This window comes from Sphaerisporangium sp. NPDC088356 (assembly GCF_040685555.1).
Taxonomy (GTDB): Bacteria; Actinomycetota; Actinomycetes; order Streptosporangiales; family Streptosporangiaceae; genus Sphaerisporangium.
In genome coordinates, this window is sequence record NZ_JBFBIK010000049.1 from 1 (window position 1) to 51,497 (window position 51,497).

The window sequence follows — 51,497 nt, forward strand, 5'->3', positions numbered from 1 at the left end:
CTGGGCCGTGGCCGTGCCGGTGACCCCGATCACCAGGGCGGCGGCGACGCCGAGCCACATGGCCTTGCGGCGCCGGCCCCGTGCCGCGGCGAGCTCGTCGTGCGGCCTGTCGGCGCGGGAGGCCCGGCGATGGCTCCGGACGGGAGGCCTCTGAGGCGGATTAGGCGACCACAGGTCCCTCACCACGCCGGTGGGAGTGGAGCCGTTCACGGCCCCGTTGGTCCCGTACCGCGCGCCGTTCACCGCACCGTTCACCGTGCCGCGGGCCGCGCCGTTGACCGTGCCCTTCATGCCGCGCTTTATCACGTCCAGCGCGTCGGGCAGCTCGTACATGTCTCGTAGCTCGTCCTGGCAGCTCGCGCAGTCGAGCAGGTGGAGATCGAAGGCCTCGGAGTCCTCCTTGTTGAGGGCTCCGAGGATGTAGGCGGCCACCTCGACGTGAGGGGGTGAATCCATGAGACCGGTCACCCCCTCTCCTTCTCCTTCATCGTCTTCTGGAGGGCTCGAAGCGCGTAGTACACCCGGGACTTGACCGTCCCTGGCGGAACTCCCAGCACCTCTGCCGCTTCATTGATCGTACGGTCGTGGAGGTAGGTCTGCACGAGCGCTTCCCGGTGTTCCTCCGAGAGGCTGTACAGGGCCTCCGATACCACCATCGCCGACAGCATCGGCTCAGACCCGTCGGGTATGGCGACGCTGTCAAGCCTGTCAGGCTCGACCTCTTGCGGACGCACCGAACGCTGACGGTGGGCGTCGATGACGATCCTGCGGGCGACGGTCATCAGCCATGCCCACAGGAGCCCTGGCTCCCTGTTGAGCTTGCCCGCGTTCCGCCACGCGCGGAAGACCGTCTCCTGTACGACATCCTCTGCCCATTGCTGGTCGCCTCCAGTCAATCTGCGCACGTTGCGGAGGAGGGGACCGCCGAACTCGCGGTAGAGCGTTGTGACCAGCTGCTCTTCCGAGTCGTCGTGGACTTCCTCCGGTAGGGACCGGACGCTGCGATGACGCTGCACAGGCACATGGTGGCAGTGCATCAGGCGTCACGTGAGCAAATTCGGCAACTTCCGTAAGATTCGAAAATCTCACCACATTGGTTGAACCGTCGGCGATTTCCCCCCGTACCTCCTCCTGACAAGCGCGCCCGAGGGATCACGGGACACGAAAGGGAGAGAGCATTCGGTGAACCGACTTCAACTCAGGTCCATGCGGCTCCTCGAGGTTCTCGCGGCGATGACCTTCCTGGTCATCGCCACGGCGGCGGTTTTCATGATCGCGCCGAACGGCATCACCTCCGCGAGCGGCGACTCCCCCTCCGACTGGACCGACACAGAGTCGGGCCCGCTCGGGCCGGCGGACCGCGACTTCCTGGTCAGAGTCCGGCAGGCGGGGCTCTGGGAGATTCCGACCGGGCAGCAGGCTCAGCAGCGGGCCGGGAGCGCGCGGGTCAAGGAGGTCGGTCAGATGCTGGTGGCCGACCACACCAAGCTCGACGAGCAGGTGCGGGCCCTCGCGGCCAAGCTGAACGTCGAGCTGCCCAGCACGCCCAACGCCGACCAGCAGGGGTGGATGGCCGAGCTGTCCACCAAGACCGGCCAGGACTACGACAAGACCTTCGCCGACCGTCTGCGTGCGGCGCACGGCAAGGTGTTCGCGGCGGTGGGACTGGTCCGCGCGGGCACCAAGAACTCCGAGATCCGCGCCTTCGCGCAGGTCGCGGTCGACGTGGTCATGAAGCACATGACCCTCCTCGAAAGCACGGGCAAGGTCGACTTCGCGGCGCTGCCCACGCCCCCGCCTCCCTCCCCTAACCCCTCCAAATAGGGGACGAAGGCGTCAAGAGCCATCTGTTTCACCTAGGTACCGCGTCGACCGCGACCGGCGCCGCCACCCCCCAGGGCCGGCGGCCGATCGGCGGGGGATCCACCTCCCTCTCACCGATCGGCCGCCTCGGGGTTTCCGCCTCACCCCGGTCCGTAGACGTCCCAGAGCTGACCGACGAAGAACCTCCCGAACCGGGCCAGCGCGGCGATGCCGTGCGGGCCCTCGGTGTCGAAGCTCTTCAGGGTCGCGGCGAGGTCCATGGGCTGGATGTGCAGCGTCCCCGCGCCGGCCACCACCGCCCCTTCGTCCTCGCCCTCCGGCACGTGACCCCGCAGCAACCGCGTGTACAGGGTCGAGGTGTCGAGCCACAGCCGTGTGGCGGGCCCGTGGTGTACGTCCTTCTTTCCGGCCAGGGTGCGCGGCTGGTCGTCGCCGTCGGTGAACCACAGCCGGTAGCGCATCTCGCGCCGGTCAGGCGTGTCGCCCGGCGCGAAGAGGTTGAACCAGCCCCGTTCGACCGGACGCCGGCCCCCGCAGAAGGCGGCGTCGATCCAGCCCTCGGCCCGGGCGAGGTGCTCGGGCTCGGAAAGGAAGCGGTCCACATCGTCGACGTTGATGGTGAGCCGGAACGAGAACCGGTCACCGTCCGATCGCCCGGCCATCTCCCCCGAACGAGGGTCGGTCACCCCGAGGGCGACGAATCCGCCCATCTCCTCAGTGAACGACAGCGAAGTACGCTCGACGGGCTCGCCCGCCACGAGGCTCAGCGCCTCCTCGGACGGGGCGGTGCCCACCCATCCGGTTCCCACGGTCATCGGAGCCTGTCCTTCTTTCCTGTGCTGTGTCCCCACAGGGTGCTTTTCGAGTAGCCGGGTGCACATGCGGTCGGCGAGCGCCGCTATGGTCAGCGACGGGTTGGCGCCCACAGGCCCCGGCAGGGCGGCGCCGTCGGCGATGTACAGCCCGGGATGGTCGAAGACCTCGCCGTAGGCGTCGCAGACGCCCTCGCCGGGGTGACGTCCCATCGGCACACCGCCGAGCGGGTGAACCGTGATGATGCGCTTCCCGAGCCACGCGGGCAGGCCCGACTGCTCGGCTCCGAGCACGTCGGAGATGCGCCGCATGGTCGCACGCAGGCGTTCGAAGTACTCCTCGCTCGCCTGCGAGCTCCACCTGACGTCGAGCTTGCCGTCGCGCAGCCGCAGCTCCCCGTCCGGCACGTCCCTGCCCATGCCGAGCAGCGGAAGCGAGCTGCCGGAGAGCTCGCCGTCGCCGACCAGGTCGGCGATCTCCGCGGACAGGTTGGTGTCGTGCGTGACGAAGGCGCGCAGGCGGTCGGCGATGAAGCGGGCGGCGCGCCGGATCTCGTGCCCCACGTCGGCACCCTCGACCAGCCAGTCGATGAACGCCGGGTAGCCGCCGTCCTCGATGTAGGCGCCCCGGCCGCTGTCGCGCGTGCCGTCGGCATCGTCGGCCAGGCGGATCGCGCTGGTGATGACCGGGCCCCGGCTGGCGTTGATCGTGCGGGTGCGGCTGCGGTCCTTGGCCCGCAGCAGGAACGTGAGCAGGTCGCCGTTCCCGGAGAACCGGCTGCCGAGCGTGCCGCTGAGCCCGGCCAACTGCGCACGGCTCCGCAGCAGGAGGAACGTCGTGCCGTACGTGCCCGCGGCGAGCACCAGCCGGTCGCAGCTGATGACGCGCGGCCCCCTGTCGGGGTGGTACTGGCGGTAGCTCACCTCGTAGCCGCCGCCCACGCGCGGCCGGATCGCCCGCACCTCGTGGAGCGTGCGCAGGTCGGCGCCGTGGTGGCGGGCCGCGGAGAGATAGGTGTGGTCGAGGCTGTTCTTCGCCCCGTCGTTGCAGCCGATGTCGCACTCGCCGCACAGCCGGCAGGTGCGGCGCGGCACGCCGTGCAGGTTGCCGTACCCGGGCTCGGCGATGGGGAGCCCGATGCCCGGCTCGGCGCCCCGGATGGGGGAGAAGCTGATGGCCAGCGGCGGCAGCCGCCAGTCGAGCCCCAGCTCGGCGGCGGCGTCCTGCATGGCCCTGGTCTTCGGCGTGTCGGAGTAGACCGGGTGGTCGAGGGGATACGGCGTGGCGCCGATCATCTCCTCGACGGCGTCGTAGTGGGGGTCGAGATCGTCCCGCGCCACCGGCCACGACTCGTACCCGCCGGCCGCCAGCGGCTCCTCGTGCACGAACCAGCGCTCGTCCTTGCGCATCATCACGTTCGCGTAGATCAGCGAGCCCCCGCCGAGGCCGCTGGAGACCACCGAGTCGCAGCCGCCGAAGCTCCACACGTCGTACATGCCGTAGTGGCCCTCTTTGGGATCCCAGAAGGCCTTGCCCATCTCGGCGGGGCTGCGCGGGAACATGCCGGGCGCGTAGGCACGGCCCCGCTCCATGACCACCACGGACAGCCCCGCCGAGGCCAGACGGTAGGCCGCGACCGAGCCGCCGAAGCCCGAGCCCACGACCAGCACGTCGACGTGCTCTCTCTCGCGGGCGCCCCTACGCGCCCTTCTCGCCGTGCTCATGCTCAGCCCGCGTTGCGCTTGAGGAAATCGAGGATGCGCGGGAACACGTCCACGTGGGCGTTCTTGCCGATGAGCGGGTCGATGTGCCCGTACCCGGCCAGAACCTGGAGCTCGTGGCGGCCGGGGGCGCGTTCAGACAGGAGCCGGTGGCAGAAGATGTTCGAGTCGGTGAAGACGTCGTTGTGGTCGCCGGTGAGGAACAGCACGGGCGTCTCGACGTCGTCGGCGCGATCCAGGTAGTCGTCCGGCAGGCCGGCGTGAGCCGGGTTGCCGGGGTCGCACTTCACCGCGTGACCGGCCCGCACCATCTTGTTGATGTGCCGGTAGTAGTTGACGTCGGACGCGCCGTTCAGGTCGGCGAGGCGCTCGTGGACGTGGGTACGCGGCGAGAGGTTGTGATGGCGGTACATCGCGGGGTGGCCGCTGCCCCACATGAAGCTCTGCATGTGGCAGGCGGGCTCCTTGCATTCCGGGTGGAAGAACGAGACCGCCCGGGCGAGCAGCCAGCGCCGGGTCAGCGGGGGAGCGTCGTGGAACCTCGGGTCGAGGTAGGACAGGCCGAGCGCGTACTCAAGGAGGAGCGGTCCAAGGGCCAGCTTGACGCGGGCCCGCGCGGGCACCCGCGGGGTCAGCCCCACACTGTTGGCGACCATGCTGGTGACGCCCTCGACCGCTCCTCCGAACAGGCTCATCTGGAACGACACCGACCCCAGGCAGTGCGCTATGACGTGGATCCGCCGTGCCCCAACGTGACGGCGGAGCTCCTTCATGGCTGCCGGGTGGTCGTAGGCGGCGATGTCGTCCAGGGTCTGCCGCCGGGTCTCCATGTTGTAGGGGAACCGGTTGCTCATCCGGAAGTCGAGCGTCCAGACGTCCCCGAAGCCGCTGTCCAGCAGGTAGCTCACCAGGTTGCGGTGCTCCGGCATGATGAACATGTCGCTGGACGACGTCAGCCCGTGGACCAGCAGCACGACGTCGTCGGACTCCTGCGCGAGGAACCTCGTAAGTGTCAGGCCGAGCTCGTCCTCGGTCGGGAAAGGATGCACCGACACCTCGGCGCCCGACACGCCCTCAAGCGTGTACCGCGGTATGCCGTGCTCCATCCGACCGTCCTCCTCGTGACCCGCTCCAACAATGCCAAGCGCCCGGCACGTACGGCATCGTGGAAACCCCGTACATAAATCCGGGGAACCCCGTACCTGGAGCAGGGGATTCCGTATATGAGACTCCGATTCAGGGGTTTCGGTTCAGCTTGGTGGCGACTCCGACCCGCGAGCCGACGCCGAGCTTGGCGAAGACGTGGGACAGATGGGTCTCCACGGTGCGGACGCTGAGGAACAGCTGCTCGGCGATGAGCTGGTTGGTCAGCCCCTCGGCGACCAGCGTGGCGATCTCCAGCTCCCGGGGCGACAGCCCGTACGGCGCCGCGCCCTGCCCGGCCTGCCCGGCGGATCCCGAAGAGGAGACCCGCACGCCGAGGCGGCGGAGCTCGCGTACCGCCTGGGCCTCCAGCCCACGCGCGCCGCAGGCGTGGAAGACCCCGGTCGCCTCGCGCAGCCGCTCGCGGGCCGGGCGGCGCTCGCCGGCCTCGCCGTGGGCCAGGCCCGCCACCAGCAGCGCCCGCCCGGCGTCGAGGCGCCGCTCCCCGGCGGCCAGCAGGACCGAGGCCTCCCCGGCGAGGAGCGCGGCGGCGGCGGGGTCGGCGGCGCGCAGGGCGTGGGCGCGGGCGAGCGGGATCAGGCCCGAGAAGACCGGCAGGTGGGGATGGGCCAGCGAGGCGGCCCGCTCGGCCCACCCGGCGGCGTCCTCGCTCCGGCCCCGCGCGGCCTCGGCGTGGGCGAGCAGCTCGCAGCTGGCCAGCAGCGTGCCCCGGTCGAGGCGAGGTTGGTCGAACCCGGTGCAGGCCTCCAGGATGGCCTCGATGCCCTCCTCCAGCCGCCCGCCGGCGACCAGCGCCACTCCCAGGGCGTGCCGCGCCATGTCGCCCCACGCCTCGCCGCCGCCGACGCCCGCCCGGATGGCCTCCTCGCCGGCGCGCAGCCCGGCGTCGTGGTCGCCGGTCCAGACGGAGCCCTGGCAGAGCTGGGTGAGGGCGAACACCAGCTGCTGTCCCGACTCCAGCAGCCGGGCCCCCTCGACCGACTCCTCGACGGTGGCCAGCGCCTCGGGGAGCCGGCCGAGCGCGATGAGGGTGCGGGCCTTGCCGGCGAGCAGGTTGGTCAGAATGTAGGTCTGCCCGGTGGAGCGGGCGACGGCGGCGGCGCGCTCGAAGTGCCGCAGCGCCACCGAGTAGCGGCCCATGTTGGTCTCGGCCCAGCACAGCCAGGCCACCGCGTCCAGCCACTCGGCCAGGTGCTCGTCCAGGGCCATGGTGATGAGCCGGTCGGCGGCGTCCGCGCTGCGCAGCGCCTCCTCCATCCGCCCGGCGGCGTACGCGGGCATCGGCCGCAGGGCCGCCACCGCCATGGCGAGGTCGGGCTCCCAGTCGTCGCCGGAGTCCGGCATCAGGTCGAGCACCGCCTGCGCGGCGCGGAAGTCGACCCGCATCATGCTCTCGGCGACCAGCCGCATCCGCAGGGGAATGGCCACGGCGGCGCGGGGGTCGGGCATCCGGCGCAGCTCGTCCAGCAGCAGGGCGCGCGCCTCGTGCGGCCGGTCGAGCTGGCGTTCCATCAGGGCGCACATGCGCGCGGCCCTGGCCCGGCGGGCGTGGTCGTCCTCGGGGAGCAGGCGCAGCAGCTCACGGGCGGTGTCGCGGCCCTCGGTGAGCCGGCCGCTGACGCCCTGGGTCCGGCTGAGCTCCATGAGCAGCTCCAGGCGCTCCTCCAGCGTGCCCGGCTCCTCGGGCATCAGGTCCAGTGCCTTGCGCAGCCAGTGGGCGCAGGTGACCGGCGCCTGGGCGGCGACCGCGCGGGCCGCCTCCACCAGGGTGGCGACCGCACGCTGGTCGCCGAAGGAACCCGACCGCTCGAAGTGGTGGGCCTGGACGGTGGCCGGCGCGCCGAGGGAGGCCAGGTGGGTGGCGAGCCGGGCGTGGGCGGCCAGCTGCCAGCCCGCCGCGGAGGACTCGTAGGCGGCCCGCCGGACCAGGGGGTGGCGGAACCGGAACCGGCCCGCCGCCGCGGGGCGGACGATGTCGCGGGCGACCAGCTCGTTGAGCGCCTCCAGCGCGGTGGCCTCGGAGACCTGCGCGGTGACGGCGGCCATGGCGGGCTCGAACTCGTCGGCCGTCACCGCGGCCGCCTGGGCGACCAGCAGCGAGCCGGGGGACAGGTCGCCGAGCTCGACCTGGAGCGCGGCGCGCACGGTCGGAGGCAGCTCGCTGACGTCGAGCCGGCTCATGCGGGCGAGCGCCTCCAGGTAGAACGGGTTGCCGCCGCTGGCCTCGTACAGCGCACGGCCGCGCGTGCGGCTGACGCTCGGACCGAGGAACTCCTCCACCTCGGACTGGTTGAGGGGGCCGACCGTGACCTGCCTGCCGTGGCCGCCGGCGCTGACGAGGGACGCGAGGCGCGGGGTGACCTGGGCGGGACGGTAGGCGACGCTGACCAGCACCTTGCCGCGCGGCGGGTGGCGGACCAGGTGGTCGAGGAACTCCGCCGAGCTGTCGTCGGCCCAGTGCACGTCGTCCAGGATGAGGGCGAGCCCTGCCGGGCCGGCCATCTCGTCGATGAGCTGCCGCAGCGCGCGGTAGAGCCGGTAGCGCACCATGCCGCTCTGGTCGGCGTCCTCGGCACCGTCGGGCGGCTCCGGCATCTTGGCGGCGAGCGCCGGGAACACGCTGGCGAGCTGCCGGGCCTGGCCCGCCCCGAGCTGTTCTGACAGCTCGTCGCGGTGGGCCTCCAGGTGGTCGTCCAGGGCGTCGATGAGCGCGCTGAACGGCATGATCTGCTCGAACTCGGCCGCCCTGCCCCACAGCGTGGTGAGCCCCCGGCTTCTGGCGAGCGAGGCGAGCTCGGCCAGCAGGCGCGTCTTCCCGGCGCCCGGCTCCCCGACCACGGCCAGGAACTGGAAACCGCCGGTGAGCGTCGCCTCGACCGTCTGGGTGAAGGAGCGGAGCGCGTCGAGGCGGCCGACGAGCGGGACCCCGCCGGTGAGGGCCGTCTCGGAGCCCTCGCCGGACGGCAGAGTCTCACGACTGTTCATGTCTGTACCCCACAGCGAGACGGAACACCACGAACAGCCGCGCCGCAATCCAATTCCGCTAGGGACTTGACGCGGGACTCCCGAGGGGGCGCGATGTTCACGGTCGAGGGCTCACCAAGCTGACACCCCTCGGAGAATGATTTTGTCGTAAAACAGGCTGGTGGCGAGCCGATCACCCCGATCAAACCCTTTCGGCCCAAAACGCGCGCCGTATCACCCCATCGGTTACGCTTTTGTAGCGAACCTGCCTGCTGTACGCGGCGTCTCGCGAGTGCCTAGGGGCGGCCGGCGGTCGCCGCCTTCTCGGACGTGCCGGTCGCCGCCTCCTTGGACGTGCCGAGCGAGCCCAGCCCGTTCATCGCGATGTCGACGCCCCTGCGCACCGCCGCCCACCTCATGGCAGGCAGGTCGCCCCGGTCCATGCTGGCGATGGCCGCCATCTTGGCCGCTCCCACGAACGCCCCGACGGCGACGGCGGCCTCGATGGGGTCGAGCTCATCGGGGTAGGCACGCCGCAGCGCCTCGGCCAGCTCCCGCTGGACGTCGAACAGCAGGTGCAGCGCTCGCGCCTGGAGCGCCGGGACCGCCATGATGAGGTGCATGCGCGCGGGGGTCATCTCCAGGGCCGTCTCGGTGTCCTCGGCGACCTGGCCGTCTTCGGGATCCCTGGACTCCGCACCGCCGAAGCCGAGCGTGGCCTCAGCGACCCGGAGCAGGAGCTCGACCACCGGCTCCGAGGGCCGCCGGCCGGCGATGACCGCGCGGGCGCGCCCGACCCGCGTGCGCGTGTCGAAGAACACGACGTCTTCCTTGCTCGCGAAGTAGCTGAAGAACGTGCGCGTCGAGACGTCGACGGCCGCCGCGATCTCGGCCACGGTCGTCTCCTCGAACCCCTTCTCCTCGAAGAGCCGCATGGCGGACTCGATCAGCGCTCGGCGTGTGCGCAGCTTCTTGCGTTCCCTCAGACCGGGACCATGGCCCATGGGGCGACTTTACTGCATCCGATGTTTTCTTTCACCCATTGCAATTTCAAAGAGGGTACTGTTTTCTGTGACTACAGGAAAGGGCGTCAAGTTTCGACCGCTGTCAATTCCAAGGAGCGCGTCATGACCAAGGCAATGCCCGAACCGGTCACTCTTCCGACGTCACGGGCGAACCCGGTAGACCCCCCGGACGACCTGCGGAGATGGCGTGAGGAAGGCCCGATCAGGCCGATGCTCTACGCCGACGGCCACGTGGGCTGGCTGGTGACCCGGTACGACACCGTGCGCGCGGTGCTCGCCGATCCGCGCTTCAGCACCCGCATCGAGCTCCTGCACCCGCCGATCGGCAACCGGCTGAGGCAGGCGGGGTTCAGGAAGCGCCCCGGGTTCTTCCTGCGCGAGGACCCGCCCGAGCACACACGCTTCCGCAAACTGCTCACCGGCCAGTTCACCGTACGCCGCATGAAGCAGCTGGAGCCGAGGATCGAGAAGATCACCTCCGACCGGCTGGACGCCATGGAGATGGCAGGCTCGCCCGCCGACCTGGTGGAGCAGTTCGCGCTGCCCATCCCGTCCCTGGTGATCTGCGAGCTGCTGGGCGTGCCGTACGCCGACCACCACCGGTTCCAGCGCGACTCGGCCAAGCTGCTGAACCTCGCCTCGACGCCGGAACAGGTGCAAGAAGCGGTGGACGGCCTGGTGGAGTACCTCCACGACCTCGTGGTCAGCAAGCGGGGCGAGCCGGACGACGCCCTGATCAGCGGGCTGGTCGCCACGGGGGAGCTCAACGACGAGGAGATCACCGGCGTGGCGGTGCTCCTGCTCGTCGCGGGCCACGAGACCACGGCGAACATGCTGGCCCTCGGCACGTACACGCTGCTGAACAACCCTGATCAGCTCGCCGCCCTGCGCGCGGACCCGTCCCTGGCCGAGAGCGCCGTCGAGGAGCTGCTGAGGTTCCTGACGATCGTCCACATCGGCCCGGTGCGCACGGCCCTTCAGGACACCGAGCTGGAGGGCCACACGATCAAGGCCGGTGAGTCGGTGACGCTCTCGCTCGGCGCGGCCAACCGTGATCCCGAGCGCTTCGACGCCCCCGATAGGCTGGACATCACACGTCAGGCCACGGGCCACGTCTCGTTCGGTCACGGCATCCATCAGTGTCTCGGTCAGCAGCTCGCCCGCATCGAGATGCGCATCGGATACCCGGCCCTGCTGCGGCGCTTCCCGGACCTGCGCCTCGCCATACCGAGCGAGGAGGTCTCGATGCGTTCCGACATGGCAATCTACGGCGTTCACCGGTTGCCGGTCGCCTGGTAGGAGGTTTCCCAACTGATGCGGATCAAAGCGGATACCGATGTCTGCATCGGAGCCGGGATGTGCGTGCTCACGGCTCCGGAGGTGTTCGACCAGAGCGAGGAGGACGGCACCGTGCTCGTGATGGACGAGGAGCCGTCCGCCGCGAAGGAGGCGGGCGTCCGCCGCGCCGTGCAGGTGTGCCCGTCCGGAGCCCTGTCCATCTCCTGACACTCCTGCGCACTCCGCCGTCCCACGCGGGGCCGTGCCGTTGCCGGCGGTGCGGCCTCGCGCGTCACGGCATGGGCATCGTGTGCTCTCCGGGCGGCATGGTGTGGCCCTGCGGCATCGGCTCGCCGGACGGCATCAGGTGCCCGCCCATCTTGACGCTGCCGCCGAGCGTCGCGCGGAAGGACTCCAGCATCTCCCGGGTGTTGCCGAGGACGATCCAGCGCGTGCCGATGAGGTACGCGCCGCCGTAGCTCAGCGCGTCGTCCAGCCACTCCTGCTTGCCCTTCTCCGTCGCGAAAGTCGTGACGGAGTACTGGCCCTTCGAGGTCCTGCACACGCCCTGCCGCAGCTCGTCCGCCTCGACCTGCATCTGAGGCTTCGCGCAGCCGGTCCTTGCCGCGATCTCCTCGACGGTGGCGGGGCCGCCGGTGGCGCCTCGCGCGGTGCCGCACCCGCCGATGGCCGCGAGGGCCAGGGCGGCGCCGAGCAGCGCGGCCGTACGCCTGGCCCGGCCCGTCATGGCGCGGTCGTCTCGATGTTGCCGCCGACCTTCTCGCTGAAGGACTGCAGCACCCCCGGGTCGTTGCCCGCGATGACCCATCGCGTGCCGACGAGGTAGTTACCGCCCCACTTCTTGGCCTCCTCCAGCCACTCGGCCTTGCCCTTGTCGGTGGAGAACGTCGTGACGGTGTACTGGCCCTTGCCGGTCTTGCACACGCCCTGGCGTAGCTCCTCCGCGTCGGTCTGGACCTGGGGTTTGGCGCATCCCGTCTTGGTGGCGAGCTGCTTGAGGGTGGCCGGCGGCCCCGGGTTGGCCGCGGGGGCGCCGCCCGCCGCGAGGGAGGGATTGTCCGAGGTCTCGCCGCCACCGCAGCCCGTGACGAGCGCGAGGGCGAGGGCGGACCCGAGAAGGGCGGTCGCGCGCGTGAGGCTTGGGCGTCCCATGGCAGATCTCCGATCCAGTGTGCCTGCAGAAGTCACCGTCAGCGGGTACGCAGGACGCGCGGGTTCGGTTCACCGTGTTACGCATGGGTCAGGTGTGAACAAAAGTTTTCCAGGATGGTCGAACCCTTTCGGTCCGTGCCGCGTACCTCGTGACGATGGGGCACCAACCAATGCCGCCATGAGCACGTACTCCGGGAGGAGTTCGAATGATCCGAATGCAGCAGAGACGGCGGTTCAGGCCCGTCCTGAGTGTCCTTGCCCTGGGTGGGGCGGGGGTCGGTCTCGTCGTGGCGAGCCTGGCTCCGGCTGGGCAGGCGATCAGTGCGGACGGGTCGCTGTCGGCCCTCACCGTCAGCGCCGGCTACAGCCTTGTGAGCACTGTGAGCACCGGCGCGCCCGAAGAAGGACAGAACGGGGAGACCCCCGCGGCCGCGCCTTCCGAGGCGTCGAGCCCTTCTGGCGAGGCCGGCCCGTCTGAGACGCCCAGCGCGACCGACGATCCCGCCGCCTCCGGGGACCCCGCCGCCTCGGAGTCGCCCAGCGCCCTGGCGAGGACCGGCGCGGGCAACGTTCGTACGGTGAGCTGCCCGTCGGTCGCCGAGAGGCTGACCGACGTCCCCGCCGCCGCCGAGAACGAGGTGAACCGGAACCTGGCGACGATCGACCGGCAGATCGCCCTGGCGAACCAGCGGCTGGCCAGGATCGGCTCCCGCGCGAGCAACAACCTGATCCGCAACGCGGTGCTCAACCCGCTGCGGTTCCAGCGCTCGTTCACGATCAACCGCATCGGGACCGCCCTCCGGCGCGCCGGCATCCGGGCCGACCTGCGGAACCTGACGTCGTGCACGGTGCAGAACGGCGCGGGCGGGCAGTCTCCGTCTCCGAACCCCACGGCCACCGCGACCGGCGACCCCTCCGCCTCGCCGTCGCCCAGCGACACCGCGAACCCCACGGCCGACCCCACCGCGAGCCCGACCGGCTCGGGTTCGGCCTCTCCCTCGGCCTCGCCCAGCGCCACGGCGACCGGCGGCGCGACCGGCCCCTCGCCCGACGACTTCGTCGACATCCGCACCGTCCAGCCCAACGCCAACAAGCCCCGCAACCAGCAGGGCGCGTCGAGGGGCACCTTCGTCTCCCGATGCGGGCGCAACGAGGACGGTCATCACAACTCGGACAACGTGATCGTCGCGCCGGGAGTCACCAACGGCGCCCACCACGTCCACGACTACGTGGGCAACAAGGACACCAGCGGCTTCTCGACCAACGACAGCCTCCAGGCGGCAGGCACCACCTGCTCCAACGGCGACAAGTCCACCCACTACTGGCCGGTCCTGCGCCTGCAGAGGGGCAAGGGGAACGACGCCGACAAGCCCGGCGGCGGCCTCGACGGCAACGTCGGCCAGATCGTGCGCCCCGCGAGCGTCACGCTGACGCTGAGCGGCAACCCCACCAGCAAGGTGGTCGGGATGCCGGTCTTCCTGCGCATCATCACCGGCGACGCCAAGTCGTTCACGAACGGCCCGACGAACGCCAACGCCCGGTGGACGTGCACGGGATTCGAGAACCGCCAGCTCAAGGACAAGTACCCGATCTGCCCGCGCGGCAGCCAGGTGGTGCGCCTCCTGCAGTTCCAGAGCTGCTGGGACGGTAAGAACACCGACAGCGCCAACCACCGCACCCACGTCGCCTTCACCGGGGCCGACGGATCGTGTCCCAGCGGGTTCCAGGCCATCCCGGCCCTGGAGCAGCGCATCACCTACAACGTGCCGCCCGGCCCGGGGTTCGCGCTCGACAGCTTCCCCGAGCAGCTCCACAAGCCGGTCACCGACCACGGTGACTTCATCAACGTGATGTCCGAAGCGCTGATGAAGCAGGCCGTGGACTGCATCAACGGCGGCAGGCGCTGCGGCTGACACTTGCCCCATCTATCGGATAAATCGGGATAAATCTGGACAAGCGCGCAATAGCGTCGCCCCGCGAGGTGCCACTCGCGGGGCGACGCGTTTGTGCCGTGGCCTCGGCCGCTGGATGCGGACGCCGAGCCTGTGACGACGGTCTCTAGTAGTCGGGCGGAGTTAAATCCGCAACCGGCTTCCGGCAAAGGCCGAGGACCGCGCGCGACGCGCCGCCCAAGAAGCCGTTCTCCCGAACACCGACCGCTTAACCTGCAGAAACAGTTCACGCGTGCCCCGATCGGCGCGCCACGGGCGCAGCGGGAGGACACGGATGGCGACGTGGCGGTTGGCCCTCTCGGCGGTCGGCCCGGCTACCCCGGCGGACCTCATCGCGGCGCGCCTGCAGATGGCGCTGTCGCTCGGCTGGCACATCGTGCTCGCCTGCCTGGGCGTCGGCATGCCCGCGCTGATGCTGATCATCCAATGGCGCGGCATACGCACCGGCGACGCCGACTACACCCGGCTCGCCCGCCAGTGGGCCAAGGCCATCGGGGTGCTTTTCGCCGCGGGCGCGGTGTCCGGCACGATCCTCAGCTTCGAGATGGGCCTGCTGTGGCCGGGGATGATGGGCACCTACGGCCAGGTGATCGGGCTGCCGTTCGCGACCGAGGGCATCGCCTTCTTCATCGAGGCCATCTTCCTCGGCATCTACCTGTACGCGTGGGGCCGCGTCCCGCCCAAGGTGCACCTGCTCAGCGGGATCCCGGTGCTGGTGGCCGGCACCGCCTCGGCGTTCCTGGTGGTGTGCGCGAACGCGTGGATGAACGCGCCCCGCGGGTTCACCCGTACGGACGGTGTGGTGAGACAGGTGAGCCCCTGGCGCGCGATGTTCAACCCGGCCGTGCTGCACGAGACCCTCCACATGATCGTGGCGGCCTTCATGGTGGCGGGATTCCTGGTCGCGGGCGTCTACGCCGCGGGCATGCTCCGGGGCCACCGCGACCGCTACCACCTGCTGGGGTTCCTGGTGCCCTTCACGCTGGCGGCGGTGTTCACCCCGATCCAGATCCTCGTGGGCGACTTCGCGGGGAAGCGCATCGCCGAGCTGCAGCCCACCAAGCTCGCCGCCGCCGAGGCGCTCTTCCGCACGCAGGCGGGCGCCCCGCTGAGCATCGGCGGGATCGTCATCGGCGACCGGCTGCGCTACTCCATCGAGATCCCCTACGGCCTGTCGCTCCTGGTGGGGCACAGCACCGACACCGTCATCCAGGGCCTCGACGCGGTGCCGAGGGCCGTCCGCCCGCCCGTCATGATCGTCCATCTGGCGTTCGACACGATGGTGGGGATGGGCTTCCTTCTCCTCCTGCTGTCCGCCTGGCTGGCCTACAACTGGTGGCGGCGGAAGGAGTTGCCCCGCTCGCGGTGGTTCCTGCGGGCGGCCGCCCTGTCGGGGGTGTTCGCGGTGATCGCGGTCGAGGCGGGGTGGACCGTCACCGAGGTGGGCCGCCAGCCGTGGACGGTGTACGGCCATCTGCGCACGTCCGACGCGGTGAACCCCGCTCCCGGCCTGTGGGTCGGCTTCGTGGTCGTCACGCTCGTCTACGCGGTGCTCACCGTCGTCACCCTCTACGTCATGCGGCTCATCAGGTGGAGCGAGAGACCGGTCGCCCCCCAGGAGCGGGAACGTATCCACGAGCCGGAGACGTCCTGATGGACACCGCGCAGATCGTGCTGGTCGTGATGTGGGTGGGGATCACCCTGTACGCCCTGCTGGCCGGGGCGGACTTCGGCGGCGGAGCCTGGGACCTGCTCGCCGGGCGCAGCCGTACGGGCATGGCGCGGCGCAAGCTCATCGAGCAGACGATCGGGCCGGTCTGGGAGGCCAACCACGTGTGGCTGATCTTCGTGATCGTGCTGCTGTGGACGGCCTTCTCAGGGGTGTTCGCCTCAGTGATGTCGACGCTGTACATCCCCCTGACGCTGGCGGCGCTCGGGATCATCGCCAGGGGCACCGCCTTCGCCTTCCGCAAGGCGGCCAGGGAGCTCTGGCAGCAGCGCCTGTTCGGCGGGGCCTTCGCCATCTCCTCGATCCTCACCCCCTTCTTCCTGGGGACGGTCGCGGGGGGGATCGCCTCGGGACGGGTGCCGCCGGGGCTGGCCAGGGGGAACATCTTCACCAGCTGGCTCAATCCCACCTCGCTGCTGGGCGGCGTGCTGGCCATCATGGTCTGCGTCTACCTCGCAGGGTCCTACCTCTGCGACGACGCGGTGGAGGCCGGACGTCCGGAGCTGGCGGAGTGGTTCCGGGCGCGGGCGCTGATCGCGGCCGTGCTCATCGGGGCCGTCGCGCTCGGCGGCATCGCCGTGCTGCGCTTGGACGCCCCGCAGTTGTTCACCGGGCTCACCCACCGGGCGCTTCCCCTGGTCGTGGCCGGGGCCGTCTTCGGCGTCGGCTCCCTGATCCTGCTGTGGCGGCGCGTCTACCCGCTGGTCCGGGCCACCGCGATGCTGGGCGTCATCACCATCCTGTGGGGATGGGCGCTGGCGCAGTATCCCGTCATGCTCCCGCCGTCGCTGACCTACCGCCAGGCCGCCGCCGAGCCGGCGGTGCTGACGGCCACCCTTGTCGTGACCGCCATCGGAGTGGCGCTGATCGCGCCGTCCATGACCTGGCTGCTCGCCGTGCAGCGGCGGGCGCTGCGCGACGCCGGCACCCCGGAGTGAGAGTCGCTTGGAAACCGTGGACATCATGAACCTGGAAGAGGCAGGGAAGACCGTCACGGCGCTGCCGGAGCCTCGGGGCCCGGTCAGCGCCTTCCTGTTCGAGCGGCTCGTACGGCCGCCGCACGACCTCGGCGAGCCGGTCGAGCCCTCCGCCGATCCGGTCCCGCGGGACGAGGATCTCCAGATCGCCCTCTTCGCCTGCTACGAGCTGCACTACCAGGGCTTCGACGAGGTGGACGACCGGTGGGAGTGGCACCCCTCGCTGCTGAGCCTGCGCGAGACGCTGGAGCGGCGGTTCGAGCGAGGACTGTCCGAGGTGGTCCGCCGCCCGCCGCCGGTGCCGGCGGCGGAGCTGCCGAGGGTGCTAGGGAGGCTGGCGGCGGCGGCCGACGACGGCCCCCCGCTCGCGGACTACCTCAACCACGAGGCGGGCCGGGCGCACTTCCGCGAGTTCGTGGTCCACCGGTCGATCTACCACCTCAAGGAGGCCGACCCGCACACCTGGGGGATCCCCCGGCTGCGCGGTCACGCCAAGGCGGCGCTGGTGGAGATCCAGGCCGACGAGTACGGCGGCGGGCGCACCGAGCGGATGCACGCCGAGCTGTACCGCGCCACGATGCGCGGTCTCGGCCTGTCCGACTCCTACGGCGCGTACCTCGACCGGGTTCCGGCGATCACCCTGGCCGTCAACAACGTCATGTCGCTCTTCGGGCTGCACCGCCGGCTCCGGGGCGCCCTGCTCGGCCACCTGGCGGCGCTGGAGATGACCTCCTCGCTTCCCAACGCCAAGTACGGTCGCGGCCTGCGGCGGATCGGGGGAGACGCGACCGCCGCCCGCTTCTACGACGAGCACGTGCAGGCCGACGCCGTCCACGAGCAGATCGCGGGGTACGACATGTGCGGGACGTTCGCCGCCGCGCATCCGTCCATGGCCGGGGACATCCTGTACGGGGCCGCGTGCTGCCTGGCGCTCGACCGGCTCTTCGCCGAACATGTCATGAAATCTTGGGAGAACGGAGCCACGTCACTCCGGGGCGGCGGCCTGGCGGCGGAACCCGGATGATCGACCTCGACTACGTGCTGCCCCTCAGGTGGCGGGGCGACGGCAACCTGGAGGAGATGACCGCCTACCTGCGCCGGCTGAGCGCGCACGTCCGGGTCGTGGTCGTCGACGGTTCGGCCCCGGAGCTCTTCGAGCGGCACGCGCGCGCATGGGGGGACTTCGCCGACCACGTACGGCCCGACGGCGACCTCGACTTCGTCAACGGCAAGGTCACGGGCGTCACCACGGGCCTGCGCCGGGCACGGGCGGAGCACGTGGTCATCGCCGACGACGACGTCCGCTACGACGAGGAGACGCTCGCTCGCATGGACGCCCTGCTGGCCGGGGCCGACCTCGTGCGCCCGCAGAACTACTACCGCCCGCTGCCCTGGCACGCCCGCTGGGACACCGCCCGTACCCTGCTCAACCGGGCCTTCGGCGCCGACTACCCCGGGACGTTCGGCGTGCGCCGGTCGATCTTCCTGGCGATGGGCGGGTACGACGGCGACGTGCTGTTCGAGAACCTCGAACTCATCCGCACGGTGCGGGCGCACGGCGGGCGTGAGTGCCGTCCCCGCGACCTCTTCGTCCCGCGCGTGCCGCCCGGCCTCGACCGGTTCCGCGCGCAGCGCGTCTGGCAGGCGTACGACGACCTGGCGCAGCCTGCCCGCATGGCGTTCTTCCTGCTGGTCCTGCCCGCCGTGACGGCCGCGCTCCTGCGGAGGCGCCACCGCGCGGTCCTCGCGTGCGCGGTCCTGGCGGTCGTGCTCGCCGAGATCGGCAGGCGCCGGGGTGGGGGCAGCCGCGTCTACCCGTTCACCAGCGCCCTGCTCGCTCCAGGCTGGGTCCTTGAGAGAGGGGTCTGCGCCTGGGTGGCCCTGGGTGCCCGGGTCAGCGGGAGGGGCATCCCCTACTGGGGGCGGCGGATCCAGGTGGCGGGGCATTCGGTCGCGCGGCTCAGAAGGAGCCGTCCCGCCGGCAGGGCCCGAAGCTTGACATCAACTTAAGTTGAGCTCCTAAGGTCGGGGCATGTGTCACCGGCGACCGCCCGGTGATCTCTATCGAAGCCGACCCGGGATCTGGTGGTACGTCATGGACATGGAAGTGACCGCGTGGCATTCGTTGTACAGCGCGATGAACGCGCGGGACGATCGGCGGCCGTTGTCCATGGCCACGTTGCGGCGCATCGGCGGCTTCGCGCGGTCACACCGCCGGATGCTGGCGTGGTTCCTGGTGCTCAGCGTGGTGTCGGCGGTGCTGGCGGTGGCGACGCCGGTCCTCGCGGGCCGCGTCGTCGACGCGATCGTGCACCGCTCGGCCCTGGAGACCGTCGTCGGCCTCGCCGTGCTCATCGCGGGCATCGCGCTCCTGGACGCGGGGCTGGGGCTGGTCACGCGCTGGTTGTCGGCGAGCATCGGTGAAGGGCTGATCCTCGACCTGCGCACGGCGGTGTTCGACCACGTGCAGCGCATGCCCATCGCCTTCTTCACGCGGACCAGGACCGGAGCGCTGGTCAGCCGCCTGAACAACGACGTCATCGGCGCGCAGCGGGCGTTCACCAACACCCTGTCCGGAGTGGTGAGCAACGTCGTGACGCTCGCGCTCACGCTGGTCGTGATGATCGGCATCTCCTGGCAGGTGACCCTGATCGCACTGGTGCTGCTGCCGGTGTTCGTGCTGCCCGCACGCCGGATGGGCTCGCGCCTGGCGCGGCTGGAGCGGGAGGCGGCCAACCACAACGCCCTCATGAGCACCCAGATGACCGAGCGCTTCTCCGCGCCGGGCGCCACGCTGATCAAGCTCTTCGGCAGGCCCGCGAAGGAGTCGTCGGAGTTCGCGGCCAGGGCGCGGCGGGTGCGCGACATCGGGGTCCGCACGGCGATGGTGCAGTCGGTGTTCGTCACGGCGCTGACTCTGGTCTCCGCGCTGGCGCTGGCGATCGTCTACGGTCTCGGCGGCTTCTACTCCCTGCGCGGCCAGCTGGGGGCGGGCGCCGTCGTAGCGCTCGCGCTGCTGCTCACCCGGCTGTACGCGCCGCTGACAGCCCTCGCCAGCGCGCGGGTCGAGGTCATGAGCGCGCTGGTGAGCTTCGAACGCGTCTTCGAGGTGCTGGACCTCAAGCCGCTGATCGCGGACAGGCCGGACGCCCGCCGCGTCCCTGAGGGGCCGGTTTCGGTGGAGTTCGACGACGTGGTCTTCGGCTACCCGGCGGCCGACAAGGTGTCGCTGGCCTCCCTCGAAGAGGTGGCCACCCTGGACACCAGGGAAGGGGCCGAGGTGCTGCACCGGGTGTCGTTCCGCGCCGAGCCGGGCCAGATGGTGGCCCTGGTCGGCTCGTCCGGTGCGGGCAAGTCGACGATCGCGCAGCTCACGGCGCGGCTCTACGACGTCGACGCCGGCGCTGTGCGGCTGTCGGACGTCGACGTCAGGGACCTGTCCGCCGAGTCGATCCGCGAGACGCTCGGCATGGTCACGCAGGATGGGCACCTGTTCCACGAGTCCGTCCGCTCGAACCTCCTGCTCGCCCGGCCCGAGGCGTCGGAGGAGGAACTGTGGGACGTGCTCCGCAGGGCACGGCTGGAGGACCTGATCGCGTCGCTGCCGGACGGGCTGGACACCATCGTCGGGGAGCGCGGCTACCGGCTCTCCGGCGGCGAGCGCCAGCGGCTGACGATCGCGCGGCTGCTGCTGGCCCGCCCGCGCGTGGTGATCCTGGACGAGGCCACGGCCCATCTCGACTCCACGTCGGAGGCGGCGGTGCAGGAGGCGCTGGGGGAGGCGCTGGCCGGGCGGACCGCCGTGGTCATCGCGCACCGGCTCTCCACCATCAGGGCCGCCGACCTGATCCTGGTGATCGAGGACGGCCGGGTGGTGGAGCGCGGCACGCACGCCGCCCTGCTCGCCGCCGGAGGCCGGTACGAGGAGCTCTACCACACCCAGTTCGACCAGCCCACCGTCCCCGAGCCGGTGCACTGAGCTCTCTACCCCAAGTGACCTGCGGAAACGACTGTACGAAGATGGGGGCATGGGGGATCACGGCAGGCGATGGCTCTTCGCCGACCAGCTCGGCGACCACTTCCTCGACTCCGCCGAGCAGCCGGTGCTGCTGGTCGAGGCCCGGTCGGTGCTGCGGCGACGGCGTTTCCACCGTCAAAAGGCCCACCTGGTGCTGTCGGCGCTCCGCCATCGCGCGGCCGAGCTTGGCGAGCGGGCGACGTTCCTCAGGACCGGGACCTACGGCGAGGCGCTCGACCGGGTGGGCGGGCCGCTCACCGTCTGCCATCCCACCAGCTACGCGGCCGACGCGTTCGTACGGCGCCGCGACGAGGTGACCGTGCTCCCCGCGCGTGGTTTCACCAGCACCGCCGGGGAGTTCAAGGCCTGGGCGGACGGCAGGGGCGATGGGCGCAGGCTGCTGATGGAGGACTTCTACCGCGACGCCCGGCGCCGCCTCGACGTGCTCATGGAGGGTGACGGGCCGGCCGGAGGGCGGTGGAACTTCGACGCCGACAACCGCCTCCCGCCGCCATCGGATGGGATGAAGGTCCTCGGGCCGTGGCGGGCCGAGGAGGATGAGATCGACGAGGAGGTGCGCCACGACCTCGACCGCTGGGAACGCGAGGGGGAGGTCGCCTTCGTGGGGCGTGACGGGCCGAGGACCTTCCCCGCCACCAGGGCGGAGGCGCTGCGGGCACTGCGGCACTTCGTCGCCCACCGGCTGCCGGTGTTCGGGCCGTACCAGGACGCCATCCTGTCGGCCGACCCCGTCATGGCCCACAGCATGCTCTCCCCGGCCGTCAACCTCGGCCTGCTCGATCCCATGGAGTGCGTGCGCGCCGCCGAGGACGCCTACCGGTGCGGGCGGGCTCCCCTCGGCAGCGTCGAGGGGTACGTGCGGCAGCTCATCGGCTGGCGTGACTACATCTGGCACCTGTACTGGCACTTCGGCGAGGGGTACCGGGAACTGAACCGGCTGTCGGCGCGCACGCCCCTGCCCGGGTGGTTCGCCGATCTGGACGCCGACGCCGTGGAGGCGCGCTGCCTGTCGTGGGCGCTGCGCCAGGTGCGCGACACGGGGTTCACCCACCACATCGTGCGGCTGATGGTGCTCGGCAACTACGCGCTGCAGCGCGGGTTCGACCCGGCGCGGCTCACCGACTGGTTCCACCGCAGCTTCGTCGACGGGTACGACTGGGTGATGGTGCCCAACGTCGTGGGCATGTCCCAGCACGCCGACGGCGGCATGCTCGCCACCAAGCCCTACGCCGCGGGCGGCGCGTACATCAATCGGATGAGCGACTTCTGCGGGGGCTGCCGGTACCGTCCCACCCGGCGGACCGGCGAGGACGCCTGCCCGTTCACCTCGGGCTACTGGTGGTTCGTCGCCCGCAACGAGGAGCGCCTGGCGGGCAACCCGCGCACGGCCCGCAGCGTGCACGGCATGCGGCGGCTCGCCGACGTCGACGAGGTGTGCGCCCAGGAGGCCGAGCGGGGGGACGCGCCACCGTAGCCGGCCCGTCCAGGCGTTCATGCCGGGCGAGGAGGGCGGCACGATGACGCGCCCATGGCCTGGCCGGGGAGGCGCACCGTCCTGACGCGCCGGGCGGGTCAGCCGCCGAAGGGGGGCAGGGTCTTGCGAGCCGCCTCCAGGTCGTCCGCGGACCCGGCCCCGCCGTCCGCGGCGAGTCGCTCGTACAGGCGGACGCGGTTGCGCATGCAGCGGAGTCCTTCGGTCTGCTTGCCGTCATCCCAGTACGCGTAGGCGAGGAAGTAGAAGGCGCCGGCGAGCTGGGGCCAGTAGGCGTTCGGGGTCAGGCCGGAAAGGTCGGGATAGCCGGGCACGGCGGGGACCCCGGCGAGCTCCTGGTAGATGGCGACGGCCCGCTCACCGGCCCGCTGGGCGCCGGGCAGGTCCGGCGTGCGGAACATCGTCTCCTCGACCAGCACCTGGGCCAGCATGGCCTTGTAGCCACCCGGGTCCGAGGCGGCCAGCTCGTCCAAGATCTTCACTCTCTCTCGCATGGTCTTCAGTCCATCCTCGTGTCGGTTCGCGTTCCATAGGTCCCAGGCGAGCTCGTAGAGCGCCTGAGCGCGGTCCAGCAGCGGCCGCGGGCACTGGACGTCGTTGTCGTGGCGCACGGGGTTCAGCGGGTCGCGGAAATCCAGCACCAGCGGGGCGTCGCACCCCGTGGTGCGGATCTCGAGGTACCCGTCATGGCCGTGCGGCGCCTTCAGGTACGGGCCGTCGACCAGCGGCAGGCCGCGGAAGTCCTCCACGACGGGCTGCCCGTCCATGTGGTGCACGATCGGCAGGTACGCCACCCCCGCGGGCCAGAGGCGGTACGTGAAGCTGTGGTCGTCGGCCGAGTTGAACACGTAGTGGTCGCCGACGGCGAGGCCGGCCGGCAGCGTGGAATTGCGCTCCCTGGTCCGCTTCGCGAACTCGTCGAAGCCCATCGGCGAGGCTTCCATCGCATAGAAGAACCCGACGTTCTCGGGAACGGTGACCAGTGAACCGGGATTCGCGACCGGCGCCCGGTACGCGGCCACCCAGAAACCCAGCCGTCCGTAGCCCGGCAGGTCCTGGTCGAGGTTCAGGATCACCCAGGGGCCGTCCTTGGGTGTGTGGGTGAGATCGCACCACTTGTCCAGCCCGCGCAGATTGGCGCCGCACGCGAAGCCGCGATGCACGCCGTAGTTGGTGGCCCCCCGGTTGTCGGGGTAGACGTCCAGCCGGATCACGTCCTCGAACCGCACGTCGGCGCGGGTGGGCAGCAGCGTGGTCGACTGCACGGCGCCGACGTTCTTGAACGACATCAGCTCGTCGTGTCCGTAGCCGCTGTTGACGAACATGCCGCCGGCCGTCAGCAGGAACGAGGGGGAGCTGTAGTAGATCTCGATGCCACCGGCGGGCGGTTCCGGTGACGCGAGCAGCGGCGTGCCGCCGAAGCCGCGGACCGCCGGTCGTTCTCCGTGGTAGAGCCAGTGCTGCACGGCCTCGGTCTTGGTAAGGGCGTGCACGTACGCCGCGGCGGGCGGGCGGTAGGACGACAGGCCGGCGATCAGCCCTTCGGTGGACCACTGGAACTGGATCCACTCGCCTCCGGTCCCGTCCGGGTTGACCGGGCCGGTGTAGGCGAGGAAGAAACCGAACTGCGGGTCGGCGGAGAGCACGAGGTCGTTCCGCGGGGCACCGGGACCGTTGACGTCCGACACAAGTCTCCTGAACGGTCCCACCCGGCGGAGCCTGTTGCTGGACACGGCGAACTTCACCGTCGTGTAGTCGAGCACGATCCGCGCCGCCGTCCGCACCCGGGGGTCGGAGGAGAACTCGAACAGGTTGATCAGCGCGTTCAGTGAGTAGCGCTGGTAGGGCCGGGCGTTGTACTCGTGGAAGTCGTGCTTGGCGATGGTGTGCAGGTAGCCGAGCAGCCAGTTCGCCAGCCCGTTCGCCTGGTTGTCGTACCTCGGGTCCTGCGTCCGCGAGAACAGGAACTGGTTGGTGAGGTACCGGCTCGACTCGATCAGGAGGATGTGGTTCTCCGACTCGGGCGGGTCGAGGCATTCGAGGAGGCTGAGCGGGGGAGGCAGCAGCGACTCGAAGTCGCAGCACACCTCCTTGGTCTCGATGCCCACGTCATGGCCCCCGCTGAGCGTGAGAAGCTCGTGCGTCACGTGGTCGTCCACCTCGGGCGTGAGCAGGTCGCCGTACCGATGGACGATGGTGATGAGACCCTTCAGGAAGGTGTCGTACTCGCCCTTCGTCTTGCAGACCCACACTCCGGCGAACTCCGTGGCGTCGGTGCCCACCTGTCCAGGCGTCAGGTCTTTCAGCACCTCGTTCACGAGGACGTAGCTGGGCAGTTCCCCAGGGGTGCGGTGGCCGGCGTCCAGGCTCAGGGCGTGGCAGCGGGCGATCAGGGCCGTGGCGAGGTCCTCTCCGGCCTTGGTGTCGCCCGGGACCAGCGTGCGCGAGGTGGCCGTGTAGTTCACCAGCGCGTCGACGCGGGCCTTGTGCGTCGCGAAGGCCCGCCCGGGCGTCCCGCCCCTCTCGAGCGGCTCCAGGTGGAGGTCCCGCAGGATGACGTTGACGTGGACACCGAACTTGCGGCCGACGAAGTCGGTGACGCGCACCATGTACGAGCCGGCCAGCCCCGGCGTGTAGCGGATCTGGCCCGAGCTGGCGCTCTGCCGGGCACACTCCAGCGTCGCGAAGGCCGACAGGGGCACCCGCTCGGTGTACACCGGCTCGGAGCCGCCCCCGTCGAAGTGGAACACCTCGACGATGGACTCCTCAGAGATGGCGCCTTCGATGAACCCCCAGTTGATCACGAGGGTCCGGCCCTGCTGGTAGGCCAGCACCGTCATGTGCGGCCCGAACTCCGGGTACGCCGCGACGGTGCCGCGCTCGAAGCGCTGGATGTGGTAGTCGCCCCCGCCCACCTCCTCCTCGGCGAGAGGATGGCCGAGGGCTCCGGCCCCGGCGCCCAGTTCGCTCCAGCGCTCCGCGATCACCCCTTGGACGGGGAAGGGCTCGCCGGCGGACGACTCCGGGGCGAGCCGGATCCGTACCGGGACCGTCCATCCTTGGATGCTCTCCTCCGGCCCGGAGTCGTCGCAGCCCTTGACGGTGAAGGCGTACTCCCCGTAGCCCTGCAGCCGGATCCGGCGCCTCCCGCGATCCGGCCGCCCGTGGATCGCGAAGTTCGCCTGACCCTGGCCCCGCCCGTCGAAGGCGACGTCCATCCGGAAGTAGTCGTAGGTGTACTGCTCGGCGATCACCCAGTCGAAGACCGCGTCCTTCCACAACCGGTACGCCATGACGACGGCCTTCTGGTGCTCGGACCAGCAGATCTCACCGTGCTCGAAGGTCTGGCGCCGCCCGCGCCCCTCCGCGTCCGTCTCCGGGCCGGTCGCGCGCCCGAGAGGCCCTCTTTCCGCGCCCGTCGCCCGCCAGCGGTCACCGATCCTCCCGCTCACCACGAACTGGTCGGCCATGACGGCGCTCTCCTCCAAGCCGCCCCGGGAACCCGCCGGCGTCGGGGGCGCGCGCCGGTGGCCGGCGGAGGTGCCCGCGCCGGGTCACTCCCGAAGCTAGGGCCGGTGAGCGCGAGGGGCATGAGTAGCCCCCTACCTATGTCCGCGTCAGTGCCCGGGAGTTCGCCCGCCGGGCCGGCACCAGCGCCAAGAGGGTCCTGGCGTTCTTGGATGCCTGGAACCGGCTGGCGGAGGAGGGTGTCGTTGACCACGCCGCGGCCGCCGAGGTCACCAGCGAGCGGCAGCGCGAATACCACGACGCCATCCGCGCGGAGCGGGACGCCTACGCCGCACAAGCCCGCGAAGCCAGCGAAGGAACGCAGGCCGATGGTTCCATGGACGTCTTCAACGCCATGGCCGAGATCCGCATGGGTCCGGCACCCTCGCGGGTGGGCGGTCAGGGGAGCTCGCGGGAGGCGGGGCTTTCCAAGGGGCCGCCGGCCAGGGCGGCGGCCATGGTCGGATAAATGTCGAAAGCGTCGCCGATGCCCGTCACGTCCATGATCTTCCTGGGGGTGGGGCACAGGCAGCACAGCGCGCAGGTGCCCCCGCACCGCGTGGCCCTCTCGCAGGCCCCCAACAGGAGCCGCAGGCCGGCCGAGTCGATGAACTCCATGCCGGCCAGGTCGAACAGCAGCCTGGGGCGGGTGGCGCGGAGGGCCTCGTCGATGCTCTCGACCAGATCGGGAACTCCGTTCTTGTCCACCTCGCCGATGATGGTGATGACGGTGAACTCGCGGTGGGTCTCACGGCGGACCGTCAGCGGCATGTCGACCTCCCAAGCTGGGACCTGGCCCACGCCCAGTGTCTTCCGGCCCGGCACGGGAACACAAGGGCCTGGCCTGGCAGCGTCATAGGGCGATCTGGTCCGTGGGCCAGGAGCCTCGCCTCCGGCGTGGACGGGAAGGGGAGAGCGCTCTCCGACAGAGGGGTCACGCCCGTGTTTCGTCGCTGTCAACAAGTGCCCGTCCGCCTCCGGGCGGTGCCCGGACGCGGCTCGGATGGCGGTCGCGGGCCCCTGACAGGCCTCTGACCCGTGGGTTCACCAGGCTTCTGACGAGCGGTAAGGCTCTTGAAGATCACTAAGGTGTCCACAGTGTGATCGAAGCCCGTCTCACGACCCTGTCGAGGTCAGACAAGTGACTCCGTGAGGCCCGCCGTGTTTCTGGGGAGTGAGCAGGGGGTTTCCAAATCGTCAGCAAGGATGTGTTGACAAGTGGTGATGCAGCGGACAATCTCTGTCTGGAGAGCGCTCTCCCTCCCCCGTGTCGTCACCCTCGAGCGACGGGTACCCCCCCTGCATCAAGGAGAGGCTGTGCATCCTGCTCGCAGTCCGGGCCTGCATCTCGTAGGTCTGCTCATCGCCTTCCTGGTGGTGTTGATCGCGTCTGGCCTGGCGGTGACCGGTCCCGCCATGGCCGTGGACAGCCTGCTCTCCCAGGGGAAGAGCTCCTCCACGGAGAACGCGGGCACACCCGCCTCGGCGGTGCTCGACGGGAAGGTGAGCGTCTCCCTCGACGGTGTCGGCACGATCCGCCATGTCATCAACACGACCGGAGGACCGGCGAACGCGAGTGCGCGGGTCGTCCACGTCAACGCTTACCCGTAACAAATCATCCGGGCCCCGCCGCCGTCGGTGGCGGGGCCCGGCGTCCTTGAAGGAGGAGGTCTCTCTTTGGCCGTTGACGGCCTCCTTGCGGCTTCCCGCCCCATGGCGGCGAGGCCGATCTGGCATATGGCGACACCACCGGCACGAGGCCGGAGTCGCGATCAAGTGAGGGGTTCATTGTGCGTATAGGCAAGTTCGCATACGTCGCGGTCGCGGGCGCGCTGGTGGCGGCGGCCGCGGCGTGCGGCGGCGGCGACAGCGGCGGCACCGCGACCGGAGGCGGGTCCACCGACAGCGGCGCGGGCAAGACGCTGACCTATTGGGCGTCCAACCAGGGCACCAGCCTCGACAACGACAAGCAGGTGCTCCAGCCCGAGCTCGACAAGTTCGAGAAGCAGACCGGCATCAAGGTGAACCTGGAGGTGGTTCCCTGGGCCGACCTGCTCAACCGGATCCTCGCCGCCACCACGTCGGGCAAGGGCCCGGACGTGGTCAACATCGGCAACACCTGGTCGGCCTCGCTGCAGGCCACCGGCGCCTTCCTGCCCTTCGACGACACCCTGCTCGCCGGTCTGGGTGGCAAGGAGCGCTTCCTCGGCCCGAGCCTCGCGGCGACGGGCGCGCCCGGCAAGCCCCCCACGGCCGTCCCGATCTACGGCATGACGTACGGGCTGTACTACAACAAGAAGATGTTCAAGGACGCCGGCATCGACAAGCCGCCGGCGACCTGGGACGAGCTGATCGCCGACGGCAAGAAGCTCACCAAGGGCAAGCAGTGGGGCCTGGCCGTCGAGGGCGCCAGCGTCAGCGAGAACTCCCACCACGCCTTCATCTTCGGCCAGCAGCACGGCGCCGAGCTGTTCGACCCCAGCGGCAAGCCGCAGTTCGACACCCCTCAGAACGTCGCGGCGATCAAGCAGTACCTCGACCTGATGGCGGTCGACAAGATCGTCAACCCCAGCAACGCCGAGTACTCCAACGGCACCGAGGCCGTGAACGACTTCGTCAACGGCAAGGCCGCGATGCTGATGTGGCAGTCCATCGCCTCGCAGATCAAGGCGGCGAACCTGACCAACGACACCTACGGCCTCGCGCCCATCCCGCTGCCCGCGGCGGACTCCGGGGGCAAGCAGGTCAACGGCATGGTGGCCGGTATCAACCTCGCCGTGTTCAACTTCACGAAGAACCAGGACGGCGCTCTGAAGTTCGTGAAGTTCATGACGAGCCCGGAGGAGCAGCAGATCCTGAACAAGACGTACGGCTCGCTGCCCACCGTCCAGGACGCCTACAACGACCCGGCGTTCCAGAGCGAGGACATCAAGACGTTCCAGGACATCCTCGCCAAGACCGCCGCGCCGCTGCCCCAGGTGCCCGAGGAGAGCCAGTTCGAGACCCTGGTCGGCACCGCGATGAACCAGCTGTGGGCCGACGCGGCGAGCGGCAAGCCGATCACCGAGGAAGCCGTCAAGGCCAAGCTGACCCAGGCGAACGAGCAGGTCCAGCCCGGTAGCTGACCTTCGCCGGTCCGGTGACACCGTGCCGGGCGGGGGTCTTCCCCCGATCGTCCCCCGCCCGGCACCCGCCGTACGCCCCTCGCCAGGCCGTTCACGAGACGGCCCGGCGGGAGGGTTCATGATCCACCTGTCACGCCGTCAACGACCGGCCCTGCCGAATCGAGAGGAATAGATGGTCGCCCGTACCACGCCTCAGCAAGACGAGCGGCGCGCAACCCCGCCGGCCGGAGGCGGGCCGCCCCCGCCCGGAAGGGGGCTGCCATCGCGGGTAGCGGGCCGGATCCCGTTACGGCTGCGCCGCCTGAGCGTGCCCTATCTGATGATCCTCCCGGCGATCCTGCTGGAACTGCTCATCCACGTGGTGCCGATGCTCATCGGTGTCGGGATGAGCTTCCTCAGGCTCACGCAGTTCTTCATCAGGAACTGGTCGGCCGCCCCGTTCGTGGGGCTGTCGAACTACCAGGTCGCGGTGGACTTCGACTCGGCCGTCGGCAGGTCGCTGCTCCACTCGTTCCTGATCACCATCGCCTTCACCGCGCTGGCGGTGGGCTTCTCATGGCTGTTCGGCACGGTCGGGGCGGTGCTCATGCAGGGCGCCTTCCGCGGTCGCGGGCTCCTGCGCACGTTCTTCCTGGTGCCGTACGCGCTGCCCGTCTACGCCGGAGTGATCACGTGGAGCTTCATGTTCCAGCGGGACACCGGGTTCGTCAACCACGTCCTGGTCGACCAGCTGGGCCTGGGCGGTGACCGGCCGTTCTGGCTGATCGGCTCGAACAGCTTCGCCGCGGTGGTCGTGGTCTGCGTGTGGCGGTCCTGGCCGTTCGCGTTCCTGATCCTCATGGCCGGGCTCCAGAACATCGACCGCGACCTGTACGAGGCCTCGGCCATCGACGGCGCCGGATGGTGGCGCCAGCTGCGCTCCATCACGCTGCCGATGCTGCGCCCGGTGAACCAGGTGCTGGTCCTCGTGCTGTTCCTGTGGACCTTCAACGACTTCAACACTCCATATGTGCTGTTCGGGAAGGCGGCGCCGCAACAGGCGGACCTCATCTCGGTGCACATCTACCAGAGCTCGTTCATCACCTGGAACTTCGGCTCGGGCTCGGCGATGTCCGTCCTGCTGCTGCTGTTCCTCCTCGTGGTGACCGCGGCGTACCTGGCGATCACCTCCCGGAGGAGGAGCAATGCATGAGCCGCGCTGGCTGCCGTGGGCGCGCTGGATCGGGCTCGGATTCCTCGGCCTGTTCACGCTGATCCCGCTTTACGTGATGGCGAGCTCGGCGATCAAGCCGCTGCAGGACGTGCAGAACGGCTTCCGCTGGATCCCCTCGACGATCAGCTTCCGCCCCTTCGCCGACATCTGGAAGACCATCCCGCTGGCCCGGTACTTCGTGAACAGCGTGGTCGTGGCGTCCATCGCCTCCGGGCTGTCGGTGATGGTGGCGATCTTCGCCGCCTACGCGGTGAGCCGCTACCGCTTCCCCGGCAGGAAGACCTTCACGATCACGGTGCTGTCCACCCAGATGTTCCCCGGCATCCTGTTCCTGCTCCCGCTGTTCATGATCTTCGTGAACCTCGGCAACGCGACCGGCCTGGAGCTTTACGGCACCCGTACCGGGCTCATCATCACCTACCTGACCTTCTCGCTGCCGTTCTCCATCTGGATGCTGGTCGGCTACTTCGACTCCATCCCGGTGGCGCTGGACGAGGCGGCCAAGGTGGACGGCAACGGGCCGCTCGGGGCGCTGTTCCGCGTGGTCATCCCCGCCGCGATCCCCGGCATCGTCGCGGTCGCCATCTACGCGTTCATGACGGCGTGGGGAGAGGTGCTCTTCGCCTCGGTCATGACCGATGACTCCACCCGCACCCTGGCCGTCGGGCTACGTGGCTACGCCACCGAGAACGACGTGTACTGGAACCAGGTCATGGCGGCGTCCCTGGTGGTCAGCGTGCCGGTCGTGGCCGGCTTCCTGCTGCTCCAGCGCTACCTCGTACAGGGTCTCACCGCTGGCGCGGTGAAGTAGGCCGCGAGCCGCGTCCGCGCGCGCCCGCCCGAGGCGCCCGACCCGCGGACGCGGCTCCGGATCGGCGCGCCCTCCCGAGGCGGCGGGCGCGTGCCAGTCAGGCGGAGTCCCTGACCACCAGAGACGGCTCGAAGATGATCGAGGTAACCGGCAGGTCGGGATCGTCGACGTGGGCCATCAGCAGCCGCGCCATCTCGGCCGCCATGTCCTCGACCGGGTGGCGGATCGTCGTGAGCGGGGGCCTGCTCGCGGTCGCCGCGCTGCTGTCGTCGAACCCGACCACGGCGACGTCGTCCGGCACGCGGCACCCGTGGTGGCGCAGCACCGGAAGCGCGCCCTGGGCCATCAGGTCGTTGGCGATGAAGATGCCGTCGATGCCGGGATGCTCGGTCAGCAGCCGCTCCATCGCGGCCTCTCCGCTGCCGAGGGTGAAGTTCCCCTCGACGCACGGGATGTAGGGATAGCCGTGCGCGGCCATCGCGTCACGGAACCCCGACAAGCGGTCCTGGCTGGCCGCCACGTCCAGGGGCCCGGAGATCGTCGCCACGCGCCGGCAGCCCCGCGCCACCAGGTGGTCGGCGGCGAGCTTGGCCCCCGCGCGGTGGGCGACGTCCACGTAGCTGATGGGGATCGGCTCGGCGGGCCTGGCGAACAGTACGGCGGGCAGCGCGGCGTCGACCAGCAGCCGGGGGAGCGGGTCCTCGGCCTGGGTGGAGACCAGGACGGCGCCGTCGGCGTTGCCCTGGCGAAGGTAGGCGATGACCTGCGCGCGGGCCTCGGCGGTCTCGGCGAACATCAGGATCGGGTGGATGCCGCGGGGGCGCAGGAAGCCGACGACGCCGCTGGCCACGCGGCCGAAGAAGGGGTCGGCGAAGACCTGGCTGTGAAAGGGGTTCTCCCCGCTCTCCTCGCCCGCCCCTGAGACGACCAGGGCGATCGCCCCGGTGCGGCGCGTGACCAGGGAGCGGGCCGCGCGGTTCGGGACGTAGCCGGTGTCGGCGATGGCCCGCCTGACCGTCTCCTGGATCATGGGATCGACGTTGCGGATGCCGTTGATGACGCGGGAGACGGTGGCGCGGGAGACACCCGCCGCGCGCGCCACGTCCTCCAGGGTGGGGGATGCCGACACAGGCGGGCGACCTTCGCTCATGTGGCTTTTATAGCATGGTGGGAGAGCGCTCTCCAACGCGCTTTCCCACCCTGGCCTCCCACGTCACGCGCGGCCGGCCATATTGGTCCCCGTCACCGGCTCACCGCGCGGTGGCCGTGGTGGTGCTCAATGCTAGGTCGCCGGCACTGCGGCCCGCTAGTACGGTGAACGATCCGGGCTCACCGGTCCAGGCCTGATCCTCCGGTGACCAGTGCTGCAGGGCGCGTGCCGTGATCTCCACCTCGGCCTCCACGGTCTCGCCGGGCCCCGCCTCGACGCGCGCGAAGCCGGCCAGCCACAGGGCCGGGCGCGTCACGCCGGTCTCGGGCCTCGCCAGATAGACCTGCACGACCTCGCCTCCGGCCCGCTCGCCGGTGTTGCGCAGCCGTACCCGCGCGGTGAACGGCTCACCGGGCTCGACCAGCTCGGGCGCGGCGACGCTCTCGTACGACCAGGTGGTGTATCCCAGGCCGTGGCCGAACCAGTACGCCGGGGCGGCCGTCTCCCGCAGCCACGCCCGGTAGCCGATGTGCGGGCCTTCCGCGTACTCCAGCACGCCGTCCACGGGCGTGGTGCCGATGAGCGCCCTGTCGGCCCACGTGGTGGGCAGGCGCCCGCCGGGCTCGGCGGCGCCGAAGAGCACCCGCGCGAGGCCGTCCCCGTACTCCTGGCCGGGGAACCAGCTCAGCAGCACGGCGGGCACCTCCTCGCGCCACGGCATGGCGACCGGGCCGCCGGCGTTGACCACCACCACGGTGTCGGGGTTGGCCGCCACCACGGCGCGGACCAGGGCGTCCTGGTCGCCGGGCAGGGCCAGATCCTCGCGGTCGTAGCCCTCGCTCTCGACCTCCTCGGTCGTGCCGACGACCACGATGGCGACGTCGGCCGCCTTCGCCAGCTGGATCGCCGCCTCCAGCTCCTCCGCGTCACCGCGCCTCGGCGGGTCGGCGGCGAGCACCGAGGCCAGCCCGCTGTCGGGGTCGAGACGGCGCCGGGCGACCAGGTCGACGTCCTGGCCCGCGGTGAGGGTGAGCGTGGCGTGCCGGTACGGTGGCGTGAGGTGCACCGTCGCGGGATCGTCGGTGTCGCGCACCACCTCTTCGTCGATCAGCGTCGTGCCGTCCGCCGACAGGAACACGTGGCCCCACCCGGAAACGGCGAGGTTCCACACGCCGCCGGCCTGCGGGCACAGGCGGGCGCGGATCTCGACGGTTGCCGAGGAGTCGACGAGGGCGGGTTCGAGGATGCGCCCGGTGAGCCGGTGCTCGGCGTGCAGCTCGGCCCCTTCCGCGTCCAGCAGCCGTACGAGCACGCCGGGCTCGCCGGTCAGCGGGTTGCGGGCGTTGCCGAGGTCGAGCGGGGTGGGACGGCTCGGGAGGTGCACGCCGGCCGCGTGGGTGACCTCGGCCCGTCCCGCGAGCGCGTCACGGATGCCGTCCAGCGGCGAGAGGGTGGAGACGGGGTAGACGCCCGCGCTGCCCCCGCCCTGCACGCGCGGCGCGGCGGCGCTGGGGCCGATCACCGCCACCGTGCGCAGCGGCTCGGGGTTCAGCGGGAGGATCGAGCGCTCGTTGCGCAGCAGCACGGTGCTTGCCACCACGGCCTCGCGCAGCAGCGCCCTGCTGCCCGCGTCCGTCGGGGTGCCGGGGTGCGGGCCCCCGAGCGCGGAGTAGCCGCCCTGCGCGTCAGCGCTCTGCGGGGCGGGGAGCTCCGCCAGGGAGGGCGGGTCGCCGGGGGACAGCGCGCCCACGCGGGAGGCCAGGCGCAGCAGGCGGCGGACCTTCTCGTCGACGGCCTCCTCGGGCACCTCGCCCGCCCGTACGGCCGCGACCAGCGCGTCGCCCCACGGCCCGTCCGGTCCCGGCATGGCGAGGTCCTGGGCGGCGCGTCCCGACGCGACCGTGGAACGCACCGCTCCCCAGTCGGAGATCACCAGGCCGTCGAACCCCCACTCGCCCTTCAGCGGCTCGGCGAGCAGCGGGTTCTCGCTCATGGTGGCGCCGTTCACGCCGTTGTAGGCGGCCATGACCACCCACACCCCGGCCTCGACGGCGGCCTCGAACGGCGCCAGGTAGACCTCGCGCAGCGTCCGCTCGTCCACGCGCGCGTCCAGCGTGAGCCGTTCGGTCTCGGAGTCGTTGGCCACGTAGTGCTTGGCCGTCGCGGCGACCCCACGCGACTGCACACCCCGGATGTAGGCGACGCCGACGCGCGCGGTGAGCAGCGGGTCCTCGGAGTAGCACTCGAAGTGCCGCCCGCCGAGCGGGGAGCGGTGCAGGTTGATCGTGGGAGCCAGCAGCACGTCGACCCGCTTGCGGCGGGCCTCGTCGCCCAGCAGCTCGCCGAGCCGCTCCACCAGGTCCTCGTCCCAGCTCGCGGCGAGGCCGGTGGGAGAGGGAAGGGTCAGGGAGGTGCTCCGCTCGTCCCAGCCCTGGCCACGAACGCCGATCGGCCCGTCAGAGGTGACGATGGAACGCAGGCCGATGTCCGGCAGCGCGTGGGTCCGCCACGCGGTCGCTCCGGTGAGCAGTCTCACCTTCTGCTCCAGATCCATCTTGCGCACCACGTCATCGAACTGCTCGTCGGTCACTCTGGTTCCTCTCGGGGGATTGGAGAGCGCTCTCCGTCCTGGCCATAGGTTCACCGTCAAAGCCGGAGATGTCAATGGGGAGGACGCGACGCCCATCCTTCGGGCGACAGGGTTTCGGGCACATGAGCAGCACGTTTCGTTCTGGTTGCGAATCAGCCTTGACAGCGCTCGATCGGCCGGTGCACTCTCCATTCGGAGAGCGCTCTCCCTCTGATTACCGTTCGCCGACATGGCAGGCACCCCCCGTATCGAGGAGAGATCGTGCACCCATCCCGCAGCCCAGGCAGGTACCGGTTGGGCCTGCTGATCGCCGTTCTGGTCGCGCTGGTCGCGTCCGGCCTGGCGCTTTCAGGCACCGCCATGGCCGTCGACACCTTGCTGTCGCAGGGAAAGCCGGCGACGGCCTCCTCTTCCGAGGGCGCCGCCTGGAGCCCCGCAGGTGCCGTCGACGGCGACCTCACCGGCACGCGCTGGGCCAGCGCATTCAGCGACCCGCAGTGGCTCCAGGTCGACTTGGGCGCCTCGGCGTCGATCACCCAGGTCGTGCTGACCTGGGAGGCGGCGTACGGCAAGGCGTTCAAGATCCAGACGTCGCCTGACGGCACCGCGTGGACCGACGTGTACTCGACCACGACCGGCACGGGCGGCACGCAGACGCTCGCCGTCTCGGGCACCGGCCGGTACGTGCGGATGTACGGCACGGTCCGGGGCACCGGCTACGGCTACTCGCTGTGGGAGTTCCAGGTCTACGGCACCATCGGCGGCACCAGCCCGTCGCCGACGCCCACCATCACCCCGTCGGTGCCTCCCGGCAACTGGACCGAGGTCTGGAAGGACGACTTCAACGGAGCCGCGGGCACCTCGCCCTCGGCGGCGAACTGGCTCCTGCGCACCGGCACCCAGTACCCCGGCGGCGCCGCGAACTGGGGGACCGGCGAGGTCGAGACCATGAGCGCCTCCACCGCCAACGTCTTCCTCGACGGCGCCGGCAAGCTCTCCATCAAGGCCATCAAGGACGGTGCGGGCAACTGGACGTCGGGACGCGTCGAGACGCAGCGCACCGACTTCTCCCCGCAGCCGGGCGAGCAGCTGAGGTTCACCGCGACGCTCAAGCAGCCCGACGTGGCGAACGCCTTGGGCTACTGGCCGGGCTTCCGCGCGACCGGCGCCGCCTACCGCGGCAACTACAACAACTGGCCGGGCGTCGGCGAGACCGACATCATGACCGACGTCAACGGCCGTAACCAGCTCTCCAACACCCTGCACTGCGGCACGGCCCCCGACGGCGTGTGCGCCGAGTACAACGGCCGCACCAGCGGCCTTGCCTCCTGCACCGGCTGCCAGACCGGGTACCACGAGTACACCCAGATCATCGACCGCACCAAGACCGACGAGGAGATCCGCTTCTACCTCGACGGCAAGCAGACGTGGATCGTCCGCGAGAGCCAGGTGGGGGTCGCCGCCTGGCAGGCCGCCGTCCAGCACGGCTTCTACCTGCGGTTCGACCTCGCCATCGGTGGCTCGCTGCCTAACGCGGTCGCCGGCTCCACCACCCCGACCGCGGCCACGACCTCCGGCGGCGTCCTCAGCGTCGACTCCGTCTCGGTTTCCAGGAGCACCGGCACCGTGCCGGCCGCGATGACCGACCCGGCCACCCCCGCGGGCCCGAGCGTCGTCAAGGTGACGGGCACCCAGGGCAACTGGCAGCTCAACGTCAACGGCGCGCCGTACGAGGTCAGGGGCCTCACGTACGGCCCGCCGCAGGCCGCCGCCGACGGCTACATGCGGGATCTGAAGTCCATGGGCGTCAACACCATCCGCACCTGGGGCGTCGACGACGCCAACACGCCGACCCTGCTCAACAGGGCCGCCCAGCAGGGCATCAAGATCGTCGTCGGGCACTGGCTGAACCAGGGCGCCGACTACGTGAACGACACCGCCTACAAGACCAGCGTGAAGAACGAGATCGTCGCCCGGGTGAACGCCCTCAAGGGGTACCAGGGCGTGCTGATGTGGGACGTCGGCAACGAGGTCATCCTCACCATGCAGGACCACGGCCTCTCGGCGGCCGAGGTCGAGGCGCGGCGCGTCGGCTACGCCAAGTTCGTGAACGAGGTCGCCGTGGCCATCCACGCCGCCGACCCCAACCACCCGGTCACCTCGACCGACGCCTGGACCGGCGCCTGGCCGTACTACAAGACGTACTCCCCGGCGCTCGACCTGCTCGCGGTCAACTCCTACGGCGCCATCGGCGGAGTCAAGCAGGCCTGGATCGACGGCGGCTACACCAAGCCGTACATCATCACCGAGGGCGGCCCGGCGGGTGAGTGGGAGGTGCCGAACGACGTCAACGGCGTCCCCACCGAGCCGACCGACCTGCAGAAGCGCGCCGGGTACACCGCGAGCTGGAACGCCATCAAGGGCCACCCGGGCGTCGCGCTCGGAGCCACCGAGTTCCACTACGGGCTGGAGAACGACTTCGGCGGCGTGTGGCTCAACACCTTCACCGGCGGATGGCGCCGCCTCGGCTACTACGCGCTCAAGCAGGCCTACACCGGCCAGCCGTCGGCCAACACGCCGCCGGAGATCACGGCCATGACGGTCGGCTCGCAGACCAGCGTCCCGGCGGGCGGCCAGTTCACCGTCGGGGTGACGGCCGGCGACCCGAACGGCGACCCGATCCGCTACAACCTCATGGTCAGCAACAAGCACATCAACGGCAACACCGGCTTCTCGCACGTCCGGTTCACCGAGACGTCCCCCGGCCAGTTCTCGGTCACCGCGCCCGAGCAGATGGGCGTGTGGAAGGTCTACGTCTACGCTTTCGACGGGCAGGGCAACGTCGGCATCGAGCAGAAGTCGTTCCGCGTCGTGCCCCCGACGGTCAACGGCACCAACGTGGCGCTCGGCAAGACGACCACCGCCTCGTCCTACCAGCCGACCGGCGACGGCGGGCCGTTCCTGCCCTCCAAGGCGACCGACGGCAGCTTCACCACCCGGTGGGCGAGTGACTGGAGCGACCCCCAGTGGCTCCAGGTCGACCTCGGGAGCGTCACCCCGATCAAACACGTGGAGCTCGGCTGGGAGAGCGCCTACGGCAAGGCGTACCAGATCCAGACCTCCAACGACGGAGCCACCTGGACCAACGCCTATTCCACCACCGCGGGTGACGGCGGCTTCGACGAAATCGACGTGAACGTGTCCGCCAGATACGTCCGCCTCAACCTCACCCAGCGCGGCACCGCCTACGGCTACTCCCTCTGGGAGTTCGGCGTGTACAGATAACCTCACCCACCACCGGCTCCCGGCTCACCACCGGGGGCCGGTGCCGGGGGACCTGTCTGGCTTTTTTGTGATTTATGAGTATTCATTCGTCGCGAGAGCTTCATGCGTCAAACTAGGTCGAGCGCACCACGGTCACGGCACCACGATGCGACGAGGCGGCAGTGAGCGACGACTCGACCCCACGGGCCCGGCCATCCCGTACGAACGGCCGGTGGCGCGCCACGACGGACCCGCCTGCGGCCATCCGCCGCCTGTGCCTGGCCGTAGACGTGCAGTCCTACAGCGCCCGTGACAACCGGCGCCAGCTGGACGTTCAAACAGGGTTGAAGCGCGTGCTGGACCGCGCCCTGGCCCGCGCGGGACTCTCCCTGGCGGCGGTGCCCCGCCAGGACCGGGGCGACGGGCAGCTCGTCCTGCTGCCGGCCGGGGTGGACGAGGCCCGTGTCATAGCCATCCTGCTACGCGAGGTGGGCGCCGGTCTCGCGGAGATCAACGAGACCCTGCCGCCTGACGATCGCATCCGGCTGCGTCTCGCCTTGGCGCAGGGCATCGTCCACGAGGCGGCGACCGGGTACGTGGGCAAGGCCGTCGTGGACGCCTGCCGCCTCGTGGAGACCCGGGACCTGCGCACCGCCCTCGCCGAGCACGACGACCGGGACCTGGCCGTGGCCGTCACCGACGACCTCTTCCACGACGTGCTGGTCCACGGGTACGCCGGGCTGGCGGCCGGTGACTTCCGCCGGGTGGGGGTCGAGCTGGCGGACAAGGGCTTCTCGGCCGTCGTGTGGCTGGCGGTTCCGGCGCTTTCGCGCCTGCTGGAGATATCGGGTGGCACGCCCCGGCCTCGCCGCGCGAGGATCGCGGCCGTCGTCGGCGTTCCGGTCCTGCTGGCGGTGCTCGCACTGGCCGCCGGGCAGATGACGGGCTCGACAGACCTCGGGTCCTTGTTCCAGCGTTCCCATACATCGCCGGACATGGGCGCCTCTGTTCCTCCGACGTCACCGACCGCCGGAATCCCCCCGAACGCCGGAAGCCCCGAGAACGCCGGAAGCGCCGAGAACGCCGGAAAGACGGGGAACGGCGGCACCCCGTTCGCCATCCTTGACCCGACGGGCTCGGTGCCCACGTGCGGGCCGATCCTGGGGTCGGGCTCGGTGCCGGACGGGTACGATCTGCGGATCTTCGCCAAGGGCGGTGACCAGTACTTCCTGGCCTGGGCCGCCGCCCGGGCAGACCGTACGGCCGGCACCTGGGAGGTGCCGGAGCTGTACCTCGGACCCGTCGGCGCCCAGGGGCGCCGCGTGAAGCTCTACGCCGTCCTCGTGCCCTCGGCCGAGAGCGCGGAGCTGAGCCGCCGGTTCGAGGAGAAGTGGGCGTTCTCCGCACTGCCGGGGCGCGTGGTCGCCACCCACACCTTCACCGTGGTGAGCGAACCCTGCTGACGCCGCAATCCTGATAGGTATGTGTGCGGGCTTCATGCCGCATAATGCCAATCCCGCTTATTGTCTTCGTCCTCGCAGCCCTGTGCGCGGCCGGGGTGTTGACGCTGATGTACCTGCCCCAATGGCGCGGACGCCGTCATGCGGCGGGCCTTCGGCGATCTCGGCTGGGGTCCGGGGCTTCGGAGCGTCCTGACGGCCCGAACGTGCGCGGGGGCCGGTGAAACCCTCGTGAAACCGGCATTTTCTAAGGTGTTGTCGTGATGAGGGCCGGCGCGGGTGGATCCGGCGATGGCCACGGGCGCGTCATCGCCGGACCGGGGGCGGACGCGGTACGCGCTACGCGGCATCACGGGCCGTCGTCGCCGCGGGGAAGTTCAGGCGGCGGCGGCCACGGGGGCGTTCCAGCGTGGATAATGTCGCGCCTGGCCGGTGATCGGCCGTTTGCCACCGCGATAGCAGGAGGAACCGCGTGAAGAAGCTGAAGGGCACGCTGCTCGCCCTGGTGGTGGCCGGGCTGCTGGGGGCCGGTGCCACGCCGGCCGCCGCCGTGGAGGTGGACCCCTGCCACGGCCAGCAGTACGGCTGCGACAGCCACTGGATGGACCCCGGCGAGGGCTGAGGGTGAGCTCAGCCGGGAGCGGGCGGCGAGGAGAGCATGTCGAGGGCGCGGCGGGCCTCGCGGGCGCGCTCGTGCCACAGAGGGAGCCCGATCGCGTCGAACTCCGCCGCCGCCCGCTCCAGCATGGAGCCGGCGAGTTGGTGCTCGCCGCGTTCGGCGGCCAGCTTGCCACCGGCCAGCCGGGCACGGGCCGCGACGAACGGCTCGCCGATGGTGCCGGCCAGCGCCAGCGCGGCGTCCAGGTAGTCGGCGGCGCGATCGAGCTCCCCGGCCAGCAGGCCGGCCTCGCCCATGCCGAGCAGGCCGTAGGACTCGCCGATACGGTCACCGGCGTTCCGGGAGGCGTCCAGGACCTGCCGGTAGGCGGTCTCGGCGTCGGTGGCCCTGTTCTGGCGCAGGTACAGCAGTCCGAGCCGGTTGAGTATCTGAGCGCTGCCGCGCGCGTCGCCGAGCTCCAGGTAGACGCCGAGCGCCTGTTCCAGCAGCGGGGCCGCCGTCTCGCCTTCGTCGTTCTCGATGTGGATCTGCGCGATGCTGCCCAGCACGTGCGCCTCGGCGTGCTGGTCGCCGGCGGCGCGGAGCATCCGCAGCGCCCGCCCGTACTGGGCCAGCGCCGTCTCCACGTTCCCCTCCACCCGGTCGAGCAGGGCCGCGTTGCGGAGGGCCAGCGCCTGCCCGTGCTGGTCGCCGACGGTCTCGAAGATGCGCAGCGCCGCCTCGAAGTGCGGCCTGGCGGCGGCGTAGCGCTGCCGGAAGATCTCCAGCGTGCCGAGCGAGTACCTCATGGCCGCCTCCCCGCGCGGGTTCTCCATACGCCTGGCGGTGGCGAGGGCGGTGCGGGAGGTGTGCGACCAGTCGTCGAAGTGGCCCTGCGACTCGAACAGCGTGATCGTGGACATCGCGAGGTCCCAGCAGGTCTCGCTGAGGCCGAGCGCCGCGGCCTGCTCGACCGCCGCGACCAGGCCGAGCCGCTCGCTGCGCAGCCACCCCGCCGGATCGGCCAGCAGGCGGCCGGCGGTCGGCTCCTCCAGGTCCCACCGGGCACCCCCACCGTGCAGGACGGTGTAGTCGCCGCCGTACTGGAGCCGGTGCGCACGTTCGGCCAGGGCGAGGTACGTGCCCGTCAGCCTGGTAAGCGCCGCGACGGCCGCGCCTGGCGCCTCGTCGGCGACGGCCCGCTCCCTGGCGTGCAGCCGCACCAGGTCGTGAATCCTGTAGCGGGGCTCGCCGATCGCGTCGGTGCCCGCGTACTCCACCAGTTGCGCCTCGACGAGGTTTTCGAGCACGTCCTCGGCCTCGCGCGAACCGGCGGGAAGGAGCGCGGCGGCGACCCACGCAGTGAAGTCCGGGCTCTCCACCAGCCCCAGCCTGCGGTACAGCGAGCGGCCCGGCTCGGCCAGCCCGGAGTACCCCAGCGCGAGCCCGGCCCTGACCGACAGGGCGCCGTGGGTCAGCTCGTCGAGCCGGTCGTGCTCGGCCTCCAGGCGGGAGATGAGCCGCGACACCGTCCAGTGCGGCCGGGCCGCCAGCCGTGCCCCGGCGATGCGCAGGGCCAGCGGCAGCCGGTCGCACAGCTCGGCCAGTTCCCGCGCGGCAGGGCCGCCCTCGCGGAGCTCGGCCCGTCCGGTGATCTTGCTCAGCAGGTCGACGGCGTCGCCGATGCCGAGCATGCCCAGCGCGACCACGTTCGCTGCGGGGAGCGCGGCGAGCCTGCCGCGACTGGTGACCAGCACCGCGCAGCCGGCGCCGGCGGGGATGAGCGGTTCCACCTGGGCCTCGTCGGCGGCGTCGTCGAGCACGACCAGCACGCGCCGGTCGGACAGCAGGTCACGGAAGACCTCGGCACGCTCGTCCAGGCCGTCCGGTACGAGCGCCCCGGCCACGCCGAGCGCGCGAAGGAAGCGTCCGAGCGCCTCGTGCGGTTCGACCCGGCCGGTTCCCGCGCCGCGCAGGTTCACGAAGAGCTGGCCGTCGGGGAACCGTTCCCGCGTCAGCTGGGCGGCCTGCACGGCGAGCGCCGTCTTGCCCACGCCCGCCATGCCGGAGACGACGCATAGCACGGGAGGGCCGAGCAGCAGGCCGGTGATCTCGCGCAGCTCGGCGTCCCGGCCGGTGAGGTCCCCGGTGGGCGCGGGAAGCAGGGCGGGGACCGGGCCCGGCCCGGCCGGCTGGAGGGGGACGGGCATGATGTCCTCGTCCCCGCGCAGGATGGCGCCTTCCAGCTCCCGCAGCAGCGGACCGGGTTCCACCCCCAGCTCCTCGGCGAGGACGGTACGGGTGCGCCGGTACACGTTCAGCGCCTCGGCACGCCGGCCCGCCCGGTGCATCGCCACCATGAGACGCGCGGCGGACGACTCGGCCAGCGGGTCCTCGGCGAGCAGCGCGACCAGTTCGGGGATGACCTGGGCGTGCCGCCCCAACGCCATCTCGGCGTCGATGCGGTCGGTCAGCACGCGCCTGCGTTCCTGCTCCAGGTCGGCGGCGGCCTCGGCGAGCCGTGGCACGTCGTGCAGCCCGGGGTAGGCGGTGCCTCCTCCCCACAGGGCGAGCGCCTCGTGGAGCAGCGCCGCCGCCATCTCGGGGTCGCCCTGGCCGAGCGCGCGGCGGCCTCGTTCGGCCAGGTCGGTGAAGTGCCAGGCGTCCACCTCGGCCCTCTGCGCGAGCAACGCGTACCCGGAGCGGTCGTGCCGGATCCGGTCGGCGCTGCCCAGCGACCGGCGTAATCGGTGCACGAGGACCTGGAGGTTCTTCCCCGGGCGTGGGGCCGGCCGCTCGCCCCAGAGCGCGTCGGTCAGCGTCTCGGCGGGCACCGTACGGCCGCGCCAGCAGATGAGCAGCGCCAGCAGCTGTTCCTGGCGCCGTGACGCCATCCGCACCCGGCCCGAGTCGCCGACGACGGCCACGTCACCGATGACCCGGAACTTCACGGAAGCTTCCGGCTGGTTCGCGGACTCAACCTGTGGCACCTCTCGCAGACGTTGGTCTCACCCTGTGGCGTCGGCGGACAAAGTTTCGATGTGTGGATGATAACGATCATTAGTGGCCGGCACCTCCCAGAGGGGTGGTGCCGGCCACTGTGCCGCGGGGAGCCGTTCTAGCCAGAAGTATCGGCTAGAAGACGGGCACGCCTTCGCGGACGAGCTTCCAGTTGGGGTCGGCGAAGGTGGCGGGGTCGATGGTGCCGGAGGCGGTGGCGGCGTCGATCAGCGCCTGGCGGATCTCCACCTGGGCGTTGTAGACGACCGGGGCGGTGGTGACGTGCGGGAAGCCGCCGCCGCCGGACTGCCGGTAGTTGTTGATCGCGACCACGAACTGCTGGCCCGCGGCCACCGGCGCACCCTTGTAGGACAGGTTGAGGATGCGCTGCCCGACCGGCTTGGAGATGTCGATGTCGTAGGAGACGCCCGACAGCTGGTCGTAGTTGTAGTCCGGGGTACCGGCGGCGTTGGTCAGCGTGCCGAGGTCGATCGGCGCGCCGGGGGCCACCTGGGCGAAGTACTTGGCGGAGTACTCCAGGTAGTCCTTGATCTGCGTGCCGGTCAGCTTCACGCCGAGCAGCGTGTTGTCGTAGACGTACAGGCCCGCCATGTCACGGACGCTCACGGGACCGGCCGGGAAGATCGCCGTGCGGCTGAAGGGCGCGGCGATGGACAGCACCGGCAGGGACGCGTCGGCCGTGCCCGCGACCGCCTTGGTGACCAGGTCGGTCTGCACCTTCTGGATGTAGTCGAGGATCGCGGTGTCCTTGTACGGCGACTCGGCCGCGGACAGCTGCTCCTTCGACTGGGCGATCACCTGGTTGACGTACCCGACGGTCTTGTCGTGCTGGCCCTTCATCAGGGCGACGATCTTCGGGTCCTCGGCGACCGTGTTGGTGTTGATCGTCGCCGAGGACTTGGTGGTGACAGCCCACTTGCCGCGCTCCTTGGCGAGGGTGAAGTCCACCACGGAGAGGCGCTGGCCGTACTTGCTCGGCTCGGTCAGCAGCACCTGCTTGCCGGTGGCCGTGTTGGTGACGAACCTCTGCGGCACGTCGTTGTGGGCGTGGCCGAACAGCACGGCGTCGATGCCCGGGACCTGCTCGGCGACGAGCGCGGAGGCGTTCTCGATCGGCAGGTCGGAGCCGTAGGACGAGATGCCGTTGTCACCGGCGTGCGCGGTGACGAGGACGACGTCGGCGCCGAGGGCACGGATGACCGGCACCCACTTCTTCGCGGTGGCGACCAGGTCGAGGAACTTCAGCTTGCCCTCGACGTTGGCCTTGTCCCAGATCGCGATACCGGGGTTGGTCAGGCCGAGCACGCCCACCTTGACGGGCTTGTCGCCCTTGACCTTCATCGTCTTGATGATGAACGGCAGGTACGCCGGGAGGCCGGTCTTGGCGGAGACCGCGTTGGCGCCGAGCACCGGGGCATTCATCTGCTTGACCCACTTGGCCAGCAGGGGAAGCCCGTAGTTGAACTCGTGGTTGCCGAGCGTCACGGCGTCGTACCCGATGGCGTTCATGGCCTTGGCCATGGGGTGGGTCTGGCCGGTCTCGGTGATCGGCTCGACCTTGGCGTAGTAGTAGTCGAGCGGGGTGCCCTGGATGGTGTCGCCGGAGTCGAACAGCAGCGTGTGGTCGGCGCCGCGGTCCTTGCGGATCTGGTTGACCAGGGTGGAGACCTTCGCGAGGCCCACGTCGTTGTGCGCGCTGTCGTCGAACTCCGCGTTCTTGAAGTAGTCCCAGTTCAGGGCGTTGCCGTGAATGTCGGAACTGGCCATCACGGTGATCTTCACCGAGTGGTCGGGTGTCGCGGAGGCGGGTGCTGCGGGCGCTAGAAGGCCAATGGCCACGACGACCGTGGCACCGGCGGCGAGGGCCCGCCCAATTCTGGAACTCATGCGGGGGACCTTAGTAAGGGAATGTTACTTAAGGATCACAGGATCCTTATGCGACATATCTCCCAAGTGAACAGCAAGCACCACGACCTGGTGGAGGCGTGCGACGCCTACGACGGACGACCTTCGGCTCTTCGCTCGTCAGCAGGTGCTTCCCGTCTTCACGAGAGGAAGGCTGGAGCGGGTGATATCCGTCGTGCTCGCCGCCGGCGGACTCGCCGGCCTGATCGCGGTCGCCGGGCCGGCGACCGACTCCACCGTCGTCACCCGTACTTCACTTGGAACCAGACGGTACGTCCGGCAGGGTGGTCGTAGACGTTCCAGCAATGGGAGAGCATTTCTACCAGCATGAGCCCTCGCCCCCCTTCGGCGTACAGGTCTCCGCGAACGCGCGGGGCCGTGTCACCGCCGAAGTCCACTACGTCGACGTGTATGAGGTCATGGCAGTCGGCGATCGCGAGCGTCACCCTGCCACCATTTCGCGAATTCGAGTGAATCACCGCATTCGTAACGACTTCGGAAACCAGTAGCGTGACGTCGTCCAATGCGGGATGACCGTCCCCGAGTTTCCGTCTCACGTAGTCACGTGCCTGTGAGACCGACTCGGGAGAACCGGCCAGATAGGTAACGCCAAGAAGATTTCCTGTCATCATGCGCTTGCCTTTTCGCCTCGCCGGAAAGGTGCGTGCGTCGTTGGGGACTTCGCTTTACCAGAGTGTCAATAGAAGGCTACGATCGGTAGCGATTCCCGCTCACGCCATGAGCACACTTGGGTTAGCGGAATGGTTAGTCAGCTTAAATGTCCCTATTCTGATGGTAGGTGAGACATGCCCCCCGGCAGTGATGTCGACCCTCACGACTCCCCGCGTGCCCTTTTCGCCTTCGAGCTGCGTCAGCACCGCGCCACGGCGAGGCTCTCCCAAAGGGAGCTCGCCAGGCGCATGGGGTATTCCGACGCCATGGTCGCCATGGTGGAGACCGCCAAACGCCCCCCGTCCGAACGCTTCGCCGAGCTGTGCGACGAGGTCCTCGGCCTCGACGGCACCATGACGCGCCTGTACATCGCCACTACGTGGAACAAGGCGCCCGAATATTTCCGGCCGTGGCTGGAGGAAGAACAGGAGGCCACGGGCCTGCGAAGCTGGGAGCCGATGTTGATTCCGGGGCTCTTCCAGACAGAGGCGTATGCCCGGCTCGTCCTGTCGGCTGAACCTGGCACCACCAGTGACGAGGTAGACGAACGTGTCCGAGGTCGCATGCAGCGAAAGGCGATTCTGCACCGGCATAACCCTCCGCTGGTCTCGGCCCTGGTGGACGAGGCCGTGATACGTCGCCCGGTAGGGGACACGGGTGTCATGTGGGAACAACTGAGTTACCTGCTTGAGGTCGCACGGCACCCACAAGTGACGATTCAGGTAGTCCCCTATTCGGCACGAGCGATGTGCGGCCTTCTCGGGGGGTTCATCATCGCCGAACGGAACGAGGTGCCCTACACGGCCTACGTTGAAGGTCAGCCCAACGGCCGCACCGTAGAAGACCGCAATATCATCGGCAAGCTGATGCGCAGGTATGACGCGATCAGGGCTGAGGCCGTACCGTTCAGTCAGTCGCTAAGACTCATAGAGGAAGCGGTGAACCAAAGTGACTCATGATCTTCGGGCTGCGCGGTGGCGCAAGAGCACTCACAGCGGATCTGACGGCGGCAACTGTGTCGAGGTGGCGTCGAACATTCCTGGCCTGTTCGCGGTCAGGGACAGCAAGAACCCGGCCGGTCCGGCGCTGGTCTGTACGCCAGGTGAGTGGTCCGTGTTCCTGAGCGGCATTAAGGGCGGCACGCTCGCCTGAGGAACACGACGGCTCTCGGCGGTCGAGCCCGGTCCGTTGCTCAAAGTGGTACCGCGCTCGTCGAGTAGTGAACACGCCCGGCCGCTCCAGCGGTCGGGCGTCTTTTCACCCTGAATTCGCGGGCCAGTGTTCCAGCACCAGGTGGAGGGCGCCGTGGCATGTGCTCCCCCGGCCCCGAGACACTGCCCATGCGCATGGTCACGATGAACGGCGCGTTCGTCTTTCCCGGCCTGGACGAGCCTCACGGGTGGAACGACCCCGCGCTGCTCGGCGCCGGGGTTCCCGGCGCGGGCGCGGTCTCCTCGGCGAGCGGCCTGGCCGCGCTGTACGCCGCGGCAGCGACCGGGTACGCCGCGGCAGCGACCGGAGTCGACGGCTCGCCGCGGCTGCTGACAGCGGACACCGTCACCGGCGCCGTCCTGGAACAGTCGTCCGGCGCCTCACTACGGCCGTACGAACCTGCCTGACCTCCGCCTGAACGAGGCGAACGACGTCACCCGGTCCAGATCTCGTAGGCATGCGGGGCTTCGGCGAGTGCTCCAAGGATCGCGACGGTGACGAGGAGTGCGAGGGCGGTCGTTAGGATCACACGGGTGGCAGGCCGGTGAGGGCGGGGGTCGGCGGTCCCCGGGTGGCCGAGCCGGCGAAGGCGCGTGACGAGCACCTGGAGCAGGGCCCCGAGAAGCGCGGCGGGGACGGTGGCGACGGCGCCTTCGACCAGCACGGTGTGCAGGAAGTCTGCGGTGAGCCCGGCCTCGGGCAGCCGGAAGCACGCCGGCGGCCTGTTCTCGTAGAGGTCGACGCAGCGGCCGGCCGTGTTCAGCCCCAGCAGCGTGATGCCGGTGGCCAGTGATCCGGTGGTGAAGATCGCCAGTGGGATCAGCACGGGACGGTGCCGCCGGGCGAACGTCGCGACGGTCGCGGCGACGAGAGCCTGGGCGATGACGGCGAGGGCGGCCAAGGCGCTCTGAACCGAGTAGGGGAAGGAATTGAGGTCGTGCCGTACCGAGGCCGGCACCATCTCCTTGAGCGCGTAGAGGAGAACGGCCCCGGCCAGGGCGAAGACCACGGCGCCGACGAGCCCGGTGATCAGCGCGTCCCTGACACGGTACGGATCCTCTTCAGGACCGCGGAGCGATCCTCGCCTTCGGTTGACGACGATGACCGGTACCAGCCACAGCAGGGTGAGGGCGGGCAGCGTCAGTGGGTTGTGCGTCAGGTAGAGAAACGGCGGGTAGTCCATCTCGGCCCAGTACGTCACAGCGGCGTACCACCCGGGAGCGCCCGCCCGCAGAGGCGGCACGATGATGGTGGGGTCGAGCGTCGCCAGCAACCCTTGGCGGTCGTGGGCGGAGACCCAGACCCCGAACCAGGGGAGGAACGCGGCGGTGCCGGCGGCGGCCACGGCGGGCAGCACCCCCCGGCCGCGGCGGCCGGGACTCGGCGCGGTGTGCGCCACCGAGGCGGTCCAGAAGGCCAGCGTCACCGCACCGGCGAGCAGCAGGATCGCCGCCGCCAGTGACTGCTCGACCCCACCGGTCACCATCGCCGTCCACCCCACGAGGACGGACACCCACGACAGCTGTTCACCGAGCAGGTACCCGGCGACGAGCACGACCGGCATCGGCAGGATGGCGCGCACGGGCAGGCGGTGGGCCGGGGCGCGGCCCGCGGCCCGCCACACCGCTGTCACCAGCGGCACGGCCACACCAAGAACACAGATCATTCCCGTTCCGGCCGAGCTGACGATGACCCTGGTCTGAAGCAACTGGTCGAAGACATAACGCAGGTTGGCGACCATCACCGCGGTGGCCATGCCGGCCGCGAACAGCTCCCACGACCTCGGCGACAGCATCGCCGCCGGGTCGTCGATCGCCTGCCTCCGGCGCCCGGGATGGGGATGGGTCCCTAGTGCGGCGCGCCACCGGTCAGGGGGGGCCAGCCCGTCCACCACGGCGCGCAGCGCGACGGCCGGCCGATCGCTCTCGCCGCCGTGGGCCGCCTCTCCGACCCGGGCGTCGGCGTAGGTCTCTCGTACCCGCAGGATCGCGTTACGGGTCAGGTACAGCAGAAGGGTCAGCACCAGCAGCGCCAGCCCGACGCTCAACGGCAGAGCGCCCTTGGGAGGCCGCCAGCGCAGCGGGGTGGTGAACAGCTGGGGATGAAGGGTCACCACGGCCGTGGGCACCAGCGCCAGGGCGACGAACGACCACCAGATCGACATGGTCAGATAGGTGGTGTCCACGTCGCGGTTGCGCAGGTGGGCCAGCTCGTGCAGCACCACCGCTTGGAACCTCCCCCGGTCGGTGGTGTAACCGACCAGCAGACCGGCGTCGAGCTGTACGTACCGGCGCCGCCACCGGCCGAACGCCAGCCCGCCGGACGTCGAGGCGTAGGGCGCCAGCAGGAACGTCGGCGCCCGGTCCAGCCCGGCCGCCCGGCTCAGCCGTTCGAGCTCGTCGACCAGCTCGGGGCAGTCCTCACGGAGGATCGGGGTCAGGCCGCGCCTGCGGACGAACCACAGGGGGTACGCCCAGTAGATCACGACGGCCACGGCGAACAGCGCCGCGACGCAGGCCACCGTCCAGGAGGCCTGTTCGGCGTAGATCGGTCGAAGGCAACGCTCCGCCCTATCGGCGGCGTCGCCCAGCCGCGCGAGGTCGGCCAGCGTCTTCACCGGGTGGTTGATTATGCTTTGTTCCCTGCCCCAGCAGGTCCGCATGGCCGTTCCCAGGCGGGTGGCACGCGAGGGCACCACGATGCCCCACAGGAACATGTAGACGACCGAGCTGGTGATCAGGACGGTGCTGACCAGCAGGGCGAACAGGACCGTTGTGCCGGCGGGCGCGGGGCGCGGCTCGTAGGCGGCCGTGCCCGGTGGCCCGAGCGCCTGCGGCGTGCTGGTCACCGAGGCTCGGCCCAGGTCGCGCGGTGCGCGGCGCCGACCACCGTGTCGGCCATCACCTGCGCCACGTCCTGGCCGTGCCCGAAGCGGACGGCCACGTCCTCGACGATGCGGTGGACGTGCGCCCACTGCTCGTCGGTCAGTCTCACCGCGGTCTCGGACTTCCCGGGGCGGCCTCCGATGCCGAACAGCCGTCGCACCGCGGCCCCGCCGCGCACCAGCGCCGGGCGGATCGCCTCGCCGAACAGGTACTTGGTCACTTCCTCCGCCGCCGCGAGCGCCACCGGGGTCAGCAGCAGCACGAGCCCGGTCTCCCCGATCCTCAGCGGCCCCCCGCCGCCGTCGCCTCCCGCCAGAGAGCGTTCCGGGTCGGCGAAGTACGCCTCGCTCATCGGCCGGAACATCGGCAGCTCGGCCGGCCGCACCTCGGCGACCATGATCCTGGCCAGGTCGGCGACCAGTGTCCGGTCAATGTCGGTATCCACCCGTTGTCCCCCTGCGATGACCCTCTGTCATGTCTGTCGAGGCCAATGCTGGAGGCACGCGGGAAACGCTGTCCGGCAAATTGCAAAAATCACCGATTCGGCCGCCTTTATTGTCGGCATCGGTCCAGGCGAATCGCCCGGACCGATGCCGTGAGCACGCGCCGGCACCCTGCTCGCCTTGTGCGGCGAGCAGGGTGGGGAGCCGTGGCCCGGTCCAGGGACGCCGGGGTCACGGACGGTGTCAGCTGCCGTAGACCTCCATCTCCCAGAGGGAGTAGCCGTAGCCGGTGGCGCGCTGTGTGCCGTACATGCGGACGTAGCGGGCGGTGGCGGCGGTGAAGGTCAGGTCGTCGGTGCCGCCGTCGGAGGTGGTGGTGGTGTAGGCGGGTGTCCAGGTGGTGCCGTTGGTGGAGGTCTCTATGCGGTAGGACTTGCCGTAGGCGGCCTCCCAGGTGAGCTTCACCCGGTTGACCGAGCGGTTGGCGCCGAGGTCGATGGAGATCCACTGGGGGTCGGAGAAGGCCGACGACCAGCGGGTTCCGGCGTTGCCGTCGTTGACGTTGGCGGCGGCGGTGCCGGCGTTCTCCACCGAGGAGGCGGTGACCGGACGTCCCTGCGACAGCAGCCCCGAGGTGGGCGGCGGCGTGACGGTCGGGGTGGGCGTGGGAGTCGGCGCGGGACCGGTGGTCAGGGTGACCTCGTCGAGGTCGAACAGCGAGCCCGCGCCACCGGTGAACACCAGGAACAGCGGGCCGGTGGCGGTACCGGTCAGCGTGGTGCTCACGGTCTGCCAGGTCTCCCAGCCGCCGGTCACCGGGACGGTGACCGATCCGAGCAGCGTGCCCGTGGCCGAGCCCGACCGCACCTGGATGGTGCCGCCCGCGCCCGCCGACGCGACCCGCGCCGAGATGCCGGTTGCCCCGGCCGTGGAGACGCCCGAGAAGCCGAGCCAGTCACCGTTGTCGATGTAGCCGACCGCCTTGCCGCCGCGCGCGCTGGCCTTGTCGACCACCTGGGTGCCGAGCTGGGAGGTGAAGCTCTCGGCCTGCGTGGCGGGCGAGGGAGGTGGCGCCGTGCAGTCGCCCGCGGCGACGCCCGCCGCCCACCGGATCCCGCCGAGCAGGTGGGTGCGGAACAGCGGTTCCGCGTACGACTGCTGGGTGTGGCCGAGGCCGGTGTACCAGGCGCGCCCGCCCCGGAAGGGGTGGCACCACGAGATGGGGTGGTCGGCGCCCATCGACCCGCCGGTGTAGGTCGACTCGTCGAGCGTCGCCAGCACGTGCGCGACGTCACGCGGGTTGGTGCGGTAGTTGTACAGCTCGTCGGTCCGCACCCAGGCGGCGGGGAGGCCGGCCGTCGAGGGGTGCGCGTGGTCCTCCACCCGCACGGTGACCTGCTGGATGGCGGGGTGCGACTGGAACCAGGCGCCGACGAGCTGGCCGTAGTACGGCCAGTCGTACTCGGTGTCGGCGGCGGCGTGGACGCCCA

Annotated in this window: 39 protein-coding genes; 21 read left to right on the forward strand and 18 right to left on the reverse strand. The window is 70.4% G+C overall.

Translation table 11 applies throughout. The features are described from left to right. Together AB0O34_RS19390 and AB0O34_RS19395 are read right to left on the reverse strand one after the other, a co-directional pair. A partial coding sequence (locus AB0O34_RS19390) for a zf-HC2 domain-containing protein (protein WP_363917056.1) occupies nucleotides 1-468 on the reverse strand: 468 nt, incomplete at its 3' end. After that, nucleotides 465-1,016 carry a sigma-70 family RNA polymerase sigma factor gene (locus AB0O34_RS19395; protein WP_363917058.1) on the reverse strand — a complete coding sequence of 184 codons (552 nt, stop codon included), beginning with the start codon at nucleotides 1,014-1,016 and terminating at the stop codon, nucleotides 465-467. The genes AB0O34_RS19390 and AB0O34_RS19395, both read right to left, overlap by 4 nt. 166 nt (nucleotides 1,017-1,182) lie before the next feature. Here AB0O34_RS19395 and AB0O34_RS19400 point away from each other — a divergent pair, with 166 nt between their 5' ends. Beyond that, nucleotides 1,183-1,824: a DUF4142 domain-containing protein gene (locus AB0O34_RS19400; RefSeq protein WP_363917060.1), complete on the forward strand. Its 642-nt coding sequence runs from the start codon at nucleotides 1,183-1,185 to the stop codon at nucleotides 1,822-1,824. A 140-nt stretch (nucleotides 1,825-1,964) separates the two neighbouring features. Here AB0O34_RS19400 and AB0O34_RS19405 read toward each other — a convergent pair whose 3' ends face one another. From AB0O34_RS19405 to AB0O34_RS19420, 4 genes are all read right to left on the reverse strand, one after another. Further along, entirely contained in the window at nucleotides 1,965-4,361 is a 2,397-nt protein-coding gene (locus AB0O34_RS19405; RefSeq protein ID WP_363917062.1) for a GMC family oxidoreductase, read from the reverse strand. 2 nt (nucleotides 4,362-4,363) lie between these two features. Then, on the reverse strand, nucleotides 4,364-5,464 hold the full coding sequence (locus AB0O34_RS19410) for an alpha/beta hydrolase (protein ID WP_363917064.1): 1,101 nt from the start codon (nucleotides 5,462-5,464) through the stop codon (nucleotides 4,364-4,366). Between the two features lie 130 nt (nucleotides 5,465-5,594). Further along, on the reverse strand, nucleotides 5,595-8,507 hold the full coding sequence (locus AB0O34_RS19415) for an AAA family ATPase (RefSeq protein ID WP_363917066.1): 2,913 nt from the start codon (nucleotides 8,505-8,507) through the stop codon (nucleotides 5,595-5,597). A 275-nt stretch (nucleotides 8,508-8,782) separates the two neighbouring features. After that, entirely contained in the window at nucleotides 8,783-9,490 is a 708-nt protein-coding gene (locus tag AB0O34_RS19420) for a helix-turn-helix domain-containing protein (protein ID WP_363917068.1), read from the reverse strand. 123 nt (nucleotides 9,491-9,613) lie between these two features. Between AB0O34_RS19420 and AB0O34_RS19425 the strand changes: the two genes are divergently transcribed. Both AB0O34_RS19425 and AB0O34_RS19430 read left to right on the forward strand, forming a co-directional pair. Beyond that, complete coding sequence (locus AB0O34_RS19425) at nucleotides 9,614-10,810, forward strand: cytochrome P450 (protein ID WP_363917070.1); 1,197 nt, start codon at nucleotides 9,614-9,616, stop codon at nucleotides 10,808-10,810. 15 nt (nucleotides 10,811-10,825) lie between these two features. Continuing rightward, a complete protein-coding gene (locus AB0O34_RS19430; RefSeq protein WP_363917072.1) occupies nucleotides 10,826-11,017 on the forward strand; it encodes a (4Fe-4S)-binding protein in 192 nt (63 codons plus the stop codon). Between the two features lie 64 nt (nucleotides 11,018-11,081). Here AB0O34_RS19430 and AB0O34_RS19435 read toward each other — a convergent pair whose 3' ends face one another. Both AB0O34_RS19435 and AB0O34_RS19440 read right to left on the reverse strand, forming a co-directional pair. Then, nucleotides 11,082-11,537, reverse strand: a complete 456-nt coding sequence (locus AB0O34_RS19435; protein ID WP_363917074.1) for a hypothetical protein — start codon at nucleotides 11,535-11,537, stop codon at nucleotides 11,082-11,084. Then, nucleotides 11,534-11,962 (reverse strand): hypothetical protein, encoded by a 429-nt coding sequence (locus AB0O34_RS19440; protein WP_363917076.1) that lies wholly within the window; start codon nucleotides 11,960-11,962, stop codon nucleotides 11,534-11,536. Before AB0O34_RS19440 ends, AB0O34_RS19435 begins: the two co-directional genes overlap by 4 nt. A gap of 206 nt (nucleotides 11,963-12,168) precedes the next feature. Here AB0O34_RS19440 and AB0O34_RS19445 point away from each other — a divergent pair, with 206 nt between their 5' ends. The 7 genes from AB0O34_RS19445 (at nucleotide 12,169) to AB0O34_RS19475 (ending at nucleotide 22,133) form a co-directional block, all read left to right on the forward strand. Beyond that, nucleotides 12,169-13,875 (forward strand): DUF1996 domain-containing protein, encoded by a 1,707-nt coding sequence (locus tag AB0O34_RS19445; protein WP_363917078.1) that lies wholly within the window; start codon nucleotides 12,169-12,171, stop codon nucleotides 13,873-13,875. A 313-nt stretch (nucleotides 13,876-14,188) separates the two neighbouring features. Then, nucleotides 14,189-15,568, forward strand: a complete 1,380-nt coding sequence (locus AB0O34_RS19450; protein ID WP_363917080.1) for a cytochrome ubiquinol oxidase subunit I — start codon at nucleotides 14,189-14,191, stop codon at nucleotides 15,566-15,568. Beyond that, entirely contained in the window at nucleotides 15,568-16,581 is a 1,014-nt protein-coding gene (locus AB0O34_RS19455; protein WP_363917082.1) for a cytochrome d ubiquinol oxidase subunit II, read from the forward strand. Before AB0O34_RS19450 ends, AB0O34_RS19455 begins: the two co-directional genes overlap by 1 nt. A gap of 16 nt (nucleotides 16,582-16,597) precedes the next feature. Continuing rightward, nucleotides 16,598-17,644: an iron-containing redox enzyme family protein gene (locus tag AB0O34_RS19460; protein WP_363917132.1), complete on the forward strand. Its 1,047-nt coding sequence runs from the start codon at nucleotides 16,598-16,600 to the stop codon at nucleotides 17,642-17,644. Continuing rightward, nucleotides 17,641-18,630, forward strand: a complete 990-nt coding sequence (locus AB0O34_RS19465) for a glycosyltransferase (RefSeq protein ID WP_363917084.1) — start codon at nucleotides 17,641-17,643, stop codon at nucleotides 18,628-18,630. The genes AB0O34_RS19460 and AB0O34_RS19465 overlap by 4 nt, the downstream gene beginning before the upstream one ends. An 85-nt stretch (nucleotides 18,631-18,715) precedes the next feature. Further along, entirely contained in the window at nucleotides 18,716-20,599 is a 1,884-nt protein-coding gene (locus tag AB0O34_RS19470; RefSeq protein WP_363917086.1) for an ABC transporter ATP-binding protein, read from the forward strand. A gap of 49 nt (nucleotides 20,600-20,648) precedes the next feature. Further along, on the forward strand, nucleotides 20,649-22,133 hold the full coding sequence (locus tag AB0O34_RS19475; protein WP_363917088.1) for a cryptochrome/photolyase family protein: 1,485 nt from the start codon (nucleotides 20,649-20,651) through the stop codon (nucleotides 22,131-22,133). Nucleotides 22,134-22,231: 98 nt separating this feature from the next. On the opposite strand, the gene AB0O34_RS19480 is transcribed toward AB0O34_RS19475, so the two are convergent. After that, entirely contained in the window at nucleotides 22,232-25,621 is a 3,390-nt protein-coding gene (locus AB0O34_RS19480; RefSeq protein WP_363917090.1) for a hypothetical protein, read from the reverse strand. Between the two features lie 206 nt (nucleotides 25,622-25,827). Here AB0O34_RS19480 and AB0O34_RS19485 point away from each other — a divergent pair, with 206 nt between their 5' ends. Then, nucleotides 25,828-26,127, forward strand: coding sequence for a hypothetical protein (locus AB0O34_RS19485; protein WP_363917092.1), 300 nt, complete (start codon nucleotides 25,828-25,830; stop codon nucleotides 26,125-26,127). Here the strand turns inward: AB0O34_RS19485 and AB0O34_RS19490 are convergent. Continuing rightward, on the reverse strand, nucleotides 26,058-26,429 hold the full coding sequence (locus AB0O34_RS19490; protein WP_363917094.1) for an STAS domain-containing protein: 372 nt from the start codon (nucleotides 26,427-26,429) through the stop codon (nucleotides 26,058-26,060). The genes AB0O34_RS19485 and AB0O34_RS19490 overlap by 70 nt on opposite strands. A 546-nt stretch (nucleotides 26,430-26,975) precedes the next feature. Between AB0O34_RS19490 and AB0O34_RS19495 the strand changes: the two genes are divergently transcribed. The 4 genes from AB0O34_RS19495 to AB0O34_RS19510 all read left to right on the forward strand — a co-directional run bounded on the left by AB0O34_RS19495 (nucleotide 26,976) and on the right by AB0O34_RS19510 (nucleotide 30,807). After that, a complete protein-coding gene (locus AB0O34_RS19495; RefSeq protein ID WP_363917096.1) occupies nucleotides 26,976-27,269 on the forward strand; it encodes a hypothetical protein in 294 nt (97 codons plus the stop codon). A gap of 179 nt (nucleotides 27,270-27,448) precedes the next feature. After that, a complete protein-coding gene (locus AB0O34_RS19500; RefSeq protein WP_363917098.1) occupies nucleotides 27,449-28,783 on the forward strand; it encodes a sugar ABC transporter substrate-binding protein in 1,335 nt (444 codons plus the stop codon). 319 nt (nucleotides 28,784-29,102) lie between these two features. Further along, the gene (locus AB0O34_RS19505; RefSeq protein WP_363917100.1) at nucleotides 29,103-29,975 is read left to right on the forward strand and encodes a sugar ABC transporter permease; all 873 of its coding nucleotides are present in this window, start codon (nucleotides 29,103-29,105) and stop codon (nucleotides 29,973-29,975) included. After that, nucleotides 29,968-30,807 (forward strand): carbohydrate ABC transporter permease, encoded by an 840-nt coding sequence (locus tag AB0O34_RS19510; RefSeq protein ID WP_363917102.1) that lies wholly within the window; start codon nucleotides 29,968-29,970, stop codon nucleotides 30,805-30,807. The genes AB0O34_RS19505 and AB0O34_RS19510 overlap by 8 nt, the downstream gene beginning before the upstream one ends. Before the next feature lie 97 nt (nucleotides 30,808-30,904). Here AB0O34_RS19510 and AB0O34_RS19515 read toward each other — a convergent pair whose 3' ends face one another. Beyond that, nucleotides 30,905-31,936 carry a LacI family DNA-binding transcriptional regulator gene (locus tag AB0O34_RS19515; RefSeq protein WP_363917104.1) on the reverse strand — a complete coding sequence of 344 codons (1,032 nt, stop codon included), beginning with the start codon at nucleotides 31,934-31,936 and terminating at the stop codon, nucleotides 30,905-30,907. 121 nt (nucleotides 31,937-32,057) lie between these two features. Continuing rightward, on the reverse strand, nucleotides 32,058-34,547 hold the full coding sequence (locus AB0O34_RS19520; protein ID WP_363917106.1) for a glycoside hydrolase family 3 C-terminal domain-containing protein: 2,490 nt from the start codon (nucleotides 34,545-34,547) through the stop codon (nucleotides 32,058-32,060). A gap of 261 nt (nucleotides 34,548-34,808) precedes the next feature. Here AB0O34_RS19520 and AB0O34_RS19525 point away from each other — a divergent pair, with 261 nt between their 5' ends. The 3 genes from AB0O34_RS19525 (at nucleotide 34,809) to AB0O34_RS19535 (ending at nucleotide 39,893) form a co-directional block, all read left to right on the forward strand. Then, nucleotides 34,809-37,832, forward strand: coding sequence for a discoidin domain-containing protein (locus AB0O34_RS19525; RefSeq protein ID WP_363917108.1), 3,024 nt, complete (start codon nucleotides 34,809-34,811; stop codon nucleotides 37,830-37,832). Between the two features lie 161 nt (nucleotides 37,833-37,993). Next, nucleotides 37,994-39,274: a hypothetical protein gene (locus AB0O34_RS19530; protein ID WP_363917110.1), complete on the forward strand. Its 1,281-nt coding sequence runs from the start codon at nucleotides 37,994-37,996 to the stop codon at nucleotides 39,272-39,274. Between the two features lie 469 nt (nucleotides 39,275-39,743). After that, nucleotides 39,744-39,893, forward strand: a complete 150-nt coding sequence (locus AB0O34_RS19535) for a hypothetical protein (protein WP_363917112.1) — start codon at nucleotides 39,744-39,746, stop codon at nucleotides 39,891-39,893. An 8-nt stretch (nucleotides 39,894-39,901) separates the two neighbouring features. Here the strand turns inward: AB0O34_RS19535 and AB0O34_RS19540 are convergent, their stop codons facing one another. The 3 genes from AB0O34_RS19540 to AB0O34_RS19550 all read right to left on the reverse strand — a co-directional run bounded on the left by AB0O34_RS19540 (nucleotide 39,902) and on the right by AB0O34_RS19550 (nucleotide 45,427). After that, a complete protein-coding gene (locus AB0O34_RS19540; RefSeq protein WP_363917114.1) occupies nucleotides 39,902-42,820 on the reverse strand; it encodes a BTAD domain-containing putative transcriptional regulator in 2,919 nt (972 codons plus the stop codon). A 184-nt stretch (nucleotides 42,821-43,004) separates the two neighbouring features. Continuing rightward, entirely contained in the window at nucleotides 43,005-44,777 is a 1,773-nt protein-coding gene (locus AB0O34_RS19545; RefSeq protein ID WP_363917116.1) for a 5'-nucleotidase C-terminal domain-containing protein, read from the reverse strand. Nucleotides 44,778-45,037: 260 nt separating this feature from the next. Next, nucleotides 45,038-45,427: an ATP-binding protein gene (locus AB0O34_RS19550; protein ID WP_363917118.1), complete on the reverse strand. Its 390-nt coding sequence runs from the start codon at nucleotides 45,425-45,427 to the stop codon at nucleotides 45,038-45,040. 174 nt (nucleotides 45,428-45,601) lie between these two features. On the opposite strand from AB0O34_RS19550, the gene AB0O34_RS19555 reads away from it, so the two are divergent. From AB0O34_RS19555 to AB0O34_RS19565, 3 genes are all read left to right on the forward strand, one after another. After that, on the forward strand, nucleotides 45,602-46,426 hold the full coding sequence (locus AB0O34_RS19555) for a helix-turn-helix transcriptional regulator (RefSeq protein ID WP_363917120.1): 825 nt from the start codon (nucleotides 45,602-45,604) through the stop codon (nucleotides 46,424-46,426). After that, nucleotides 46,416-46,619 carry a DUF397 domain-containing protein gene (locus AB0O34_RS19560; protein ID WP_363917122.1) on the forward strand — a complete coding sequence of 68 codons (204 nt, stop codon included), beginning with the start codon at nucleotides 46,416-46,418 and terminating at the stop codon, nucleotides 46,617-46,619. The genes AB0O34_RS19555 and AB0O34_RS19560 overlap by 11 nt, the downstream gene beginning before the upstream one ends. 158 nt (nucleotides 46,620-46,777) lie before the next feature. After that, nucleotides 46,778-47,086 (forward strand): hypothetical protein, encoded by a 309-nt coding sequence (locus AB0O34_RS19565; RefSeq protein WP_363917124.1) that lies wholly within the window; start codon nucleotides 46,778-46,780, stop codon nucleotides 47,084-47,086. A gap of 26 nt (nucleotides 47,087-47,112) precedes the next feature. Here AB0O34_RS19565 and AB0O34_RS19570 read toward each other — a convergent pair whose 3' ends face one another. The 3 genes from AB0O34_RS19570 to AB0O34_RS19580 form a co-directional block, all read right to left on the reverse strand. Further along, nucleotides 47,113-49,527: a M48 family metalloprotease gene (locus AB0O34_RS19570; protein WP_363917126.1), complete on the reverse strand. Its 2,415-nt coding sequence runs from the start codon at nucleotides 49,525-49,527 to the stop codon at nucleotides 47,113-47,115. After that, nucleotides 49,524-50,009 (reverse strand): hypothetical protein, encoded by a 486-nt coding sequence (locus tag AB0O34_RS19575; protein ID WP_363917128.1) that lies wholly within the window; start codon nucleotides 50,007-50,009, stop codon nucleotides 49,524-49,526. The genes AB0O34_RS19570 and AB0O34_RS19575 overlap by 4 nt, the downstream gene beginning before the upstream one ends. Before the next feature lie 241 nt (nucleotides 50,010-50,250). Then, nucleotides 50,251-51,497 (reverse strand): ThuA domain-containing protein (locus AB0O34_RS19580; protein WP_363917130.1); only part of this gene is annotated, 1,247 nt, incomplete at its 5' end.

Bases quoted from the DNA above. Each gene is read 5' to 3' on its own strand.
- AB0O34_RS19405 (WP_363917062.1), bottom strand. From the start codon at position 4,361: ATGAGCACGGCGAGAAGGGCGCGTAGGGGCGCCCGCGAGAGAGAGCAC.
- AB0O34_RS19410 (WP_363917064.1), bottom strand. From the start codon at position 5,464: ATGGAGCACGGCATACCGCGGTACACGCTTGAGGGCGTGTCGGGCGCC.
- AB0O34_RS19415 (WP_363917066.1), bottom strand. From the start codon at position 8,507: ATGAACAGTCGTGAGACTCTGCCGTCCGGCGAGGGCTCCGAGACGGCC.
- AB0O34_RS19420 (WP_363917068.1), bottom strand. From the start codon at position 9,490: ATGGGCCATGGTCCCGGTCTGAGGGAACGCAAGAAGCTGCGCACACGC.
- AB0O34_RS19425 (WP_363917070.1), top strand. From the start codon at position 9,614: ATGACCAAGGCAATGCCCGAACCGGTCACTCTTCCGACGTCACGGGCG.
- AB0O34_RS19430 (WP_363917072.1), top strand. From the start codon at position 10,826: ATGCGGATCAAAGCGGATACCGATGTCTGCATCGGAGCCGGGATGTGC.
- AB0O34_RS19435 (WP_363917074.1), bottom strand. From the start codon at position 11,537: ATGACGGGCCGGGCCAGGCGTACGGCCGCGCTGCTCGGCGCCGCCCTG.
- AB0O34_RS19440 (WP_363917076.1), bottom strand. From the start codon at position 11,962: ATGGGACGCCCAAGCCTCACGCGCGCGACCGCCCTTCTCGGGTCCGCC.
- AB0O34_RS19445 (WP_363917078.1), top strand. From the start codon at position 12,169: ATGATCCGAATGCAGCAGAGACGGCGGTTCAGGCCCGTCCTGAGTGTC.
- AB0O34_RS19450 (WP_363917080.1), top strand. From the start codon at position 14,189: ATGGCGACGTGGCGGTTGGCCCTCTCGGCGGTCGGCCCGGCTACCCCG.
- AB0O34_RS19455 (WP_363917082.1), top strand. From the start codon at position 15,568: ATGGACACCGCGCAGATCGTGCTGGTCGTGATGTGGGTGGGGATCACC.
- AB0O34_RS19465 (WP_363917084.1), top strand. From the start codon at position 17,641: ATGATCGACCTCGACTACGTGCTGCCCCTCAGGTGGCGGGGCGACGGC.
- AB0O34_RS19470 (WP_363917086.1), top strand. From the start codon at position 18,716: ATGGACATGGAAGTGACCGCGTGGCATTCGTTGTACAGCGCGATGAAC.
- AB0O34_RS19475 (WP_363917088.1), top strand. From the start codon at position 20,649: ATGGGGGATCACGGCAGGCGATGGCTCTTCGCCGACCAGCTCGGCGAC.
- AB0O34_RS19480 (WP_363917090.1), bottom strand. From the start codon at position 25,621: ATGGCCGACCAGTTCGTGGTGAGCGGGAGGATCGGTGACCGCTGGCGG.
- AB0O34_RS19490 (WP_363917094.1), bottom strand. From the start codon at position 26,429: ATGCCGCTGACGGTCCGCCGTGAGACCCACCGCGAGTTCACCGTCATC.
- AB0O34_RS19505 (WP_363917100.1), top strand. From the start codon at position 29,103: ATGATCCTCCCGGCGATCCTGCTGGAACTGCTCATCCACGTGGTGCCG.
- AB0O34_RS19510 (WP_363917102.1), top strand. From the start codon at position 29,968: ATGCATGAGCCGCGCTGGCTGCCGTGGGCGCGCTGGATCGGGCTCGGA.
- AB0O34_RS19545 (WP_363917116.1), bottom strand. From the start codon at position 44,777: ATGAGTTCCAGAATTGGGCGGGCCCTCGCCGCCGGTGCCACGGTCGTC.
- AB0O34_RS19550 (WP_363917118.1), bottom strand. From the start codon at position 45,427: ATGATGACAGGAAATCTTCTTGGCGTTACCTATCTGGCCGGTTCTCCC.
- AB0O34_RS19555 (WP_363917120.1), top strand. From the start codon at position 45,602: ATGCCCCCCGGCAGTGATGTCGACCCTCACGACTCCCCGCGTGCCCTT.
- AB0O34_RS19565 (WP_363917124.1), top strand. From the start codon at position 46,778: ATGTGCTCCCCCGGCCCCGAGACACTGCCCATGCGCATGGTCACGATG.